The sequence below is a fragment of the Comamonas thiooxydans genome (assembly GCF_000964545.1).
In the GTDB taxonomy this organism is placed as follows: Bacteria; Pseudomonadota; Gammaproteobacteria; order Burkholderiales; family Burkholderiaceae_C; genus Comamonas; species Comamonas thiooxydans.
Genome location: NZ_BBVD01000010.1, coordinates 1 through 56,207 on the forward strand (window position 1 = coordinate 1; position 56,207 = coordinate 56,207).

Here is a 56,207-nt window from a genome sequence, read left to right on the forward strand (position 1 = left end):
CACGCGCTTGACAGGGACCAATACCTTCATTGCTGCGGCTCCTTAATGATTACTGCATTGACGTTTACGTAAACTGGATTCATTTTATGCGGCACCGCAACACTCTCTGCACAATTTTCCAGACAATCTGCCCGGAGATCTGTGCAGCAGCCTTCGCAGGTGGAACGGCATAAAAAAGAACGACCGTTCAATTTTATGCACAAGCCTTGCGAAATCATGGGTCTCAGATGGGTCAAATCAGGGTAAAACCTAGGAATTGAGTCCATCAGTGCCATGCCTGCATCCAGATAGGCCTCACGGTAACACTGCCAGAAAGCGGCCTCGTCGTTCAAATGGACGGGCTGAAAACACAAGACTCTGCGCTGTGAACGACGCCATCCACGCAGCTCCGCCTGCCCAACAACGAAGGCTGGGGAGCGCAAATCCAGGGTTTAGCGCCAGCGAGGCCGGCGCTTTTGCGCAAAAGCCTGAGCGCCTTCCTGCGCGTCGGCATCCAGCATATTGGTAGCCATGGTCTGACCCGCCAGCTGATAAGCCGACTCCAGGCCCATTTCACGCTGGCGATAGACCAGCTCCTTGCCCATTCTGATGGCCACCCGGGGCTTGCTCACGATGGCAGACACCAGCTCTTCCACCCCGGCATCGAGCCGCTCCGGCTCGACCACGCGATTGAGCAGACCGTAGTGCAGAGCCGTCTGCGCATCGATGAACTCACCCGTCAGCAGCATTTCCATGGACTGTTTGATCGGCATGTTGCGCACCAGGGGCACGCTGGGCGTGGAGCAGAACAAGCCGTATTGAATGCCGCTGGTGGCAAAGCGAGCCTCACTGCTGGCCACGGCCAGATCACACTGCGCCACCAACTGGCAACCTGCTGCCGTTGCGATACCCTGTACTCTTGCAATGACGGGAACAGGCAGCTTCTGAATCGAGAGCATCATGCGGCTGCACTGGGCAAACAGTTGCTGGTAGTAAGCCAGCTCCGTATGGGCCGCCATGTCCTTGAGGTTATGCCCGGCGCAAAAGGCCTTGCCTTGGGCGGCCAGCACCACCACACGCGCCTGCTCGTCCTTGGCCACGGCATCCAGCGCCGACTGCAGGGCCATGAGCATTTCACTGCTCAAGGCATTGAAACGCTGCGCGTCGCTCAACGTGATGCGCGCCACGCCGCGCTCATCCTGACTCAGTTGTACCAAGGAATCGCTCATTGCTGTCACCCTGCTTTCGGACTAGATATCGGCCAATACGCGCAGATGTGCTTCCACGCTGCGCGCCAGCGGGTCCATTACGTAACCGCCTTCGAGGCAGGAAACAATGCGACCCTTGGAAAAACGCCGTGCGATGTCCTTGATGCGAGTGGTGATCCAGGCAAAGTCGTTTTCCGTCATGCCGAGCTGGCCCATATCGTCTTCGCGATGCGCATCAAAGCCGGCACTGATGAAGATCATCTCGGGCTTGAATGCTTCGAGGCGCGGAATCCACATCATCTCGATGATCTCTCGAATGTCCATGCCCTTTGTGTAAGCGGCCACGGGCACGTTGAGCATATTGGAGGCCGGGTCCTTGTCGCCGCTGAACGGGTAGAAGGGATGCTGGAAGATGCCGCACATCAGCACGCGCGGATCACCGGCCAGGATGTCTTCCGTGCCGTTGCCGTGATGTACATCAAAGTCGATCACGGCCACGCGCTTGAGATGGTGGCGCTCCAGCGCATACTTGACGCCCACAGCCACATTGTTGAAAAAGCAAAAACCCATGGCCTGGTTGCGCGTGGCATGGTGACCAGGCGGGCGCACGCTGCAAAAGGCATTTTCCAGTTCACCGGCCAGCACGGCATCGGTAGCAGCCAGTGTGGCCCCTGCAGCACGCAGTGCGGCCTTGAAGGTGTGGCGGTTGATGGAGGTATCTGTGTCGAGCTGCCTGTGCTCGGGCCCGCCAGCTGCCAGCTCCTGCTCCAGCCGGTCGGTCAGGCCCTGCAGGGCGGCAATATGCATGGGGTCATGCGCCAGCTCGATCTCGGCCAATGATGCCAGCGGCACATTGCAGCGCTCCAGCGCATCGCCCACGCCGCTGACCAGCAGCCTGTCCTCTATCGCGTCCAGCCGCGCCGGGCATTCAGGGTGGCCCGGCCCCATCTCATGCAACCAGCAATCCCGGTGGGTGAAATAACCTGTCTTGCCCACAGTCATGTCTCCGCTATCGCTTATTTAGGATATGTTTCTGCCATGCATGCACAGAACACAATTAATGCGCTTTTGAGTCAGCTTAACACGGTGATGGAGGGCAAGCCGGATCAGGTCAGAGACGGTGTCGCCTGTTTGCTAGCAGGCGGTCACCTGCTGATCGAAGACGTTCCTGGTGTAGGCAAGACCACCCTGGCCCATGCGCTGGCACGCAGTTTCGGCCTGCAGTTCTCTCGTGTGCAGTTCACTGCCGACCTCATGCCCAGCGACCTCACGGGGGTCTCCATCTACGATCGCGGACAAGAGGCTTTTGTGTTCCATCCCGGGCCGGTGTTTGCTCAGGTATTGCTGGCCGACGAAATCAACCGTGCCAGCCCCAAGACCCAGAGTGCGCTGCTCGAAGCCATGGAGGAGCGCCAGGTCACGACCGAAGGCAAGACCCACAGCCTGCCCGCCCCCTTCTTTGTGATTGCCACCCAGAACCCCCTGGAGCAGCTGGGAACCTTCCCGTTGCCCGAAAGCCAACTGGACCGTTTTCTCATGCGCATCAGCCTGGGCTATCCCTCGCGCGATTCCGAGCGCAAGCTGCTCGCGGGCAATGGCCGGCGCGCCGCTGCCGATGCACTGCTGCCCGTCATCTCCCAGCAGCAGCTGCAGCAACTGCAGGCTGCTGCTCTGGCCGTGCATGCCAGCGACGCCCTGCTCGACTATGTGCAGGATCTGATTGCCGCCACACGCAACGGCCAGTGGTTTGCCCAGGGCCTGTCACCACGCGCAGGCATCGCGCTGCTACGTGCGGCCAAGACCATCGCGCTGATGGAAGGCCGCGACTATGTGGCGCCCGACGATGTGCAAGCCATACTGCCCCAGGTGATTGCCCACCGTCTGGTTCCCGTGGGCCATGCAGGCCGTGGTGCCGTGGAGCAGGTGCGCGCCATGATGCAAGCCGTACCGCTATCTTGATGCTGCCGATGTATTTCGTCATGAATTTCATAGCATGAAGCGCTCGGCATCAAAGGGCGAGCAGCCAGAGACTTCCAATATCTTCCAGCGGCTCTCGCCCCGCGCCAGGGTGCGCGAGTGGATGTTTGCACGTCTGCCGCGCAGCGACCAGCTCACGCTGACCCAGGGCAATGTCTACATCCTGCCCTCGCGCGCGGGCTGGGCCATGCTGGCCACGCTGATCGTGCTGTTGATTGCTGCCATCAACTACCAACTCAACCTGGGCTACCTGCTCACGTTCCTGCTGGCAGGCAGCGCGGCCGCCAGCATGGTTGTGGGCCATGGCAATCTGCGCGGTCTGCAGTTGAGCCTCAGCGGCGCAGGTACTCAAGGCAACGCGTCGGGCGGCTGCTTTGCCCATGCGCCCTGCCCCATGCATATCAGCCTGCACAATGCCCGCCGCTTGCGCCGCTGGGGCATAGGTCTCGCATTGCACAAGACCCGGCACAACACCGATCACTCTGATGCCTGGACCTGGGTCGACATTCCCGAGCAAGGCAGCACCGCCGTGCAGCTGAGCTTCATGCCCACACGTCGCGGCCGGCAGGAGCTGCCCGCCATCTCCATACTCACGCGCTACCCGCTGGGCGCATTTCGCGTCTGGGCTCTGTGGCGGCCCCAAACCCTGGTCTGGGTCTATCCCGCACCTGAAACCCATGCCCCGCCGCTGCCAGCCGCCAGCCCCGAAGCCGGCGGCCGCAGCAGCGCCCAGGTACGCAGCGGTGATGAATTCGATGACGTGCGCAGCTATCAGACTGGCGACCCGCTCAAGCTGGTGGTATGGAAGAAAGCGGCTCAGTCCTTTGCCGCAGGCAGCCACCAACTGGTCAGCCGCGACCGGCCCATGGCCCACCATCACCGTCTCTGGCTCGATGCGCGCCATACCGGCCTGGCCGACCATGAGGCGCGGTTGTCGCGCCTTGCCGCCTGGGTGCTGATGGCTCAGCAGCAAGGCCGTACCTGGGGCCTGCGCCTGCCCGGAGGCCAGGAAATCGCGCCGGCCAGCGGTGTACAGCACACCACGCGCTGCCTCGAAGCATTGGCCGCCTGTCCATGAAAGCAACCGCCTCTTCCGCCGGCAGCAGCTGGCTGCAGCGCCTGACTGCCCTGCCGCGCGATGCACGGGACACGCTGTTTCTGCTCGCCGTCATTGCCTGGATCATGCTGCCTCAGGTTCAGCACACACCTTGGTGGACCAGCGCCTTTGCCTCAGTCCTGTTGCTGTGGCGCGCACGCCTGGCACTGACCAGCGCCCCCCTGCCCAGCCGCTGGGTGCTGGCGGGCGTACTGACCATCGCCATTGGAGCGACCTGGGCCACGCACAAAACGATTGTGGGCCGCGATGCCGGCGTGACCCTGGTCGTCATGCTGCTGGCGCTCAAGACACTGGAGCTGCGCGCGCGGCGCGATGCCATGGTGGTGTTCTTTCTGGGTTTTTTTGTACTGCTCAGCAACTTTTTCTATTCGCAGTCCCTGCCCACAGCCATGGCCATGGTGCTCGGGCTGATGGGCCTGCTCACAGCCCTGGTCAACGCCCATATGACGGCCGGCAAGCCTCCATTGACACAGGCTCTGCGCACTGCAGGCTGGCTCGCGCTCTGGGGAGCGCCCGTGATGGTGTCGCTGTTTCTGTTTTTTCCGCGCATGACACCGCTATGGGGCGTGCCATCCGATGATATGGCCGGGCGTTCGGGCCTGTCCGAAAGCATGCGCGTGGGCGAGGTCGCCTCGTTGGCCATGGACGACAGCGTGGCCCTGCGCATCCGTTTCGATACCCCCGAGGGCAAAGAGCCGCCGGCCAACGCCCTGTACTTTCGCGGCCCGGTTCTCAGCCAGTTCGATGGCCGCCGTTGGCAGGCCGACCCTGTGCTCGACGCCATGGCCATGCCTCAGTTGCGCGTGAGCGGTGAACCCATTCACTACCAGATGCTGATCGAGCCGAGCAAGCGTCGCTGGCTGACCCTGCTGGATGCCGCCAAGACCGAACCGCAGATTCCGCCGGGCGCCTCGGTAGGCAGGCTTCGCATGAGCTCCAGCCTCCAGTGGCTGAGCTGGCGCCCAATTACCGATGTGCTGCGTGTCGATGCCCAAAGCCATCTCGACTTCAGTCATGGGCCGCTGCAGCTTACTCCAGAGCTCAAGCGCTATCTGCAGCTGCCAGCCGGCAGCAACCCACGCACACAGGCTTTGGGCGAACATTTGCAGGCCGAATTGCGCGCCCAGCCGGGCGCCGGCGCGGATACGGACAGGCTGATCGCCTCCGCCCTGCAGCGCCTCAAAACCGGCGGCTACACCTACACACTGGAGCCCGGCGTGGTCGACAGCGACCACACCGCCGATGACTTCTGGTTTGACAGCAAGCAAGGCTTTTGCGAGCACATCGCCTCAGCCTTTGCCGTGCTCATGCGCAGCATGGGAGTGCCCGCGCGCATCGTGACCGGCTACCAGGGCGGCGACCGCAACAGCGTGGACAATTACTGGACCGTGCGCAGCAGCGATGCCCATGCCTGGACCGAGGTCTGGATTGCCGGCCGGGGCTGGGTCCGCGTGGATCCCACGGGCGCTGTCGCACCCAGCCGGGTCGGCCAGTTCCAGCGCCTGAGCCCTCCCCCCGGTGCCTTTGCCAGCGCCGTTGGCAACTTCGTCGATACCGGCACGCTGGAGAAGCTGCGCGCCGTCTGGGAGGCCGTCAACAACCGCTGGAACCAGTGGGTAATCAACTACACGCAAAGCCGTCAGCTCAATCTGCTGCAGAGCCTGGGCTTCGAATCGCCAAGCTGGACGGATCTGCTGCGCCTGCTGGCGGGCAGCTTGAGCGCTCTGGCGCTGCTGTGGCTGATCTGGGCCCGCGCCACACGTCCGCAACGCGACGGCTGGAGCCAGCTCATGCACGCTGCCAGACTGCGGCTGCAGCGCGCAGGCATAGCGAGCGGTGCCAGCGACTCCGCGCGCAGCCTGTCGCGCCGCGTGCAGGAGAGCTGGGCCAAGGAATCTGCATCCGCACCCCTGGCTACGGCCGTATCCGACTGGCTGCTGGACATGGAAAGGCTACGCTATGCGCCATCCTCCAATACCGAAGTCACCGAATTGAAGTCCTTGCGCCGACGCTGGCTGTCCATCCGGAAGCAACGCTGGCCCTATCCCTCAAGAAATAAAACATGAGCATCACCCTCAATAACAGCAAGCACCTCAAAGCTAAAACACTGAGTACTCTGGCCCTGTGCCTGCTGACCGCCAGCGTCATCGCCGCACCGGCCAAAAAAGCCGTCCGCAAGGCAGCACCGGCTGCCGTAGCCACGGCTGCAGCCGCCACGGCCGTGGCCTATGCCGGTCGGGGCGACGCCATGCAACTGGCCGAAGAAATCGCAGTCCGCCGCGATCTGCCTGTCGACTGGGTGCGTGCGCAGCTGAGCGAAGCGCGCAACCTGCCCGTAGTCACACGCCTGATGACGCCGGCCGGCAAGACCTTTGTGAAGAACTGGACGGTATACCGCAGCCGCTTTATCGACCCCGTGCGCATACGCGCCGGCGTGAAGTTCTGGCAGGCCAACCACCAGGCGCTCGCGCGTGCCGAGCATCAGTTCGGCGTGCCCGCAGAGATCATTGTCGGCATCATCGGCGTGGAAACCATTTACGGCCGCAACATGGGCAACTTTCGCGTGATGGATGCCCTGGCCACGCTGGCACTGGACTTTCCGCAATCCCACCCTCGCGCCCAGGCCCGCACCGACTACTTCCGTGGCGAGCTCGAGCAGGTGCTGGTCACGGCCAGCCGCACGGGCAGTGACCCGTTTGAGCTACGCGGCAGCTATGCCGGCGCCATGGGCCTGGGTCAGTTCATGCCCACCAGCTGGGACAAGTACGCGGTCGACTTTGACGGTGATGGTCGCATAGACCTGTTCAACAGCGCCACCGACGCCATCGGCTCGGTCGCCAACTACTTCGTCGGCCATGGCTGGAAGCCAGGCCTGCCCACAGCCTTTACCGTGGACATGCGCGCCCAGGGTGAGAATCTGGCAATCCTGCTCGCACCCGATATCAACCCCACATTCACTGCCGCGCAGATGGCAGAACGTGAAGTACGTGTGCTGGGCGCCGACAACTATGAGCGTCCGCTGGCACTGATCGAGCTGAAAAACGGCAGCTCCGGCCCCACGGAGTACATCGCGGGTACCGAGAACTTCTACGCCATCACGCGCTACAACTGGTCGGCGTTCTATGCGCTGTCGGTGATAGAGCTGGGGCGCGAGGTACATGAAGCCTATCTGGCCAGCCAGACCGCCTCTGCCACACGCAACTAGATTCATTCGAGCTGCAGCGCATTTCCAACAAGCGCTGGCAGCTATTGATTCGATAGTTCTCCGGCCACTCAAAAGCGCTTCATCTGGCACTGACCAGGCATCTCTGCCCTGGCCGCAGCAATCTCGCGCACTACCTTGAAGCCGTAGCCCGAGCCTTCCACATCGAAGTCCACGCCTGCGCTGCCTCTTTTTTCCATCATGCCAACCACCAGCGATTGCTGAAACTGGTGGTCTGCCGCCCGCATGCTGCCCGAGCGGCCCGCCATCTGGACCCTGGCATGCTCCATGGCGTGGGCCACGGCGACGGTGTCCGTGCTGCCGGCTTTTTCGAGGCTCTGCGCAAGAGCCTCGATCATGAGCTGCATGCGCATATGCACATAGTCGTCCTGCGGCCTGGGAAAGCGCTGACGGAAGGACTGGTAGAAGGCGCGGCTCTCGGCCGTGGGCACATTGGGCAGCCAGTCGGCCACTGCCAGCACCTTGCCCACACCGGCATCACCCAAGGCCGCCGGAGCGCCCAGTGCATTGCCGTAGAAGGTGTAGAAACGCCCTTCATAGCCTGCCTCGCGCGCAGCCTTGACGAGCAGCATCAGATCATTGCCCCAGTTGCCGGTGATCACGGCCTGGGCACCGCTTTGCTTGATCTTGACCGCATAGGGCGCAAAGTCCTTGACGCGGCCCACGGGATGCAACTCGTCGCCCACGATGCGCACATCGGGCCGTTGCACGCCAAGCTGGCGCCTTGCCTCGCGCAGCACGGCCTGGCCAAAGCTGTAGTCCTGCCCGATCAGATAGGCACTGTGTACGGCCTTGTCGTCCTTGATGACCTCCATCAGCGCAGCCATGCGCATATCGGCATGGGCATCGAAGCGGAAATGCCAGAAGCTGCAGCGCTCGTTGGTCAGCGCCGGGTCCACGGCCGAATAGTTCAGATACAGCACACGGCGCGAAGGGTCTCGGCTGTTGTGCTTGTCGATGGCGTCGAGAAGCGCCGCCGCTGTGGCCGACGAGTTGCCCTGCATGATGATGCGCGCACCGCTGTCTATGGCCGCGCGCAGCGCCGACAGCGCCTCTTCGTTCTGGCCCTTGCTGTCATAGCGCTCTATCACCAGCTCATGCGGACCGTCGGCCAGGCTCACACCGCCGCGCGCGTTCACCCGCTCGGTCGCCCACAGCAGATTGCGGAACACGGCCTCGCCCGTGTTTGCAAACGGGCCCGAAAGACTCTCCACCAGTGCCAGCCTGATGGGTTGCGCAAGCTTGGCATTGGCTGCAGCCACAGCAGCGCCAGCAATGCCGAACGGCGCGCATAGTAGTGGCAACTGCAGGTATTTCAAGACATCACGACGCAATTTATTCATCAAAAAAACCTCTTGAAATGCGCTTGCCACCACCTACCTATGAATCAAGCGGCAACAACGCAAGCCGCGCAGTTTAAAGGAGTTAAACACCATGTTCTTCGCCCCTGTGATGAGCCGTAATACCTTTGTATCCCCTCGCGCCGCCGACTTGGCCCTGCAACGTTTTCTGCAGGAAACCCTGGGCGCTGCAAGCCCCGTACAACGCCAGGTTCAAGTCAGCCGCGACAACCAATTCACGACCCTGACCCTGGATGTGCCAGGCCTGGCACGCGAGCAACTCAAACTCTCGCTGGAAGGCTCTGTCGTCAAGCTCGAAAGTGTGGAAGGCGCTGCCCGCCAGGTCAGATACACCTGGGATCTGGGCCATGAAATCGATGCTGCCAACAGCAAGGCCAAGCTCGAGCATGGAGTGCTGACGCTGACCCTGGCCAAGCTCGAGCCCCAGAGCAAGGCCGTGACGCTGAGCATCGAATAAGCGCTGGTTTACGCCGACCGGCCAGCCTCATCCTTTCTTCCATCTCCTCTTAGCAAGAGGTCGGCCGGAAAGCACAAAGCCCGCACTGCCTTGGCGTTGCGGGCTTTTTTCATGCCAATGCCATGGCCGATTCCGGGAGTTGAGCTGATTCGGCGCTTTGGCCTACAGGCGCAGACTGCCGGTGCGTGTCGCGCCGCCATCTTGAATTCCTACACTGTGGGTTCAGCCGGGTGCGCCATTGCTGCACCGCTTTCCAACCCCCGCTTGAGGAATTCACCCATGGCGAAAGTGCTGGTTCTCTACTACTCCATGTACGGACATATCGAAACCATGGCTCAGGCCGTGGCCGAAGGCGCCCGCAGCGTCAGCGGTGCCGAGGTCACCGTCAAGCGCGTGCCCGAAACCATGCCCGAGGATGTCTTCAAGAACGCAGGCGGCAAGGCCAATCAGGCCGCAGAGGTCGCCAGCCCCGCCGAGCTGGCCGGCTACGACGCCATCCTGTTTGGCGTGCCCACGCGCTTTGGCAATATGCCGGGCCAGATGCGCAGTTTTCTCGACCAGACCGGCGGTCTCTGGGTCAAGGGGGCCTTGATCAACAAGATCGGCAGTGTCTTCACCTCGACCGGCACCGGCGGCGGCCAGGAAATGACGGCCACTACCACCTGGGCGACACTGGCCCATCACGGCATGATCATCGTGCCGCTCGGCTATCCGCTGCCCGAACAGACCAATCTGAGCGCGGTCAAGGGCGGCAACTCGCCTTATGGCGCCTCGACGATTGCGGGTGCCGATGGTTCGCGCCAGCCTCATCCCGACGAGCTGAGCATTGCCCGCTACCAGGGCCAGAACGTAGCGAAACTGGCCGTAAAGCTGGCCGGATAAACGCAGGCAACCATGAAAAAAGCAGCCACCTGGGCTGCTTTCTATTGCACGGATTCACCTGAGCGAATCCAGCGGCCAGCGCGGCTTCACGTCAAACGCATATTCATGCAGGGCCTGCTCACGTCCCGCCTGTATGCGCATGGCGGCAGCCATGGCAATCATGGCGCCGTTGTCGGTACACAGATGCAGCTCGGGGTAATGCACGCGAATCTTGTGCTTGGCGCAGGCTTCATTGAGCTGCTCGCGCAGCTGCTTGTTGGCACCCACACCTCCCGCCACCACCACCCGCTTCATGCCGGTCTGCTTGAGTGCAGCCATGGTTTTCTTGACCAGCACATCCACAATCGCGGCCTGCGTGCTGGCGGCCAGATCGGCCTTGCGCGCTTCCAGCTCTTCACCCAGCTTCTTGGCCTGGGTCAGCACGGCCGTCTTGAGGCCGGCAAACGAAAAGTCCAGGTCACCCGAATGCAGCAAGGGGCGAGGCAGCTTGAAGGCCTGAGGATCGCCGCCCTCCGCCAGCTTCGAGAGCACGGGACCGCCCGGATAGGGCAAGCCCATGAGCTTGGCCGATTTGTCGAAAGCCTCGCCCGCCGCATCGTCTATGGTTTCACCGAGGATTTCGTATTCGCCCACGCCGTCCACACGCATGAGCTGGGTGTGCCCCCCCGAGACCAGCAGGGCCACAAACGGGAACTCCGGCGGGTCGGCACTCAGGAAAGGCGAGAGCAGATGGCCTTCGAGGTGGTGCACGCCCAGCACAGGCTTGTCCAGCGCGGCTGCCATGGCGCAGGCTGCACCGGAGCCTACCAGCAAAGCCCCGGCAAGACCGGGTCCGCGCGTAAAGGCAATCACATCGACGTTTTCGAGCTGCTCCCCGGATTCGGCCAACACCTTCTCGGTCAGCGGCAGCACACGGCGAATATGGTCACGGCTGGCAAGCTCGGGCACCACGCCGCCATAGGCGCGGTGCATTTCAATCTGACTGTGCAGCGCATGACTCAGCAAGGTGGGCACACCTTGGCCGTCCGGCGTGCGCACCAGGGCCACACCGGTTTCATCACAAGAGGATTCGATTCCCAGGATCAGCAAACTCATGGCCGCAAGTGTAGAACTTGCGCCTTCCAGATGCAGAAAAGGCGGACATTAGCCCTGCCCGCCTTTGCTATTCAATTCATAGCATCCTACGGTTGATTCACATTGGGGGTCCCGGAAATATAGTGTTCCAACTGATGAATCGTGAACTGCTGGGCCGAGATGATTTCCTTGACGATGTCGCCAATCGAAATCAGCCCCTGCAGCTCGCGGGTCTCGTTGATCACGGGCAGATGGCGCATGCGATTGCTGGTCATCAGCGACATGCACTCCTCGCTGGTCTGGCGCGGCAGCACGCAATGCACCTTGCGCGTCATGACCTCGTCCACGCGCGTGCTGGCCGAGCTTCGCCCTTGCAAAGCGATCTTGCGCGCGTAGTCGCGCTCGGTCACGATGCCCGCGATATCGCCACCTTCGAGCACCAGCAGCGCGCCAATGCTTTTTTCCGCCATGAGCTGCAGTGCAGCCAGCATGGTGTCGGAGGGAGAAACGCTGTAGATAGTGCTGTTGCCCTTGGCGCGCAGAATTTCGGCGACGGTCGTCATCTGGTTCTCCTTTCTGGATCGGCCTGTCATGCAAAACGCATGACGACATGACCAGTGTGAGAATCCTGCTGCATTGCGGCAATCAGGCTATGCCCGTATACAAAAACAAAAAAGGCAGCCAAAGCTGCCTTGATACTGTCACTCAATCCGGGCTCAGCGCCGACCGCCCAGCAGACCCGCGCCCAGCTTGAACAGATCTCCGGCATCCAGCTTGCCGTCGCCATTCTGATCGAGCAGGCTGCCGAGGATGCCTCCTGCCGCACCGCCTTGCGACTGGATCTGGCCGCGCTCCTGATCCAGGGCATTGCCCAGGTCGCCGGCCCCCATGCCCTGCGACTGGACTCGATTGGCCAGGAAGGACATCACCAGCGGGGCCAGCAGGGCCAGCAACTGACCCGCATTGCCACCCAGGCCCGTGGCCTGACCCAGCCGGGACTCGGCCTGCTGCTGCTGACCGCCAAAGATATTTCCCAGGATGGCACCTGCATCCAGCTGCGAGTTTCCGGCACCGGAGCCGCCTCCCAGCACCGAGCCCAGAATGCTGCCCAGCCCACCCAGGCCGCCAGCCGCACCGGCGCCACCGCCCGCTGCGCCGAGCAGGCCGCCGAGCCCGCCCAGCAGACCGCCCATATCCATCGCGCCATTGGCACTGCTGTGATCGCGCTGCAGCGCACCGAACAGATCGGCAGCTCCCTGAGGCTGGGCCGTGTTCTGGCCCAGCGCACCAAACAGCATGGGCAGCGCCACACCCACGGCCTGCTCGGCCTGCACGGAGTCGATGCCCAGCTGCTTGGCCAGGCCCTGCATGGGAGCGCCCTGCAGCTGGCCCATGAGTTCGTCGGTCAAAGATGCGTTCGCGGTCATTTCAACACTCCTCAAAAACAGCGCACATGGTACGCGCGCCCTGTGTCCCGAAATGTGATCAATGTTCATTCACTACGCAAGCCCCTCCCGGGCTATAGACCATTGAGGCGGCCTGCGCCCTGGACAGGGCCTCCTGCAGGCCGCTGCGTCCTGTGACGGCTTGGCTCAGAAGGAGTGCGAGATGCCCACCAGCAGCGAGCGCGGCTTGCTGCCCTTGGGAACCGAAGGCCCGGCATTGCTGGCGCTGTTGATGGTGAACGCTGCGTCGGCCTCGTTGCGGATTGCGGAGACACCCGCATACAGCTTGGTGCGCTTGGACAGCGCATGGTCGTAGCGCACGCTCAGGGCTCGCGCATCGCTGTTCGCGCGCGCACGCCCCTGGAACTGCCCATAGGACAGCAGCAACTGCCCTGCCGTGCTGACCGGTATGGTCATGCTGGCTTCAAAGAAGCGTCCGCGCTTGCTGGCGGCATCCGGCAAATCATCCTCCCGGGTGGACAGCAGCAAGGCAGCCCGGGCCACCTTGAAGTCATAGGAGCCGCCCAGCAAGCGATAGCGGTCGGTGTTCTGGGCCGTGGTGCGACGCTCCCACAGCGAAGCACCCAGGCTCCAGGGACCGCGCGTGTAGTCCAGCGAGCCGCCGAACTGGCGCCCCACACTGGTGCCGGCGTTCTCCCCGAACGAGTACATGCCCCGCACCACCAGTCCTGCCATGGAAGCCGACTGAAAGCGCAGCGAGTTGTCGGCGCGCAGCACCGTGCCGTCACGGAAATAGTTGGCGGCATTGCCCCAGATCAGGCCCGTCAGGGCATAGGAAGCCAGCGAGGTATGAAACGTGGTGTAGTGGCGACCTACCGTCAGCTGACCCCAGTCGCCGCCCATGCCGACAAAGATCTGTCGACCGAAGGCCAGCCCTCCTTGACCGCGCTCGCCGGTATCGGCATTCAGTCCGGCCTCCATCACGTACAGCGCACGCAGGCCACCGCCCAGATCCTCAGTCCCGCGAACACCCCAGCGCGAGCCCGCCAGGACACCGCTTTCCGCGCGCAGGGTGCGACCCGCGCCGGTGGACACCGACTCGGCGGCCATGTCCACCACACCGTACAGCGTGAGCTGGGATGTGGCGGGCGCTGCGGTCTGGGCCTGAGCCAGCGAGCATGTGGAGATGAAGGCAGCGGCCACGGCCAAGCCTCCCGATTGCAAGGATGTCATGAAGTCTCTCTTTTTTAATAATGGATGGGGCTCGCGGCAGAGTCCTGCCGCTATCGAGCCGCTGACAGCAGCATCCGCCGCAGTTGCGGGGACACTGTGTGGGAGTCCGACGCCTCAGATTGCGCCGGCCGCGCTCATTCGAGGCGGATGTTCTTTTGCGTGATCAGGCTGCCGTAGATGCGTGCATCGTTTTCGATGCGCCTGGCCAGCGAGGCGGCGCTGGTATCGTCGATGCGCCAGCCCTGGGCAAGCAGCTTGCTGCGGATATCGGGAGCATGAAGAATCTTTTCCAAGGCCGCGGCCAGCTTGGCGCGATGCTCTGCAGGCATGGAGGCCGGTGCCATGACCGCATTCCAGACTTCGATGTCCACATTGCCGGCACCAATCTCGGGCATGGCCGGGACGCCGGGCGCGAGCGGGCTGCGCTTGCTGGAACTCACGGCCAGGGCGGCCAGCTTGCCGGACTGGACCAGGGGCATGACGGTGGAGGCCGGCAGCAAGGCCATCTGCACCTGATCGCCCATCAAGGCGTTGACCACGGCAGGACCGCCGTTATAGGGCACATGCTGCAGATTCAGGCCCATGGCTTCCTTGATCAGCTCCACGCCCAGGTGGCCGCCGGACCCCGTGCCCACCGAGCCGTAGTTGCCCTGGGTCCCGGTCTTGAGCGCCTTGAAATAGGCGCCCGCATTCGCAGCCATGGACTTGGGAGCCACCAGCACCAGAGGCGCCGAGCCGATCATGGCCAGCGGTGCGAGATCCTTGATCGGATCGTAGGGCAGCTTGCTGTAGAGAAACTTGGAGCTGGTCAACGGGCCGTTGCCGATCACGCCTATGGTGTGGCCGTCGCCGGCCTTGGCCACGGCGTCGGCGCCGATATTGCCGCTGGCACCCCCTTTGTTCTCCACCACCACAGGCTGCCCCAGGGCCTTGGTCAGGGGCTCGGCCAGCAATCGGGCCTGCACATCGGGCGAAGAGCCGCTGGCATAGCCGACGATCAAACGTATGGGGCGGGTGGGCCAGTCAGCCTTGCCCTGGGCCTGAGCCACCAAGGGCAGGCAGGCAGCGGCGCACAGCAGCAGGGCAGCCCGGCGCACGGGCATCGATTTTTTTGTCATCTTCATGTCTCCAGAATCTCGGTCTCAGTCTCGGATCAACAATCGGCGTATCCAGCCATTAGTTCCATCATCGGTGGCAGGCGTCCGCTGGCGGGCAGGGCAAGCTGCGAACGGTACACCCGGGTTTGCAGGACAAAGTCCCGCTGCTGCGGCTTTTCGAGGTGATGCGCCTGCATTCGGTCGGCCCACCATTGGCTGCCTTGGGCGCATGCCGGTCCATCCAGATGCTCGGCCAGCATGACCACCGTGACTTCCCCCTGGGCCTGCTCGACAATGCGCTCCCCGCCAACGGGGTAGTGCAAGCAACGCTCCACAGGCACCACGCCCGCCGTGACACGCAGCAGACGCCCTTGCCGCACCGCCTGCTCCGCCCAGCGGGCTGCCTGCGCGGCCCAGGCCTGCGCATCGGTGGTGACGGCCTTGAGCGTCGTCAACGCCGCACCGCTGGATGCTCCAACCTGGACCTGCAATAGGCAGGGCCTGCGCATGAAAGCACTCAGGCGCGGCCTCATGCGTGCCGACCAGGGCGTGGGATTGGCGATCACATCCGCATACTCGGCCGAGTCCAGGGCTGCCAGAGACTCCAGACCGTAGAGCGTGAAGTATCCGCAGGCTCCGACATAGCGATGGCCGTAGACAAAGCCCGGCAAGCCCACGCGCTCGGGAACATGCTCGAGGGCATGCCAAGCCTCGTATTCTGCGCGAGCCTCAGGCCGGTCGATGTCGTTCCACAAGGCCAGAAAGGCGCTGCTCATGATGCAGAACCCGCGCCGGGTTGAATCAGCACCTTGCTCGCCAGCCGTGCACGCGCCAGCTCAAAACCCTGCCCGGCCTGCGCAAGCGGCACGCGATGGGTGATCATGAGGCGCAGTTGATCTTGATGGGTCTGCATGAATTCAACAACCTCCAGCCAGCAGCGCTCGGGCGTGCGATAGGAGCCGCGCAGCTGCTGATGACGTCGCACCAGGGCCGTCAGATCCAGCGGCACGGGAGCGGAATGAATGCCGGCAATCACCAGCACGCCATGGGTCTTGAGCGCTCGCAGGGCCGGCGCCAGCACGGCAGCCGCCCCGGTGGCTTCGATCACCACATCAAAGAGAGCTTGTTGCGTGTACGCGGCAAGGGCTTCGTCGATGTCCTGCCCCTCGAAGTCCAGCAAATCCTCGAACCCCATGGAGCGTAGGACCTCCAGCCGCGCGGCATCGCCATGGCCGGCCACCACCACCTGGGCCGCCCCCGCGGCACGCGCAAACAGCGCAATGCCCTGGCCGATATTGCCAGGCCCCAGGATCAGCACGCGATCGCCGGGCTGGACATTGCCCGTGCGCACGGCTTCGAAGCTCACCGACAGCGGCTCGGCCAATGCGGCAACCTCGGGGTCCACGCCGTGTGGAATCGGCACGCAATTGCGCAGGGGCACGGCCACATACTCGGCAAAACCGCCATGGCGCATGACACCGATGCCGCGGCGGGTGGTGCAGGCATCGAAGTCGCCGGCACTGCAACTGGGGCATCTGCCGCAGGTGACCGAAGGCCGCACGGCCACCAACTGGCCCAGGGGCAGGTGCTCGGCCCCCTCGCCTCTGGCCACGATCTCGCCGCTGAACTCGTGACCCACGGTCACCGGCAGCGCGGCCTGCAAAAAGTGATAGCTCGCCGTCCAGGCATCGATATGCAGATCCGTACCACAGACACCGGTGGAATGAACCCGCAGCAGCACCTCACCTGCGGCAGGCGACGGCATGTCGACCTCGTTGAGCTTCAGTCCCTTGGCGGACTCGGTTTTTTGCAAGGCTTGCATGAGAGAGGCAATGCATGCGTGGACATGCATCTCAGAACGAACAGGATCGGCAGTGTTGCCGCCCTTCATTCATATGTCCAACACTGATTTAATATAAAACTCATACTTTCTAAATATGGATTTATTCAGGCATGGAACTGAGACATCTGCGCTATTTCGTGGCGGTTGCCGAGCAGGGCAACGTCAGCAGGGCCGCCCGCAAGCTATTCATCGCCCAGCCGCCGTTGTCGCAGCAGCTCAAGCAACTCGAGGATGAGGTCGGCACGCAGCTCTTCACCCGCCTGCCGCGCGGCATGCAACTCACCGCTGCGGGCGAGTCGCTGCTGGAAGATGCGCGCGTCATATTGGCGCGTGCCGAGCAAGCCCCCTTGCGCGCGCGCGAACGAGAGCGCAGCAGCCAGACCGTGCTGCGCCTGGGGCTGGTTCCCTCGGCCATGCAGTCACTGCTGCCCGGCTTGCTGCGGGATGTGGCACAGGCCGGCTGTGATGTGCAGATCGAAGCTCGCGAAATGATTTCCTCCCTGCAGCAGCGGGCCTTGCGCCAGGGCGAGCTGGAACTCGGCTTTGCCCGCCCCGGGCACAAGGAGGCCGACGAGCTTGAGCTGGCCAGCATTGATGACCCCTATTGCCTGGCAGTTCCGGCCTCCCACACTCTGGCCGGAGGCAGTGGAATGCTGGATCTTCAAGCAGCCGTGCATCAGCCCTTTGTGGGCTTCACCCGCTATCAGGACACTGACTACTTCGACCGCACTGTCGCGCTGTGCGCCGAGGCCGGCTTCACTCCGCTGATACGCCACGAGGCTGGCCAGCTGGTGAATGTGCTGGCACTCGTGGCCTGCGGTCTGGGCGTAGCCATCGTGCCGGCGTCCTTCGCGATGTTCCACCGCGAGCAGATCGTGTTCCGGCCGCTTCGGGCTTCGCGCCAGGTCAGCCGGCTCGCCGTCCTCGCATCTGCCGAAGCGCTTAAAAGCAACCCGATGCTGGACCTTGTCGCCCAGCTCGCGCAATCCCAGCTACAGGCCCTGGCTGCACAGCTGGCGCAACAGGGAGCGACGGAGTCTCGAGCACAGCCGGTTTGATTTATATAACCAAATCGTCTGACAACTCATGGTTTTTATAGCGACAATTACGTTAATCATGAGCATCAGCCACTACATCAAGGAAATCGGTCGCGGCACCAAGGGCGCGCGCTCTCTTTCGCGGGCCCAGGCCTGCGATCTGATGGGGCAGGTGCTGGACGGCAAGGTCAGTGATCTGGAGCTGGGCGGCTTTTGCATTGCCATGCGTTTCAAGGGCGAAAGCGCCGAAGAGCTGGCAGGCTTTCTCGACGCCACCCAGCAACGTCTGCCCGTGTGGCCACAGGCCCATAAGGCCCAGCCCGTGGTGGTCATCCCCAGCTACAACGGCTCGCGCAAGCTGGCCAACCTCACACCGCTGCTGGCTGGTTTGCTGGCGCAGCAAGGCCTGCCGGTGCTGGTGCACGGCAGCCATACCGAAGACAAGCGCCTGGGCACGGACCAGGTGTGGCGGCAACTCGGCTGGACGGCCATCGAGCGCCCCGTCGCTCTGGAGCCTGGAGACAAGGTCTGGATGCAGACCCGTCACCTGCTGGCGCCGCTGGATCGGCTGCTGCAGATTCGCCGCCAGATGGGCCTGCGCAACCCCTCGCACAGCATCGTCAAACTGCTGGACCCCATCCATGGCAGCAGCACCGCGCAATCCGGGCTGGTGCTGGCCAGCTATACCCACCCGGCCTATGCCCAGCCCATGCTCCAGACGCTGGCCCTGCGCGCAACCAGTGCGCTGCTGGTGCGCGGCACGGAGGGCGAGGCCGTGGCCGCCCCTCACCGCGAACCCGTGAGCACGGGTGTGATTGCCGGAGAAATCTGCTTTGAGCGCTCTTCCCTGCACAGCAGCCAGCTCGCATCCGGCACCGAGATCAGTGCCCCGGAACAAGATCTGAATGCCGAGCAGACAGCCCGGCTGACGCTGGACATTCTGAACGGCCAGTTGCCTGTGCCGGCGCCGATCGCGCAACAATTGGAACAGATACAAGCCCTGCACCAGGCCATGCAGGTCACCGATGCCGGCGCTGCCGCCAGCCGCGCCGCACTGCAAGCCTATAACCGCAGCCCCGACTGAGACCCCACAATGACTGCCATTTCCCACAGCCCCAATCAGCGCGGCTCCTGCACCCTGGTGGGTGCCGGCCCCGGCGACCCCGAGCTGCTGACCATCAAGGCCGCCAAGGCCATTGCCGCGGCCAGCGTGCTGTTTGTCGACGATCTGGTCAGCGATGGCGTGATGAGCCACGCCTCGCCCTCTGCCCGCGTGGTCTATGTGGGCAAGCGCGGCGGCTGCAAGAGCACCCCCCAGGCCTTTATCGAAAAGCTCATGATTGCCGCCGTGCAGGACGGCGAACGCGTGGTGCGCCTCAAGGGCGGGGACCCCTTCATCTTTGGCCGTGGCGGCGAAGAGGTCGAACATCTGCGTGAGGCCGGTATCGAGGTGGATGTCATCAATGGCATCACCTCCGGTCTCGCGGGCCTGACCAGCCTTGGCGCCCCGCTGACTCACCGCGACCGCGCGCATGGCGTGCTTTTCATGACCGGCCATGCCAAACCCGGCGACAGCGGCCCCGACTGGCGCCAGATCGCCGCCACGGCCCATGCGGCCAAGCTGACGCTGGTGATCTACATGGGAGTGAGCAGCGTGGAGCGCATCAGCAGCGAGTTGCTCAGCGGCCTGCCCGGCAGCACGCCCGTTGCCGTGATCCAGCATGCCAGCCTGCCGCAGCAGCGGCATGCGCTGACTTTGCTGAAGGATTTGCCGCAGAGCATTGCCGAGCATCAGCTGGGCAGCCCCAGCATCATCATCGTCGGCGATGTGGTCCAGGGTATTGCCGCCTGGCAGAACCAGCCCCAAGCCTTGCCGCAATCAGCGGCCGCCTGAGACTGGACCGCCCCCGGGCTGTCCCGCAACCCAGGCTAGCGGCGACCCGACTCAGGGCGTACGAGTCTCGGCGAAGCGCTCGGCCAGCTCCTTGCGCAGTTCCTTGCGGATGATGGCGGCGTCCCAGCGGCGCTTTTCCTCGTCGGTTTCGAGCTGCAGCGGAGGCACGGGGGCAGGCTTTTTGTCATCGTCCACGGCCACCATGGTGAAGAAGCAGCTGTTCACGTGGCGCACCACCTGGCTGCGAATCTCCTCGGCAATCACCTTGATGCCGATTTCCATGGAGGACTTGCCGGTGTGGTTCACGCTGGCCAGAAAAGTCACCAGCTCACCTACGTGGATAGGCTGCAGAAACATCACCTGATCCACGCTCAGCGTCACGACATAGCGGCCCGCATAGCGGCTGGCGCAGGCATAGGCAACCTGGTCCAGCAATTTCAAGATGGCGCCCCCGTGCACATTGCCGGAGAAGTTGGCCATGTCAGGCGACATGAGCACGGTCATGCTCAGCTGGTGGGATGGTGTATTCATGGGGCGCGATTCTAGAAGTGATCCGGAACGCACGCTGAACCCTTGCGCATACCCCAATGGGACAATGGGCTGCAGATATAAACAAGTACCGACTTACACCGTGCTGTAAGTCTCAGGAGTGCGTCTTGCAAGTTCTGTTTCCCAACCCCTTCGGCCAGCCCGCCGCCAGCGCACAGGAAGTTGCAGCGCTGCAGGCACACATTGGCTTCTCAGATGCTTATGCGCAGTTTCTGATCACACAGAACGGCTTTTCCATGTATGCGCTGGAACAGGCCTCAGACCACGCCAGCTATCTTCATGACAGCACCGAGATTGCCAGCGAAAGCCACGCCAACTTTGCCGACCTCTTCAGCTTTGGCGCGCAACAGCATCAGGAAGACCTGAAAACCGTACAGTCCGAATTTCTGCTGGCCCGCTGGTTCGTGGCCATTGGCCACGACCAGGGTGGCAACCCATTTGTGGAAGTTCTGCACGGTCGGCACAAAGGAAAGATCGGCAGTCTGGACCACGACCTTTTTCTGGGCGCCAGCGATCTGCAGGAATTCTTCGGCGATATGGAGCTGGAGCATATTGCGGCACTCAGCCTCGCCGATCAGGCCGACGCACTGTGCGACTCCAAGCTGGGCCTGATCTGGTTTCACGCCAGTGACCTGAATCACTTTACGGCCTGCTGCATTCACTGCGACGACGGTTTCTGGGGCTTTGTAGTGGACGAGCCCAAAATCTGAGGCATCTGGGACAATCGCGGCCTTGTTCTTGCTCCATCGCCCTGCCTGCCGTGTCCTCCTCTTCACAGGTCCCCTTCCAGATTTTTGACGCCATCATCATCGGCGCCGGTGCCGCCGGCCTGTTCTGCGCGGCCCAGGCCGGCCAGCAGGGCCTGAAGGTGCTGCTGATCGATCATGCGCCCAAGGTGGCCGAGAAGATCCGCATCTCGGGCGGCGGACGCTGCAACTTCACCAACCGCGATCTGGACGTGCGTGCGCCGCACAAGCATTTTGTGGGGCAGAACCCCCAGTTCTGCCGCTCGGCCCTCTCGCGCTTCACGCCTGCCGACTTCATCACGCTGATGGACAGGCATGGCATTGCCCACCACGAAAAGCACAAAGGCCAGTTGTTTGCCGACCATTCGGCCGAGGACATCATCGCCATGCTGCTGGCCGAGTGCAGCGCGGGCGGCGTGCAGCGCTGGCAGCCTTGCCAGGTCAAGAAAGTAGTGCTTTCGCCGTCAAACCAAGACACAGAAAGCGATTTCAGCTATCAGATTGAAACCGATCGTGGCCTGGTACAGGCCGCCAATCTGGTCATTGCCACCGGCGGCCTGAGCATTCCCAAGATAGGCGCCACCGACTTCGGCTACCGCCTGGCCCAGCAGTTCGATCTGCCGCTGATCGAGCGCACGCCCGGCTTGGTGCCCATGACCTTCGACGGCGAAGGCTGGCAACCCTACGCGGGCCTGGCCGGTCTGGCCCTGCCCGTGGAAATCAGCACCGGCAGCAAAAAGGAGCGCATGAGCTTCCACGAGGATTTGCTGTTCACCCATCGCGGCCTCTCCGGCCCTGCGGTACTGCAAATCTCCAGCTACTGGAAGCCCGGCACCCCGCTGCAGATCAATCTGCTGCCTAGTGTGGATCTGGCCGAGGTGCTGGCCCAGGCCAAGCTCCACTCGCGCAAGCTTGTGGCCAACGAGCTGGCCGCCCATCTGCCCGCGCGCCTGGCCGATACCTGGGTCAGCCGCATGCCCGAGTTGCAGCGCCCCATCAACGAGGCCAGCGACAAGGCCCTGGCCAGACTAGCCGAGCAGCTGTCGCGCTGGGAGATCACTCCCACGGGTACCGAGGGCTATAAAAAAGCCGAGGTCACGCTGGGCGGCGTGGACACCAAGGTGCTGTCCCAGCAAACCATGGAGTGCAAGACCCGGCCGGGCCTGTACTTTATCGGCGAGGTGGTGGACATCACCGGCTGGCTGGGTGGCTACAACTTCCAGTGGGCCTGGGCCAGTGCCGCCGCCTGCGCCCAAGCCATGGCGGAAAAGCAATCGGTCATGGCTTGAGCGACTGGAACCGAAGCGCCTGCCCCATGAAAAAAGGATGGTTGAGCCATCCTTTTTTGCTGCCAGCGCCTCCGGCGCACCATCCGGTCAGGCAGAAAACTCCTTGCCTTCATAGTGCTCGGGAACCTTGAGCTGCCCCGAGGCGATGGCAGCCGACGCCTTGGCCACGCGCTCGCGCACAGCGGCGGCCACGCCCTGGCCCATGGTCAGGCGTACGGCCGCCGGGTCGCTCAGGCCAATCTTGCGAATACCCGGGCCGGGCGCACCGCGCTCCTGCATATCCTTGACGGCCAAGAACGCGCCAATGCCCACATCGGCCCAGGCGGAAGCGACGAACACCTGCGGGTCCACCGTGGTCCAGTCGATCACATTGCCAATCTGGCGCGTGCCCGCTTCGCGGCAGGCCTGAGTCACGCCATCGCGGCCGGAGTTGAGCATGGTGAAGATCACATCGGCACCGGCAGCCATCTGGGCCTTGGCAATGCGGTGCGACAAAGCGTTGTCGTCCTGATCGCCCGAGAAGTTCGTCAGCAGCTTGACCCTGGGGTCGGTATCGCGCACACCGGCCACATAGGCAGCACGCCCCTTGAGCCCCGGGGGCACGCGAATGCCCGACATATGGCCGACCACACCGGTTTTGGTGGTCAGCGCCGCCAGCACGCCCGCCAGATAGGCCGACTCTTCCTGCAGCACGTCATAGCTGCAGAGATTGCCTCCCTGTACCGCGCCCTGGGTCACGACGAACTGGGTTCTGGGGAAGCGCGCAGCAACTTCGGCTGCGGCCTGATTGTTCTGCCCGCCATGGGCAATCACCAGCTGCGCACCCTGCTCCGCAAGCTGTGCAAGAGCCGGCACCAGCAACTCCTTCCTGGGCGCCATGCCGTCGAGAAAGCGGGTCTGCACGCCCAGCTCCTGGCGTGCTTTTTCCAGGCCGCGCCAGCCGGCCTCCATAAAGCCCTTGTCGCTGCGCGAGCCCGCAAACAGACCGCCCACCACCAGGGAACCGCCGGATGCGGCAGGCCCGGAAACTCCGGCCCTGCCGGCACAGGCCGTCAATGCCAGCAAGCCCGGCACGGCTACGGCCGAAGCCATCCATTGGCGACGCGAAATAAATGAGGAATGAGAAGCGCTGGACAAGATGGAAGCTCCTTGAACACAGAAAAACAGCGACGCGCACAGGCACGAAACCCACTTATTCCTTGACCTCGGTCACGAAATAAAGCCTCCAAACTGTATGCAATTTCCGTGCACACGGTGCTCCCAAGAAACCCCAGCGCCGGGCTCGGCTGTCCTGGCGCCTGGGCAGCACCGTGCTCTTGCATTGCGCATCCGGCCTCGCTCCGCAATACACGCGACTTGAACGCGCCGATAGTCCAAAAGGCACAATGGCGGTGCCTGAATCTGGTCTGCGACAACGCCCTGCCTGCTGCCGCAAAACCATGCACGCGCGACCGACGCCGAATTGCTTCACGCCCCATTCAAGACGCGGCCCAAGTCTTGGTCTATAATGCTCGACTTTGCTGGCATTACCCCGTCGGCCATACTAGTTAAAAAGTGGCGGGGAAACCGCTGTTCACGGCTCTCAGGCCCGATCTTCCCGAGAACCCTCTGTCAGCACAGATATATCTGGAAATTAAATGACTACCATCCGCGTCAAAGAAAACGAGCCCTATGAAGTTGCCCTGCGCCGCTTCAAGCGCACCATCGAAAAGCTGGGTCTGCTGACCGATCTGCGTGCTCGCGAGTTCTACGAAAAGCCCACAGCCGAGCGCAAGCGCAAGAAGGCTGCTGCCGTGAAGCGTCACTACAAGCGCGTTCGCAGCATGCAACTGCCTAAGAAGCTGTACTAATCGTTGATTAGGACCAGTCGGCCTTAAAACAGCCGCAAACCCGCGCTCGGGACGCCAGGCGCGGGTTTTTTGTTTTCTGGCCACTGCCAAGCCTGCCCGGCTGCGCAGTGACCTCCCAGCGCATGGACAGTCAGCGTCCGTTCGCCCACCCCAAGGAGAAAGCCATGAGCCTGAAAGCCCAGATTACCGAAGACATGAAGACCGCCATGCGTGCCAAGGACAGCGCGCGCCTGGGCACCATCCGCCTGCTGCAGGCCGCGATGAAGCAAAAGGAAGTGGACGAGCGCATCGAGCTCGACGACGCCGCCGTCATCGCCATCGTCGACAAGCTGATCAAGCAGCGCAAGGACTCCATCGCCGCCTTCGAAGCCGCCAACCGCAGCGATCTGGCCGATGTGGAAAAGGCCGAAATGGAAGTGCTCAAGGTCTATCTGCCCGAACGCATGGGCGAGGCCGAGATCACCACAGCCGTGCAGGCCATCGTGGCCGAACTGGGTGCCTCCGGCCCCGGCGACATGGGCAAGGTGATGGGCGCCGTCAAGGCCCAGCTGGCCGGCAAGGCCGATATGGGCCTGGTGTCCGCTGCCGTGAAGGCCGCGCTGACCCGATAGTTGGCAACCGGCCTGAGCCACCATGCGGCACCAGGCTCAAAAACAGAAGCTGCTTGCGCTTGCAGTACATATCTTTCAGATTAAAAATGATCTGAAATTTATGTATATCAAGCGATAGCAGCTTCTTTTTTTATAGCATTTCTGAATCCCATGGGCGCCTGTTTGCTGAAGAACTCCTGCAGAAACTCGACGCAGACCCGCACCTTGGCCGAGCGCTCCAGTCGCGTCGGATAGACGGCCCAGATATTCGCCTGCTGCTGCCACTCGGGCAGCAACTGCAGCAGGCTGCCGGCCTGCAGATCGGCCGCCACATCCCAGAGCGATCGCAACACGATGCCATGGCCGTCGCGCGCCCATTGCACGGCCATCTCGCCATGATTGGTGGACAGCGGCCCGGTCACTTTCACGCTGCGCTCCTGACTGCCCGAGCGCAGTTTCCAGACACCGAAGGGATGGTCACGCTCCTTGATGACCAGGCAGTCATGCGCAGCCAGCTCGTCGAGCGTGCGCGGGCTGCCACGCCGCTGCACATAGGCCGGGGCCGCACACAGCACGCGATGGTTGTCGGCCAGATGCCGGGCAATCAGGTGCGGGGCGATCTCGTCGCCCACGCGTACGTCTAGATCGAAGCCCTCGGCCGCAACATCGACGATGCGGTCAAACACCTCCAGGCGTAGCTGCAGCGCCGGATATTGCGCAATCAGCTGCGACAGTGCGGGCGCAACCACATTGCGGCCAAAACCGAAGCTGGTGGACACCCGCAGCAGGCCGCGCGGCTGGCGCCGCGTCACATCCACCTCCTGCAGCAGATGCTCGACCTCGTCCAGAATGCGCTGCGCCCAGTGGTAGACGCGCTCGCCCTGCTCGGTGACAGCTACCCGCCGTGTGGTGCGATGCAGCAGCTTCACGCCCAGCTCCTGCTCCAGCAGGCGGATGCGCTTGCTGACAAAGGCCGGCGAAGCATTGTGCGCGGCCGCAGCCTCGGCAAAGCTGGCTTTGCGCACCACGGTGGTGAAGACACGCAGGTCTTCGGGCGAGGGCATTTTCTGCACGATCTGTAAACAATCAGGCCACGATCAGTCAATTGTATTCAGTTATGCAAGGTGCAGAATACCGCCAGGCACAGGCTGAGCCGCTGCCTCGCCACCCAACACATTCACGAGAGAGCACCATGTCCACTCCCAACAAGATTGCAGTCATCGCCGGCGACGGCATCGGCAAGGAAGTCATGCCCGAAGGCCTGCGCGCGCTGGAAGCCGCAGCCAAGCGCTTCGACCTGCCGCTGGAGTTCCACCATTTCGACTGGGCCCATTGCGACTACTACGCCGAACACGGCCAGATGATGCCCGACGACTGGAAGGCCCAGCTGTCGGGCATGGACGCCATCTTCTTCGGCGCCGTGGGCTGGCCCGCCACCGTGCCCGACCATGTCTCGCTGTGGGGGTCCCTCCTCAAGTTCCGCCGCGAATTCGACCAGTACATCAATCTGCGTCCGGTGCGCCTGTTCGAAGGCGTTCCCTGTCCCCTGGCCGGCCGCAAGCCCGGCGACATCGACTACTACGTGGTGCGCGAGAACACCGAAGGCGAATACACCTCGCTGGGCGGCGTGATGTTCGAAGGCACAGACCGCGAGATCTGCATCCAGGAATCGGTCTATAGCAAGCATGGCGCCGATCGCCTGCTCAAGTACGCCTTCGATCTGGCCCAGAGCCGCGCCAAGAAGCACGTGACCCTGGCCACCAAGAGCAATGGCATTGCCATCAGCATGCCCTGGTGGGACAAGCGCGCCGACGACGTGGCCAAGGACTACCCCGAAGTCACGCTGGACAAGCAGCACATCGACATCCTTACCGCGCGCTTCGTGCTTCAGCCCGGCCGCTTCGACGTGGTGGCCGCCACCAATCTGTTTGGCGACATCCTGTCCGACCTGGGCCCTGCCACCACGGGCACCATCGGCCTGGCACCGTCGGCCAACCTCAACCCCGATCGCAACTTCCCCTCGCTGTTCGAGCCCGTGCATGGCTCGGCGCCCGACATCTACGGCAAGAACATCGCCAACCCCATCGCCATGGTCTGGTCGGGCGCGCTGATGCTGGACTTCCTGGGCCGCAGCGAAGGTGCCTGGCGCCAGGCCCACGACACCATCGTGGCCGCTATTGAGCACACGATCAAGGCCGGTCCGCTGACGCCCGATCTGGGCGGCAAAGCCGACACCACCGAGGTGGGCAAAGCCATCGCTGCGGCCATCGCCAAGGCCTGATGGCTCCAGGCTGGCCGCGGCCGGCCTGATTCAAAATGAGAAGCACCCGTGCAGGCACAACCTGCACCAGGGTGCTTTTTACGTCTGAACGCCCAGGCCCAACGGCGGCGCAGGCTTCAGCCCGGGGATTTGGCTTTGGCTTGCGAAGCCGGTTTTCTGGCCGCCCGGGCCTGGGCATTGCGCTGCGCAGCGGCCTGCACCAGTGCCTGGAACGCTGCGCCGTCGAGCGCTTCGCCGACATGCAGGTCTATGGCCCGGCGCGTGGCGCCTTCAAGACTGGCATTGAACAGGCCGGCCGGATCGGCCAGGGCCGCGCCATGCGCGAAGGTCAGCTTGACCACGGCCTTGTAGGTCTCGCCCGTACACAGGATGCCGTCCTGCGACCATACGGGCGTTCCACGCCATTTCAGCTCTTCCACCACGGCGGGCAAGGCCTCGCGGATCAGCGCCCGCACGCGGGCCAGCATGGCGCCGCGCCAGTCGTCCAGGCCGGCAATCCTGGCATCGATCAGAGCCGAAGCCTCGGGGCCGCTGACAGGCTCGGCCGGAGGTGCAGGCATGGGTAGCAAGGCAGTCATAGATGGGCCTCCATGGTTGGACCTGGAATCATGTCCGGCACAAGGCTCAAGACATGGGACAAGGATTGCACCACGGTAGCACGCCGGAGCAGAGCGGTCCCAGAGTGCCAGCCCGCCCTATATCAGGCTCATACCAGACTCAGCCCAGCTCCCCCGCAACCTCGCGCAGGCATTCGACCAGCAAGCCCGTGGTCGGCGTCAGCGGCTGGCCACGCAAGGTGATCAATCCCACCGGCGGCAGGTCTATGGGCACGACCAGATCCAGCATGGCCAGCGTACCCAGGGCAGCATGGCAGCGGGCCACACCGCGCGCCATGAAGGCCACGGCGCCGCGCTGGTGTACAAAGGTCAGCTGCGAGAGAAAGGACGCGGTCTCCACGATGTCGGCCGGCGGGTGCAGGCCGTGGGCATAGAACTGCTGCTCCAGCTTCACGCGCAGCGAGGCCCAGGGCGGTGGCAGCACACAGGGCTGGCCCGCCAGGGCCTGCCAGCTGGCCGCGCCCGGCGCCAGCAGCGCATGACCGGGTCGCACCACGGCCACCATGGGATCGTCGTACAGTGCCTCGGTCTCCAGATCAGGCGCGGCATAGCCAGGCTCCAGCCGTCCCACGAACAGATCCAGCTCGCCCAGGCGCAGCTTGGGCAGCAAGCGCGTCAGGTCCCCTTCCTCTACCATCACCGTGGTCTGGTCCGAACGCGCTTTCAAGCGCTCCACGGCGCGCGCCAGCAGCACCGGCGTGGCCACCACCATGGCCCCCACACTGGCGCGCCCGCGGGCACCGCTGGCCTCGGCGGCCATCTCGTCGCGCGTGCGTTCGAAACCGGCCAGCACCGAGCGTGCAAAACGCACCATGCTGACACCGGCTGCCGTGGGTTCGGTGCCGCGCGTGGAGCGCTCGAACAGAGCCATGCCCAGCATGCGTTCGACCTCGGCCAGAGTCTTGGAGACGGCAGGCTGGGTCACGGCCAGAAACTCGGCCGCACGGCCCAGGTGGCGGAACTGGTCCAGCGCCACCAGCAGCTGCAGATGGCGCAGCTTGAGGTTGGAGCGCAGCACACGATCGATCTTGCTCATGGGGCTTCATTACCTAATAGTTATGAAGAGAGTCTATCTTTTCATTGGATTGTCATGGAGCAGTTTTGAACAATCGGGGCTGGCAGTTCATATAACGACAGGAGACAAGCGATGATCCCCCCACACAGCAGCCGACGCAGCTTTGTGCTCGGCACCCTCGGCGCAGCCACCCTCGGCAGTTCCACCCGCCTGCTGGCCCAGACCTGGCCCGAACGCCCCATCACCTTCATCTGCCCCTGGCCTGCCGGCGGCACGGCCGACCAGTCCATGCGCGCGCTGTGCACCGTGGCCAGCCGCATCCTGGGCCAGGCGATTGCAGTGGAGAACCGCGCCGGAGCCTCGGGCATGATCGGCTCCAAGGCCCTGGCCTCGGCGAAGCCCGACGGCTACACCATCGGCCAGATCCCGATCTCGGTCACGCGCTTCTCCCAGCTGGGCACGCTGCAGGCCGATCCGCGCAAGGACTACACCTATATCGCGCGTACCTCGGGCCAGACCTTCGGTATCGCCGTGCCGGCCAACTCGCGCTTCAAGACCCTGCAGGACTTCGTCGCCGCCGCCAAGGCCAAGCCCGGCAGCATCACTTACGCCCACGCCGGCGTGGGCGGCGCCACGCATGTGGGCATGGAAGAATTTGCGGCCGCAGCCGGCATACAGCTCAGCCACGTGCCCTACAAGGGCGGCGCCGAGGCGCTGCAGGGCGTGCTGGGCGGCCATGTGGATGCGCTGGCCGACTCCAGCTCCTGGGCTCCGCATGTCGAAGCCGGCAAGCTGCGCCTGCTGGCCACCTGGGGCGAGCAGCGCACGCCGCGCTTCAAGGACGTGCCCACGCTCAAGGACCTGGGCTACAACGTGGTCGTCGATGCGCCCAACGGCATCGGCGCGCCCAAGGGCCTGCCGCCCGCCGTCGAAGCCAAGCTGCGCGATGCCTTCCGCCAGGCCGTGGCCAGCCCCGAGTTCAAGTCCGTGGCCGACAGGCTGGACGCGCCCTTGCTCTACCTGGACGGCCCCGACTACGCCAAATATGTGAACACGGTCTACCAGAAGGAAACCGTGCTCATCGACAAACTCAAACTGCGCGAGCTGATGCGCTGACGCGCCGCGTCCCCGCCGCATCCCCACTGCCTCAAGCCCGCCATCCCCGGACTCCAAGATGCTCTCCTCCTCTTCTTCCCTGCTGCACCTGCACCCCAACGACAACGTGCTGGTGGCCAAGACCGCCCTGGCCCTGGGCCAGGACATTCCCGAGCTGGGAGTGCGCACGCGCGCCCAGGTGCCGGCCGGCCACAAGATCGCGGCACGCCGCATCGCCGAGGGCGAGCAGGTCAAGAAGTACGACACGGTGATCGGCGTCGCCACACGCGACCTGGAGCCTGGCGACTATGTGCACAGCCACAACCTCAAGCTGGTGGACTACTACCGCGACCCGTCGTTCGGTGCTGACGTACGGCCCGTGGACTACGTGCCCGAGGAGCTGCGCGCCACTTTCCAGGGGTTTGTGCGAGCGGGCGGCGGCGTGGGCACGCGCAACTTCATCGGCATCCTGTCCTCGGTCAACTGCTCGGCCACCGTGATCAAGCGCATCGCCGCCCACTTCACGCCCGAACGGCTGGCAGCCTTTCCCAATGTGGACGGCGTGGCCGCCTTTGCCCAGAGCAGCGGCTGCGGCATGTCCTCACCCAGCGAGCACTTCGATGTGCTGCGCCGCACCCTGGCCGGCTATGCGCGCCACCCCAACCTGGCGGGCGTGCTCATCGTGGGCCTGGGCTGCGAACGCAACCAGGTCGATGCATTGGTGGATTCGCAAGGCCTCAAGGAAGGCCAGTTGCTGCGCACCCTGGTGATGCAGGAAGTGGGTGGCACGCGCGCCACCATCGAAGCAGGTATTGCCGCCATCGAAGAAATGCTGCCCATCGCCAACCAGGCGCAGCGCAGCACCGTCAGCGCCGCCCATCTCAAGATCGGCCTGGAATGCGGCGGCTCGGACGGCTTCTCGGGCATCACTGCCAACCCCGGCCTGGGCGCGGCCATGGACATTCTGGTGCGCCACGGCGGCACGGCCATTCTGTCCGAGACACCCGAGATCCATGGCGTGGAGTTCATGCTCACGCGCCGCGCCATCAGTCCCGAAGTCGGCCAGAAGCTGCTGGACCGCCTGGCCTGGTGGGAACGCTACGCAGCCGGCCAGAACGCCCAGTTCAACGGCGTGGTCGGTCATGGCAACCAGGCCGGCGGCCTGGCCAACATCTTTGAGAAATCCCTGGGCAGCGCCATGAAGGGCGGCACCACGCCGCTGCGCGCCGTCTATGAATATGCCGAGCCCATCACCGAACACGGCTTCGTCTTCATGGACTCGCCGGGCTACGACCCGGTGGCCTCCACGGGCCAGATCGCCAGCGGCGCCCAGCTGATCTGCTTTACCACGGGCCGCGGCTCCATGTTCGGCAGCAAGCCCGCACCCACCATCAAGCTGGCCAGCAACACCCCCATGTACAAGCGCCTGCAGGAAGACATGGACATCAACTGCGGCGTGGTCGTCGACGGAGAGCTGAGCGTGCCCGAGCTGGGCCAGCAGATCTTCGAGCGGATCCTGCACCATGCCAGCGGCGAGCCAACCAAGAGCGAAGCCCTGGGACTGGGCGACCATGAATTCGTGCCCTGGCATCTGGGCATCGTGAGCTGAGGAAAACGCATCTTCCAGAGCTTCCCGCCCATATCCAATCTTCACTTTCCGCGATTTTCACCATGAACGCCACGCCACTCAGACTGCAACGCACCGAACTGCAGCGCAGCGCCAACTTCATCGCCGGTGTCTGGATGCCTGCTGCCAGCGGCGCCAGCTTTGCCGTGACCGATCCGGCCACGGGCAACACCATCACCAGCGTGCCAGATTCAGGTGCGGCCGATGCGCACGCCGCCGTGGACGCCGCCCAGGCCGCCCTGCCCGCCTGGCGCAAGCTGCCGGCCAAGCAGCGCGCTGCCATCATCAAGCGCTGGAACGATCTGGTGCTGGCCCATCAGGACGATCTAGGCACGCTGATCTCGCTGGAGCAGGGCAAGCCCCTGGCCGAAGGCAAGGGCGAAGTGGCCTATGCAGCCAGCTATATCGAATGGTTCGGCGAGGCCGCCACGCGCATGAATGGCGAAGTCATCCCAGCGCCCGTGCCGGGCCGGCGCATGTTCGCCCTGCTCGAACCCGTTGGCGTGGTCGCCGCCATCACGCCCTGGAATTTCCCGGCCGCCATGATTGCGCGCAAGATCGCGCCGGCCCTGGCTGCGGGCTGCACCGTGGTCTGCAAGCCGGCCGAGGACACGCCGCTGACCTCGCTGGCCCTGGTGCTGCTGGCGCACGAAGCCGGCGTGCCGGCCGGTGTGCTCAACATCGTCACGGCTTCGCGTGAGCGCACGCCCGAGGTGGTCGATCAATGGCTGGATGACAGCCGCGTGCGCAAGATCACCTTCACAGGCTCCACGCCCGTGGGCAAGCACCTGGCGCGCCGCAGCGCCGACACGCTGAAAAAGCTCTCGCTGGAACTGGGCGGCAATGCGCCCTTCATCGTCTTCGAGGATGCCGATGTGGCAGCCGCCGTGGACGGCTTCATGGCCGCCAAGTTCCGCAACGGCGGCCAGACCTGCGTCTGCCCCAATCGCGTCTTTGTGCACCGCACCGTGTACGAGGCCTTTGCCCAGCAACTCAGCGCCCGCGTGGCAGCCCTGCACGTGGGCCCGGCCAGCGACCCGGCCTCACAGATCGGCCCCATGATCAATGACCGTGCGGTCGAGAAGATCGCCCGCCATGTGGAGGACGCGGTGGCCAAGGGCGCCAAGGTGCTCACCGGCGGCAAGCGCCTGACGGAACTGGGCCCCACCTACTACGCCCCCACCGTGCTCTCGGGCACCACGGCCTCCATGGCCTGCGCCTGCGAAGAAACCTTCGGCCCGGTGGCTCCGCTGACCGTGTTCGACGACGAGGCCGAGGTCATCGCCGCCGCCAACGACACGCCGTTCGGTCTGGCCGCCTATTTCTACAGTCAGGACATACGTCGCATCTGGCGTGTCGCCGATGCCCTGGAATCGGGCATCGTGGGCGTCAACGAAGGCGCTCTGGCCGCCGAGGCCGCGCCCTTTGGCGGTGTCAAGGAGTCAGGCTACGGCCGCGAAGGCTCGACCCACGGGCTCGACGATTACCTGCACACCAAATACGTCTGCCAAGGTGGATTGGATTGAATGCAGGACACCTCCCTGAGGCGCTGCGCGGCCAGCCAGGCCCTTGCTTGGCGTCTCTGGCTTGTGCCGCGCCAGTTACAGGCGCCACGCCTATTCACCTGCACTCAGCCCTTTCACTGAATCGAGACTCCCATGCCCGCACTGAACCCCTTCAAGACCGCCATCACCGCACGCCAGCCCCAGATCGGACTGTGGCTGTCCATGGCCGCCCCCTACCTGGCCGAAGCGGCCGCCACCACAGGCTATGACTGGTTGCTGATCGACGGCGAGCATGCGCCCAACGACCTGCGCAGCACCCTGGCTGCCCTGCAGGCCGTGGCCTCGCACCCGGCTCAGCCGGTGGTGCGAGTCGTGGAAGGCAGCACGGCCCTGATCAAGCAGATGCTGGACATTGGCGCCAAGACACTGCTCGTGCCCATGGTGGACACGGCAGACCAGGCCCAGGCCATCGTGGCCGCCACGCAATACCCGCCCCTGGGCGTGCGCGGCGTCGGCAGTGCCGTGGGACGTGCCTCTCAGTGGAGCAGCCGCGCCGACTATCTGAATGTGGCCGACGACGAGGTCTGCCTGCTGGTGCAGGCCGAGACCACCACGGCCCTGAAAAATCTCGAAGCCATCTGCGCCGTGGACGGCGTGCACGGCGTCTTCATAGGCCCGGCCGACCTGGCGGCCTCCATGGGCCACCGCGGCAACCCCGGCCACCCCGAGGTGCAGGCTGCCATCGAGGCAGCGATGCGGACCATTGTTGCCTGCGGCAAGGCTGCAGGTACGCTGACCTCGGACCCCGCGCTGGCACAGCGCTACCTTCAGCTCGGCTGCAGCTTTGTGGCCGTGGGCGTGGATGTGCTGATGTTCGTGAATGCCGCGCGCAAGCTGCGTACCCAGTTTGCCGGCTCCACGGTGGCGGCCCCGGCACTGCCAGGAGCCGCCTACTGAAGCCTTGAAGCACCGTGCAGAAGTTGCAACCATGCCCGCATATCCTGATGGAAATGTCGCAGAGCCGCCCAAACCTCGGTCGCATCACAATGCGCGTGGCCTCTCAGCCACATCTGCACATCAGGTCATCGCTGCTGGAGCGCTCTGTGCCAAACCTCTGCACCGCAAGTTCATGCGGCGACGGCGCCTGGCGCGGTCGGCGGGTTGGCGGCCAGCCAATGCTCAAACTCCTTCGGTGCCAGCGGCCGGGCGAACAGAAAGCCTTGCGCCACCGGGTAGCCCTGCTCGCACAGCATCACGCTCTGCGTTGGCGTCTCCACTCCTTCCGCCACCACGGTCAGGTGCAGACTCTTGCCAATGCCCAAAATAGCACTGCTCAACGCCCGAGCCGCCTCGTCATGTTCAAGATCGGCCACGAAGCTGCGATCCAGCTTGAGTTCGCTGACCGGCAGGCGGCGCAGATAGCTGAGGCTGGAGTAGCCGGTGCCGAAATCATCCATGGACAGGCGCACGCCATGCGCATGCACCTCGTCTATGGTCTTCATGGTGCTGGGGTTGGTGTCCAGCAAAATGCTTTCCGTCAGCTCCAGGGTCAGGTCCTGCGGCACCAGATCGTTTCGGTCCAGCGTGTCGGCGATCATCCGAGGCAAATCCAGATTGTGAAAGCTCGACGGCGACAGATTGACCGATACCGCGGGGACTTCCATCCCCCTGGCCCGCCACTGCGACAACTGGCGACAGGCCTCTTCCAGTGCCCAGCTTCCAAGATCGGCGATCAGCCCGCACTCTTCGGCCAGCGGGATAAAGCGGGCAGGCGAAATCTCGCCAAGCTCTGCATGGGTCCAGCGCGCCAGGGCCTCCACGCCATACAGACGGCCGGTGGCCATTTCGATCTGAGGCTGATAGTGCAGGCGCAGGCCGCCGCTTTTGAGCGCCTTGCGCAGTGCCGTCTCCAGTGCCAGGCGCTCCTGGGCCAAGCGGTTCATTTCGCTGCTGAAGAAACAGAAACGGCCGCGCCCCTTGCTCTTGGCCTGGTACATGGCCATGTCGGCACGATGCACCAGGGTCTCCATATCCCTGCCGTCCATGGGAAACATTGCAATGCCCACGCTGGCGGATATGGTCAGCGAGGTGTCGGCAATATTCAGAGGCTCTGACAGCAACTCCTGCAGGCGTTCAATGGTATTGGCCACATGCTCCGCATCGCATTGCGGCAGCACGGCAACAAACTCGTCACCCGACAAACGCCCGGCAATATCGGAACTGCGCAGCACGCGCTGTAATCGCGTCGCGACATTGCGCAGCAATTCATCCCCTACAGGATGACCCAGAGAGTCATTGACCTGCTTGAACCGGTCCAGATCGATGAACAGCACCGCCAACTGCTCGTCATTGCCGGCAGCTGACGCAATCGCCTGATCGGCCTTGGCCTGCAGCAGACTTCGATTGGGCAATCCGGTCAGGCCGTCGTAGAAAGCCAGCTGACGAATGCGCGCGCGCGACAGCTCACGCTCCAGCGCCAGGGCGCAGAGATGAATGCAGGCATCCACCAGTTGCTGGTGAAAAGCCGAGGCATCCCCGGTCAGTTGCTCCCGGTAATAGAACGCGAAAGTACCGATCGGCTTTCCACCGCTGTTGCAGATGGGAGTGGACCAGCAGGCTTTGAACCCCAGCGGCAGGATCAGGTGCTTGAAATCCGCCCACAGCGGGTCTTTTGCAATATCGTCGACCAGCACCGGCGCGTTGCGCCAGGCTGCTGTGCCGCACGAACCCACGTTAGGACCTATGGCCAGCCCCTCGATCAGCGCCGAATAGGACTGGGGCAGGCTTGGCCCGGCCAGCGGGTGAAGCAGCCCCTGGGCATCCACCTCGAGAATCGATGCCGTCACCTCCGGAGCAATCCTCTCGACCTCCAGGCACACCATCTCCAGCACCTCCACCAGCGGCCGCTCGCGTGCCATGGCTTCCAGCACGCGGTGCTGCAAGGCCTCATGCATCTTGGAACGCGTGATATCGGTCAGCATCGACACCGTGTATTGCCAGTGCCCGTCCGCGTCGAGGATGGGGTTGCTGATGACCTTGGCCCAGTAGCGCTGACCGTTCTTGCCGACCACTATTTCCTCGCGCCCCACGGGCTGGCCGGCGCGCAGCTCCGAACGGTACAGATCCACCGAAGCCTCGGACACCTGGGGAGCCAGCAGGGCAATCGGCATGCGTCCCGCGACCTCCTCGGAGTGCCAGCCGAACATGCGCGTAAAGCCGCCGTTGACATGCACGATGCGTGAGCTTCCGTCACTGATGACCACTGCCGTATCGGAGGCATCGGCCACCAGGGACAAGCGACGCAGGTGCTCCTGCTGCGCCTGCTCCCGGGCGCGCCGCTGCGTGACGTCGGTAGCGATCTTCAGAATATGCATCACCCGGCCCTGGGCATCCATCACCGGTGAATAGGTAGCCTCCAGCCAGCAACTGCTGCCATCGCTGCGTAGTCGCTCCACCACTCCGGAGTAGGCATTGCCTGCACACAGATGCGTCCAGATTTCCCGATACCTGGCACTGTCGGCCAGACGCGCAGAGCAAAAGCTGCGATGTGGGCGACCCAGAGACTGCTCACGCGTAAAGCCCATGAGCTGCAGATAGTTGTCATTGGCACGGTGCAACGCCCCATCCAGGCCAAATTCAGCCATGGCCATTACCCTGTCCAAGGCCTGCAGCTGGGCCAGCTGCAGCTCAGGAGGCATCGCGCCAATATCTCCCTCTCGCATCATTATTCCTTTGCATATTCGCATCCCAGGCCGGCTCGAATCCGGAATGGAAAAGTCATGCTTTTATCTGGATGCCGGCAATAATAATGACGAAAACGAGATTCAATATTCGTGATTCAGGCCGAGTGTTCAAAAAAACTTCGATCGACAACCGCTATTGACTTGCGAGCCTGTGCTGCGCTGGCAAAGTGCTCTACTGGGCAGTCACAGGCTGCTGCGGCAGAGCAACGGTGTGCCCTGCTATCGCCAGCCGGTGTCTCAGCGCCGCCATTTGCCGCCAAACTGATTAACCACCATGCCCAGCAGAACGCCCAGCGTACCCAGCCATTGCAGGCCATTGGGGGCTTCTCCCAGCAGCAGCATGGCCGACAGCAGACCGATCACCGGCACCAGCAGCGACAAAGGGGCCACGGTGCTGGCCGCATAGCGCTGCAACAACCGCGTCCACAGACCATAGCCCAGCAAGGTGGACAGAAAAGCCAGATAGGCGATCACCCCAAGCTCGCTCCAGCCTATGGACTGCAGCTGCGAAGCCACCGAATCCGCGCCATCCACCCACAGGGACAGCAACAGCAGCGGCAGCATGGGGAAGACGCTGGTCCAGACGATGAAGGACACCGGCTCATACGAGCCTTGCTTGGCCGCCATCCGCGTCAGCAGGTTCGAGCCGGCCCACATGGCAGCGGCGCCCACGGTCAGCACAAAACCGATCAGCGTCATATCCGATGCCCCCTCACCATGGGCTGCACCGATCAGCAGCAGTCCGGCAAGAGCGATGAGCAGACCCAGCCATTGCCAGCGCTGCGGTTTCTCGTGCAAGAACGCAGCCGCCAGCAGCATGGTGATGAAGGCCTGGGTCTGCAGCACCACGGATGCCATGCCGGCAGGCATGCCCAGCTTCATGCCGGTGAACAGCAGGCCGAACTGCCCGACCCCTTGCACCAGACCGTAGGCGGCCAGCAGACCCCAGGAAAGATTTTTGGGCGGACGCACGAACAGCAGAAATGGCAGCGATGCCGCGGCAAAGCGCAGCGCGCACAGCAGCAGGGGCGAGAGCTTGGCCAGCCCCCACTTCATGACCACGAAATTAAGACCCCAGACCACGATGACGATGATGGCGCTGAGCCAGTCCGGACGGCTCATGCCGGAGGTGGGTGAGGATGCAGAACTCATGACACTGACAACTGATATTGGATTTTCTAGATCAAGCCCCCTAGTATGACTTGCCATCAGTCATGACTGGCTGCGAAAGCGGTCAAATCGAATACCGGGACTGCAAACGGTCTTACTTGAGCAGATACCGGTCCATTTTGATCGGCAGCATGAGCAAGGCCTTGAATACATACAGGACGATCAAAGTGCCACTGAAGTCGCCCAGGATCATCACCAGAAGCTGGTCCATCTGAAAACCATCCCCTATGACCACGGACCAGGCCTGGTGCAGCAAGGCATTGCTCAGTCCGTAAATGACACTGAGCCACAGCAGGCGACGCGGCGTGAGATCACTGAGAGATCGCCCGAGCCCCATCCATTTGCGAGCTGCGCAATAGGTGCCATAAGGGGCAAGCGTGGCCATGATGCCGCCCGCAAATGCCCGCAGCCAGTCATCCGGGAAAAAGTAGAAGTTGCAGACCAGCCATGACACGGCAAAAAGCCCGGCCACGCCCGCCTCCGCAAAAAGCAGGGTACAAAGCAGACGAGCACCTGCAGGCAGGTAAATCCAGTTGACGCCCCTGACAAATTCCAGTTCGGAGAAAATCCACTGATTAAGAGCCAGCATCGCCAGGAACAGCAAAGCCGTGATAACCGCCACCGAAAATTGCGTCCAAATGTTCTTCATGCGCTGCCGCCGAGCTTGTTCACTGTCTGCACAGTATTATGAGTGCCGTTTATTCGCTCTTCGTTAGCGGCACGTCGCCTGTTTTTGCCTTCTCATGCCAAAGTCCCTGTCTGCCGATATCTATTTACGCTTTCTGCACCTGGCAGCGACCATCCGCAACCTGCCAGTGCTGCCCGCACTGGATCCACTGGAGGAACGCCTGCTGGAGCAAATTGCCAATGCCGGCACGCGCCAGGAGCGTCTTTGCGTCCGGGATCTGATGGCCCAGCGTGAACTCGGGTCTCCGGCCACGATTCACACCCGTCTGAAATCCATGCGCCAGAAAGGCTGGATCCTGCTGGCCGATACCGAGGATGCCAGACGCAAGCAGATCGAGCTCAGTGCCGACGCCCACAAGCATTTCGAGAAACTCTCGCACTGCATAGTTCAGGCCGCAGCCGAAAGCTGATGCAGAAATGAAAAAAAGCAGCCACCGGGCTGCTTTTTTCATGGAGCGACCGACAGCGATCAGCTGCCAGCCACCTTCATGCGATTGATCAGCATGGAGCCCACGGTCTTGGCACCATAGTTATAGGCATCGGCTCCGATGGCCTCTATGCCCTTGAACATGGTCTTGAGGTTGCCCGCGATCGTGATTTCGTCCACGGGGAAAGCGATCTCGCCGTTCTCCACCCAGAAGCCGCTGGCGCCGCGCGAATAGTCGCCGGTCACATAGTTCACGCCCTGGCCCATCAGCTCGACCACGAACAGGCCCGTACCAAGCTTCTTGAGCATGGCATCCAGATCATCGCTCGCCTTGGTGCGGCGCGAAGTCATGACCAGATTGTGCGAGCCGCCGGCATTGCCCGTGGTCTTCATGCCCAGCTTGCGCGCCGAGTAGCTGGACAGGAAATAGCCTTCCACGCGGCCGGCATCGACCACCTTTCGAGCCTGCACGCGCACGCCCTCTTCGTCAAAGGGCGAGCTGCCCTTGCCGCCCAGGACAAAGGGGTCTTCCTCGACATCGATGTGCTTGGGGAAGATGGGCTTGCCCATGGAGTCGAGCAAGAACGTGCTCTTGCGATAGAGCGCGCTGCCGCTGACGGCCTGCACAAAGCTGCCCAGCAGGCCGGCGGCCAGCGGAGACTCGAACAGCACCGGGCATTCGGTGGTCGGGATCTTGCGGCTGCCCAGACGGCTCAGCGTGCGCTCTGCGGCGTAGCGGCCCACGGCCTCTGGCGAGGCCAGATCTGCAGCATTGCGCATGGAGCTGTACCAGTAGTCGCGCTGCATCTCGCCATTCTTGCCGGGCAGCTTGGCGATGGGCGCCACCGACATGCTGTGGCGCGAGCTGGCGTAGCCGCCACGAAAACCGTTGGTATGGGCCGTGAAGAAATGGCTTTGCTGGGCCGAGACGCCCGCACCTTCGCTGTTGCTCACGCGGCGGTGGGTCTTGAAGGCGGCCTCCTCGCAGCGCAGTGCCATCTCCGCAGCGGCTTCGCTGGTGATATCCCAGGGATGGAACAGATCCAGATCGCGGTGCGTGCCGGGCAGCGCAATATCTGCGCTGTCGGGCAGGCGGGCAAACGGGTCTTCTGCGGTGAAGCGGGCGATGTCATAGGCAGCCTGCACGGTCTGCTTGATGGCGGCTTCGGAGAAGTCCGAGGTGCTGGCATTGCCCCGGCGCTGGCCCAGATAGACGGTCACGCCCAGCGACTTGTCGCGGTTGCGCTCCACGGTCTCCAGCTGGCCCTTGCGCACGCTGACCGACAGGCCGCAGCCTTCGGAAGCCTCGGCGCCGGCGTCCGTCGCACCCAGCTTTTTGGCATGCTGCAAAGCCTGGTCCACCAGCCCCTCGAAAAAGGCTTGGCTGAAGCTGAAACCGGCTTGCGGTGCGGATTGGGCCTGTGCACTGGAAGTGCTTGTATTGCTGGAGCGAGGTTTTTTCATAGCGGCGGATATGATAGCCGCCACTGCGGCGCCCTCTGCGCTGCCACCGATATTGCCCCCTTACCATGTCACGCAAACCCACCAAAGGCTATTTTGTTCGCGGAAAGTTCGTTGCCGAAGGCAGCGAGCTGGACCTTGAGCTGAAGGCCGAACTCAAAGGCACCTACGACTCCACCAAGACCGACCTCAAGCGCGAAAGTGATGCGCTGCAGGATCTGGGCAAGGAGCTGATGACGCTGCGCAGCGACCTCTTCAAGCGCCTGCAGCTGTCCGACCAACTGATCGACGCGTTGGCCGAAGCCAAGCGCATCACCAACTTCGAAGGCAAGCGCCGCCAGCTCCAGTATGTGGGCAAGCTCATGCGCAAGCTGACGCCGGAACAGGTCGCGGCCGTCAAGCAGGCACTGGACGAGCAGCGCAATGGCTCGGCCAGCGAAAAAATGTCGCTGCAGGTGGCCGAGCAATGGCGCGACCGCCTGATCGTCGAGGAAGCGGCCCTGTCCATCTGGCTGGAGCATTTCCCCGGCACCGATGTGCAGCAGCTGCGCTCGCTGATCCGCCAGTCGCGCAAGGACATCGACAAGGCCAAGGAGCAAGCCGCCGCAGCGGCCGCTGCCGCCGGCCCCGATGCCGAGCCCAAGGAAGTCAGCAAGGGCCGCGCCTACCGCGACCTGTTCCAGCTGGTGCGTGAGCAACTGGCCAGCGCCGGCAAGGCCGGTGCGAGCGCCGAGGATGACGGCGATGAGTGATGCGCCCGTATATCTTCACGATGCCGTGAAGATCGGCATTGTCTCCATCAGCGACCGCGCCAGCAGCGGCGTCTATGAAGACAAGGGCCTGCCCGCGCTCCAGGAATGGCTGAGCCGCGCGCTCAAGAACCCTATCCAGTTCGAGCCGCGCCTGATTCCCGACGAGCAGGCCGGCATCAGCGCGGCGCTGATCGAGCTGGTCGATGCAGGCTGCAGCCTGGTGCTGACCACCGGCGGCACCGGCCCCGCGCTGCGCGATGTGACGCCCGAGGCCACCCTGGCCGTGGCCCACAAGGAAATGCCGGGCTTTGGCGAGCAGATGCGCCAGATCAGCCTGGCTTTTGTACCCACGGCCATACTCTCGCGCCAGGTGGCGGTGATACGCGGCAGCAGCCTGATCATCAATCTGCCGGGACAGCCCAAGGCGATTGCCGAGACGCTGGAAGGCCTTAAGGACGCCGACGGCAAATCCAAGGTCAACGGCATTTTTGCTGCCGTTCCCTACTGCATCGACCTGATCGGCGGCCCCTATCTCGAAACCCATGACGAGATCTGCAAGGCCTTCCGCCCCAAGACCGCGATTCGCGCACCGCGCACGGCATAGCCTGCAGGTGCAATCCCTGCCAAAACATCCACCAAAGCAGCCTACGGGCTGCTTTTTTCATGGCGCTCACGTGGCATGGCTGCTGCGGGTATCTCGCTGCAACCGCTATCAGAATAAAAGCACTTTTCGCCTTTCATTCATGGACTTCAGCAATAAATCAATATGAAATCCATGGACAACAAGCGCTAGCAGCTATCAAATCTGGTGTATCCCTTGGGATTTCCCGCAAGTGCTTGCCCCGATGCCAGACGCAATCGCCGCCCCTAGCATGTTTGCTGCGATGCAGCGACAGCGGCCACCCGCCGCCCGGACGCTGCACGCTCTCTCCACATTTCTCATAATTTTCAGGAGACTCCATGCATCGCTTGTCCCAGTCTGCGCCCTCTGCCTGCCTGCTGGCTCTCGCCCTGACGGCGGCCTTCGCGGCCCCCGTCATGGCACAGGAAAAAGTCAAGATCGGCTTCATCACCGACATGTCCAGCCTCTATGCCGATGTGGAAGGCAAGAACGGTGCCGTTGCCATACAGATGGCGATTGACGACTTTGGCGGCAAGGTACTGGGCAAGCCCATCGAGCTGCTGACGGCCGACCACCAGAACAAGGCCGATATAGCGGCCAGCAAGGCCCGCGAATGGATAGACACGCAAGGCATCAGCCTGGTGTTCGGCGGCACCAACTCCGCCACCGCCCTGGCCATGGCCAAGGTCGCGCAGGAGAAAAAGCGGGTCTTTATCGACAATGGCGCGGGTAGCTCGGCACTGACCAACGAGCAATGCAGCCCCTATACCGTGCACTACGCCTTCGATACCGTGGCCCTGGCCAAGGGCACGGGCGGAGCCGTGGTGGACACCGGCGGCAAGAACTGGTTCTTTGTGACGGCCGACTATGCCTTCGGCCATGCACTGGAAGCCGACACCAGCAAGATCATCGAAGCGCGTGGCGGCAAGGTGCTGGGCTCGGTCAAGACGCCGCTCAACGCCAGCGACTTCTCCAGCTTCATGCTGCAGGCCCAGAACAGCAAGGCGCAGATCCTGGGCCTTGCCAATGCCGGCGGAGACACCATCAACTCCATCAAGGCGGCCAAGGAATTCGGCGTCACCAAGAACATGAAGCTGGCCGGCCTGCTGGTTTTCTTCAGCGACATCCACAGCCTGGGCCTGAAGAACACCGAAGGCATGCAGTTCACCGCCCCCTGGTACTGGGACATGAACGATGGCTCGCGCAAGTTTGCCGACGCCTTCATGGCCAAGACCCAGCGCCGCCCCAGCGAGATCCAGGCTGCCGACTACTCGGCCACCATGAACTACCTCAAGGCCGTGGAAAAAGCCGGCACGCTCGATGCCGACAAGGTCATGGCCACCTTGAAAAGCACCAAGATCGACGACTTCTTCGGCCAGGGCTATATCCGCGAAGACGGCCGCTATGTGCACGATATGTACCTGATGCAGGTCAAGTCGCCGGCCGAATCCAAGGGCACCTGGGACTATTACAAGATCATCAAGAAGCTGCCTGCCGAGCAGATCTGGACCACCAAGGCGGAAAGCAAATGCCAGTACTGGCGGTGACTTGAACCCGCGAGGCATACGCCCCGCATCGGAACAACGGACAGCGAGCCACGGCAGCTGTCCGTTTTTTTATGGCAGCAGTTCCAGCGGCTCCAGGTTTCAACCCGCAACAAACTTACATCTCGATATTTGCGCCTTATCGAGATGGACCTGACGGGCGGCGTCCCCAGCGACCCTTTCCAAGCCGAACGCCGCAGCCCCTGCGGCATCACTCGGCAAAAAGGCAGGCCCTGCGGCCTGCCTTTTTCATGGCGACGGGCAAAAGCGCTTGATGCACAAGTGCCGCAGCCCGGCTTCAGCTCAGGTCAACGTGCCGTGGTGTCGGTCGATGCATTGACGATGGGAATGTAGAAATCGCCGCCCGCCTGATTGAACTCCGCCGCCTTGGCCTGCATGCCCACGGCAATGCTGTTCTCGGCGCTCACGCCTTGCTGCTTGGCAAAGTCGCGCACTTCCTGGGTGATCTTCATGGAGCAGAACTTGGGTCCGCACATGGAGCAGAAATGGGCCACCTTGGCGCTGTCCTTGGGCAGGGTCTCGTCGTGGTAGGCCTGGGCCGTATCGGGATCCAGTCCCAGGTTGAACTGGTCCTGCCAGCGGAAGTCGAAGCGTGCCTGGCTCAATGCATCGTCGCGCGAGCGTGCGCCCGGATGGCCCTTGGCAACGTCGGCCGCATGGGCCGCAATCTTGTAGGCGATGATGCCCTGCTTGACGTCGTCGCGGTCGGGCAGGCCCAGATGCTCCTTGGGCGTGACATAGCACAGCATGGCCGTGCCGAACCAGCCGATCATGGCCGCGCCAATGGCCGAAGCGATATGGTCGTAGCCGGGGGCGATGTCTATGGTCAGCGGGCCCAGGGTGTAGAACGGGGCCTCGTGGCAGTGCTTGAGCTGCTCGGTCATGTTCTGCTGGATCATGTGCATGGGCACATGGCCAGGGCCTTCGATCATGGTCTGCACATCGTGCTTCCAGGCGACTTGCGTCAGCTCGCCCAGCGTGGCCAGCTCGGCAAACTGGGCATCGTCGTTGGCATCCGACGCGCAGCCGGGACGCAGGCCATCGCCCAGCGAGAAGCTCACGTCATACTGCTTCATGATGTCGCAGATGTCCTCGAAATGTTCGTAGAGGAAGCTCTCGCGGTGATGAGCCATGCACCACTTGGCCATGATGGAGCCGCCGCGCGAGACGATGCCGGTGCGGCGCTGGGCCGTGAGGTGGATGTAGGCCAGGCGCACGCCGGCGTGGATGGTGAAGTAGTCCACGCCCTGCTCGGCCTGCTCGACCAGCGTGTCACGGAAGATTTCCCAGGTCAGATCCTCGGCAATGCCGCCGACCTTTTCCAGCGCCTGGTAGATGGGCACGGTGCCGATGGGCACGGGCGAGTTGCGCACAATCCAGTCGCGCGTGGTGTGGATGTTCCTGCCGGTGGACAGGTCCATGACATTGTCCGCACCCCAGCGAATCGCCCAGACCAGCTTTTCCACCTCTTCCTCGATGCTGGAAGTCACGGCCGAATTGCCGATGTTGGCATTGATCTTGACCTTGAAATTGCGGCCGATGGCCATGGGCTCGATTTCAGGGTGGTTGATATTGGCCGGAATGATGGCGCGGCCTCGCGCCACTTCGTCGCGCACGAATTCGGGTGTGATGATCTTCGGGATCGCTGCGCCCAGGCTGTTGCCGGCCAGGCGCAGCTCGCGCGCCGCGTCCTGCTGGTACTGCGCCATCCATTCACGGCGACCGTTTTCACGCAGGGCCACATATTCCATCTCGGGCGTGATGATGCCGCGCTTGGCATAGTGCATCTGGGTCACGTTCTGGCCAGATTTGGCACGGCGCGGCTGGCGCTGCAGCGCGGCCGCCTCGGCGCGCAACTGGTCCACGCGTGCATCTTCCTCGCCGCGCTTGCCGCCGTCGTCCAGCGCCACACGCAGGCGACCCACGTAGTATTCGCTGTCGCCGCGCGCTTCGATCCAGGCACCTCGCACGCTGGGCAAGCCCTGGCGCACGTCGATCTGTACGGCGGGGTCGGTATAGGGACCCGAGGTGTCGTAGACGCTGACCTGCTCTCCATTGGTGAGCGCAATATCGCGCACCGGCACACGCAGCTGCGGATGCAGCGCGCCACTCAGATAGCTCTTGGTCGATGCGGGAAACGGCTGGCGCGACTGTGCCAGCAGCTCGGCAAAACGGGCGGCATCGGGGGCATGACCTGCAGCAGGCGTAAAAATGGAATCAGGGGCGTTCATCGCAGTCTCCTCAAAGCGGTTGAAGTGCATCAAACGCTCCGTGGAGTGCGGCCCTGCTCTGATCTTGCCCTGCACGGGCCCGGCCCGCTATGGGGTATCCGGCCTGTGCCGCCGAAATTCCGCAATTTCGGCCTGGTTCTTCACGCACCGGCTGTCCAGAAAAGACAAAACCCCAGTGCGCGAGGCGCCTGGGGTTTGCTGTGCCTATGGCTTTCAGGGTTGGCACTCGTGCCAGTTGCCCTGTCAATCCATCGGCCCTGCGTCAGGGTCCCGCTCTTCTTCCGCCGGTATGAACCGGATCAAGTTCGTCGGGTTCGCCTGCACTGTTTTCACAGTGACTGGCATCTCAGCGCTTTCGCACACCCCGGAGCTGCACGCAGTATAGGCTGGTTTTGCCACAATTTGCGCACTCTTGAAGCTGTTTAACTATCCTGACCCTCAAGCGTCTAATCCGCCGTTCAATCCAGCCCTTGCAACACCAGCCATTCATTGCTGGCGGCACGGCTTGCGCGCCACTGGTTGATGGGCGCGCTGACATCCTCGTAGCCCAGGGCGATGCCAAAGGCAATCTGGTAGCCATCCGGCAATGCCAGCTGTTCGATCAGCATGTCGTTGTACATGCGCCAGAAGCCCTGGGCACAGGTGGCCAGACCTTTTTCCACGGCCAGCAGCATGAAGGACTGCAGATAGATGCCCAGATCCACCCATTGCGCATAGCCCATGCGCTCCTCCACGGCCACGAAAATGCCCACAGGCGCACCGAACATCTGGCCGTTCTTGGCCAGCTGGGCCAGACGTGCTGCCTTGTCCTCGCGGCCGATATTGATTGCACGGTAAAGATCTTCGCCGTTTTCAAAGCGGCGACTGCGGTAGGGCTCCCACAAACCGGGTGGATAGGACAGGCCGGGGCGCTGCACGGCCTCGGTCTCCCTGGCCCTGGCGCACAGATCCTTGAGCGCCTGTCCGCCTACAGCGGTCACACGCCAGGGCTGCATATTGCCGCCGGACGGCGCCTGTGCTGCGGTCTCCAGCAAGTCCCGCACCGTGGCAGCAGCCACGGCCTGCGGCAGAAAAGCGCGCACCGAACGACGCTGCTGCAATGCTTGACGAATATCCATCTCTTCTACTCTCCTAAATCGCTGGTGTGCAGTGTAGGAGCTTGCGGCATTTTCCCGAGTCGCCGTGGATACCTTGTCGCAGCCGCCCCGGTGCTTGCCCTGATGGCGCGCCCTGCTCCAACTGCGACCATGCTGGCTGCCCGTCGCAGTGACTGGGTACTCACCACCTCAGGAGATGACTCTGATGAAGCCTCGCTCTGTTTGCTCCGCTACCTCTTTTTCCCCAAGAACATTGACGCTGGCACTGGGATGCCTGCTGACCGCTGCAGGCGCTCAGGCGCAGGACAAGATTCGCATCGGCTTCATCACCGATATGTCGGGCCTCTATGCCGATGTGGACGGCAAGGGCGGAGCCCTGGCCGTGCAGATGGCCGTGGACGACTTTGGCGGCAAGCTGCTGGGCAAGCCCGTCGAGGTGCTGACGGCCGACCACCAGAACAAGGCCGATATCGCGGCCAGCAAGGCACGCGAGTGGTTCGACACCCAGGGCATGAACATGCTGATCGGCGGCACCACCTCCAGTGCCGGTCTGGCCATGGGCAAGGTGGCCGATGAGAAGAAAAAGGTCTACATCATCAACGGCGCGGGCACTTCGGCCCTGACCAACGACCAGTGCAGCCCCTATTTCGTGCACTATGCCTATGACACCGTGGCGCTGGCCAAGGGCACGGGCAAGGCAGTGGTGGAGCTGGGTGGCAAGAGCTGGTTCTTTCTGACGGCCGACTATGCCTTTGGCCAGGCGCTGGAAGCCGACACCACCCGCGTGGTCAATGCCGCTGGCGGCAAGGTGCAGGGCAACGTCAGGCACCCTCTGAACACAGCCGACTTCTCTTCCTTCCTTCTGCAGGCTCAGAACTCCAAGGCCCAGATTCTGGGCCTGGCCAATGCAGGTGGCGACACCATCAATGCCATCAAGTCGGCACGCGAGTTCGGCCTGACCAAGACCATGAAGCTGGCCGGCCTGCTGCTGTTCAGCTCCGACATCCACAGCCTGGGTCTCAAAGCCACGGAAGGCCTGATGTTCACCGACAGCTGGCATTGGGACCTGAATCCCGAAAGCCGCAAGTTCTCGGATCGCTTCTTTGCCAAGTTCAAGAAGATGCCCACCTCGCTGCAGGCAGCCAACTACTCGGCCGCCATGCAGTATCTGAAGCTGGCCGAGAAGCTGGGCACGACGGATGCCGACAAGATCATGGCCGGCTTCAAGGCCACGCCGCTATCGGACTTCTATGCCAAGGGCGTGATCCGCCCCGACGGCCGCTACGCTCACGATATGTATCTGCTGCAGGTCAAGGCACCGGCCGAATCGAAGAAGGCCTGGGATTACTTCAAGGTGCTCAAGACCCTGCCCGGCGACCAGGTCTTCACCACCAAGGAAGAGAGCAAGTGCGCTCTGTGGAAGTAGTCGGTCGGCATTGAAGAAGCGGCCGGGTTGCCTGCATGGCACCCGGCTTGATGCCTTGCGCTTCGTCCTCGTCTTCTTGCCACGCAGCAAGAAGAAGCGTCAAGCGACTGCCCGCACCGGCATCAAGACAAGGCTCATTCGAACCCGCGCATCTCGCACCATTCCCCGGGCTCTGCCCTGGTGGAGCGCCACTGGTTGATGGGTGCCGCGCTGTCCTCATAGCCCAGTGCCATGCCAAAAGCGATCTGGTAGCCCTGCGGCAGCGCCAGATGCCGGCTCACAAAATCGCTGTAATTGCGCCAGAAGCCCTGGGCGCAGGTGGCGAGCCCCTTTCCGGTCGCCAGCAGCATCAGCGATTGCAGATAGATGCCCAGATCCACCCACTGCGCATGCAACATGCGGTTCTCGACCGCGACGAATACGCCTACAGGTGCGCCAAACATGTGAGTGTTCCGGGCTAGCTGCAGCAGCCGCCCACTCCTGTCCTCACGCCCCATGCCTATGGAACGATAGAGATCCTCGCCATTGTCAAAGCGGCGGCTGCGATAGGGCTCCCACAGCTGAGGTGGATAGACCAGGGCCGGATCAGAGTTGGGGGTCGCCGCAGGCATGGCCTGGCGCAAGGCCTGAAGGCTGTCCCCCGTCAGCGCTATCACGCGCCAGGGCTGGAGGTTGCCGCCTGAAGCCGCAAGTCCGGCCTGCGCCAGCAAATCCCTGACCAGCGCCGCATCCACCCTCCTTGGCAAAAAAGCACGCACCGAATGGCGCTGCTGCATGGCCTGTTCCACATTCATCATTGCTTGCCTCGGGTTTGAGTTGACAAGCAGTCTCGGCCGGACAGGCAGGGCTTTCGCCCCTCAAATCGACTACGGGCAAGCACCATGAAAAAAGCCAACGACAGGCGTTGGCTTTCACTGGCAGAGCAGAAGCATCAAGCGATCCATGGACAAGCGCCTGGGGTTTACTTGCCCAGAATCTGATCGATCTTGTCCTTCTGGAATGCCTCGGGTCGTTCGGACTCACAGGGCACACAGTCCTTTACATGGCCTTGAATCGAGAGCTTCTCGATGGCGGCCCACAGCAGTGCAATCTGCTTTTCATGGCCGGCAGCGCCTTCGGACAGAGAGCGCATGGCCTGGGCCACGGGGTCGACTTCGGCCGTCACGCCATAGGCGGTGAAGCCGCTCTTGCCGCAATCCTCGTCAATCACGACAGCCGTTTGCGCCTTGGCCTCGACCTTGGGTGCCGACTCATGCTCGGTCACATCGGCGCTATGCCCGGTCTTGCTGGGAATGATGCGCGCCGGAATGCCCACGGCAGTCGCACCTGCAGGCACTGGCTTGATGACCACGGCATTGCTGCCTATCTTGGCACCATCGCCTACCTCGAAGCCGCCCAGCACCTTGGCGCCGGCACTGACCACCACGTTCTTGCCCAGCGTTGGGTGGCGCTTGGCCCCCTTGTAAAGCGAGGTACCGCCCAAGGTGACACCGTGATAGATGGTGCAGCCATCGCCCACCACGGCGGTTTCGCCGATCACGACACCCATGCCGTGATCGATGAAGACCTCGCGACCGATGACGGCACCGGGGTGGATTTCAATGCCGGTGAACCAGCGCCCCATGTGCGAGATGAAGCGTCCCAGCCATTTGAAGCCATGCGTCCAGCACCAGTGCGCAGGACGCTGCAGCCAGATGGCGTGCAGCCCCGGATAACAGGTGATGACCTCCCAGGTGCTGCGGGCCGCGGGGTCGCGGTCAAGAATGCACTGGATGTCGGAGCGCAGGCGATCAAGCATCAAATAACAACGTGAGGAATGTTTAGCTTGTGAAGTCTAGCGGGTTGGTGGCTGGCTCTGCAGCATGGCTTTGGCAACACCGCGAAGAATATGGATTTCTTCCTGGGTCAGCTGCGCGCGGTTGAAAAGCTGGTTAAGCCTGGGCATGAGCTTCTTGGGTGCTGCCGGGTCCAGAAAGCCGATATGGGCCAGGGCCTGTTCCCAGTGGCCCAGCATACCCTGCACCTGGGCCATGTCGGCGCGATGCGCCTCAGGCGTGTGCTCCACCACGGGAAAACCACCCAGTGCCACGCGCCAGTCATAGGCAACGACCTGAATGGCCGAGCCCAGATTGAGCGAACCGAACTGCGGATTGGACGGAATCGACAGCGCCACATCACAGCGATAGACATCGTCGTTGCTCATGCCAAAGCGCTCGCAACCGAACAGAAATGCCACGCCCTTCTGGTTGCAGGCCGCACCGGATGTGGGCAGGTTATCGGTCAGACCTGCGTCTACTTCAGACACAGAGCGCACATCGAGCTCTCCTTTCAGGAGCAACTCGAAATGCTCGCGCGGAGTGCGTGTAGGCGGGCCGAAGTCGCGTGGCGTCATTGCCGTCGCGCACATATGGCTGATGCCGTCCAGGGCTTCCTCCAGGGTGTCGACCACGCGGGCCTTGTCCAGCACATCCAGTGCGCCACTGGCACGCTGAATGGTTTCTTCCTTGCGCAGCACGTTCTTGTAGCGTGGGCGCACCAGCACCAGGTCGTCGAAGCCCATGGTCTTGAGCGCTCGGGCAGCCGCGCCCACATTGCCGGCATGGCTGGTTTCAATCAGTACGAATCGGGTTTTCATCAACGCAGAACAATGCAAAAGGCCCCACTTGTGGCCTTGATAAGACAGCAGACTACGCGGCCAGCTCTCTCTCTGACATCCGCAAGCGCCGCAGAGAAGACCCTCGGGTCGCCGGGACGAACAAGCAAAAAACGCGCAGCCTGGGTAGAATTGCGCCCATTGTCGCCGCCCCGCATCGCCGGTCGCGGCTTTTACGTTCTTACCCGCGTAGTTCAGCCCAGTTTTGCTCCGGGCTGCATCGCCAACGCACTCACAATTTATGTCGAACTCCCTGCACCCCATGCTCAACGTGGCCATCAAGGCTGCTCGCGCCGCTGGCGCCCTCATCAACCGTGCCGCACTGGATGTGGAATCGGTGCGCGTTGCGCAAAAGCAGGTGAACGACTTTGTGACCGAGGTAGACCAGGCGGCCGAGCGCATCATCATCGAGACGCTGCTCAACGCCTACCCCCAGCATTCCATCCTGGCCGAAGAATCGGGCAGCGAGCATGGTGCCAAGAACTCCGACCATGTCTGGATCATCGATCCCCTGGACGGCACCACCAACTTCATCCACGGCTTCCCCGTGTACTGCGTGAGCATCGCCCTGGCCTACAAGGGCAAGATCGAGCACGCCGTGATCTATGACCCCAGCCGCAACGACCTGTTCACGGCCACCAAGGGTCGCGGAGCCTATCTGAACGAGCGCCGCATCCGCGTCTCCAAGCGCACCCAGCTGCGTGATTGCCTGATCTCCACGGGCTTCCCCTTCCGCCGTGGCGACAACTTCAAGCAATACATGCTGATGCTGGGCGAAGTCATGCAGCGCACCGCCGGCGTGCGTCGCCCCGGCTCCGCAGCCCTGGATCTGGCCTATGTGGCTGCCGGCTTTGCCGACGGTTTCTTTGAGTCCGGCCTGTCCATCTGGGACGTGGCTGCCGGTTCTCTGCTGGTCAGCGAAGCCGGTGGTCTGGTGGGCAACTTCACGGGTGAAGCCGACTTCCTGGAACAACGCGAAATCCTGGCCGCCAACCCACGCATCTATGGTTCGCTGATTCCCGTGCTGGGCAAGTTCAGCAAGTTCGCCACCGCTGGCGAAAAAGCGGCCGTGCGTCAGGCTGTCAAGACTGGCGAATTCGAAGCCCCCGCCGAGGAAGACACCGAAGCTGTGGCCGAAGAAGGCCAGAAGAACGCAGAATAAAAAAGGCGGTCGCCCCACGACTGCGGAAAGGGCCTGGTCCGGTGGACCGGGCCCTTTTTTTATGTCGCCAGAGGCCGCCACCAGGCAATAGACGCTCCTTGGGGGCAGCGTCCACAAGCAATGGACAAGCGTCGGAGGTGTATTTCTCTCCACAGAATCCACAAACTCCCGGTCCAGAATCTGTCCGACGATAAATGGGCAGAACAATATGATGGACTTCTTCAGCCAGCACTGGGCGCTGGCCATTGACTGGGTATCCATGCATGCGGTGACTCCCGTGGTCAACGCACTCCATATTGCCGAGGCAGCGGGCGATCCGCGCGAGATAGCCGCTGGCATCCTGATCGCGCTGCTGCAGCTGTTTCTGATCGGTTGTGTGATGCGGCCGCTGGAGAGTCTGCTTCCCGCCGAACGCTGGGCCGACCGCCGCCACACCACGGTGGACCGCAACTACACCCTGCTCATGCTGCTGGGCCTGTTTCCGCTGTTCAGCTTTTTGATCCTCATGCCGGTCGCCCATATGCTGGGCGGCGGGCCAGCCACCGAGGTGGCCAGCGGCCTCAAGGCCTGGCTGCCCTGGTTTGAAGGCCACCCCTATATATTGTTTGCCGTGTACTACGTCGTCTACGACTTGACGTATTACTGGATGCACCGCGCCCAGCACGTCATTCCCTGGTGGTGGGCCATGCACAGCATGCACCACAGCCAGCGCCAGATGAGCTGCTGGAGCAACGACCGCAGCAACTATCTGGACGGCATGCTGCAAAGCTTTGTGCTGGCCAGCGTAGGTCTGGCCATGGGTGTGGAGCCATCCGAGTTCGCCATGCTGGGTCTGCTCAGCGAACTGGTGCAGAACTTCTCCCATGCCAATGTAGCGCTGCGTCTGGGCTGGCTGGGCCAAATGGGCGAGCGCCTGCTGGTCGGCCCACGCTTTCACCGCAACCACCATATGCTGCGCGATGCCGAGCGCCCCGAGCGCCACAACTGCAACTTCGGCCAGGTTCTGCCCTGGTGGGATCAGTTGTTCGGCACCGCCCTCTATCACGACGAGGAACTACGCCCCACGGGCGTGAGTGACCCCGAGGTCGATGCCGACAACGAGCGCGGCCTGATCGCCATGCAGTGGTACACCTTGAAGCGCTTCTGGGGAGCCTTCAGTTGCCGCGCGGGCTGGAGGCTGGGCGATGTGTCCTTCGGCCCGGGCTACCGCCCCATTCATGACGACGATCAAGGCTCTGGCTCTCAATCCGAGCAAGGCGTGCAGACGGCCTCTGCCAAATAGCCAAAAAACAGCCATGCCCCCTGCTATTGGGCATCACGGATAATGCAGCATTCGGCGCCCGCCCAGCACCGGCGCGGCGCCCCCTGTTTTGCATACCGCTGAAGCGATGACCCAGACAAGCACAGAATCCCCGTCGCTGCCCTACTCCCCAGACATGACTGACCTCTCGGCGCATACGCCGATGATGCATTGGTTTTAATACCTCTGATAAATTTCAGATTACCGAAAAACCTACGCCTAAACCTACGCCAAACAAACCTCCCACTCAGGAGGTTTTTTTATGTCGGGTTCTTCTCACGCAGCCAATAGATGCGACGTAAAAGTGGATTCATAGAGTTTGATTTCAATCAATCGATATACTGTATGCATGTACAGTCATCGACTTTTGAGCGGCATGCCCGTCCAACTCACTGCCTCCCCAGTTGCTTTGCCTCTGGCAGATTGCAGCGTGCGCGCAGGCTTTCCCTCTCCAGCCGAGGACTTCTCCGGCAAACGGCTGGACATTGCCGAGCTGCTGGTTGAGCACCCGCAGGCCACATTCCTGCTGCGCGTGGCCGGTCCATCCATGCGTGAGTACGGCATCGATGACGGCGACCTCATCGTGGTGGATCGGGCGCTGCGCGCTCGCCATGGCAGCATCGTCGTGGCCGTTCTTGACAATGACTTCACTGTCAAAGTCTTGTACAACGCTGGCGGCAATTTCAGGCTCCGAGCCGGCAACCCCACCTACCCCGACATCGTCCCCAAAGAAAACCAAGAGCTGGAGATCTGGGGCGTGGTCAAGTCCTGCATCAAACGCTTTGCATGAGCATGTATGTTCGCGCTCATCGACGGCAACAACTTCTACGTCAGCTGCGAGCGAGCTTTCAGGCCTGCCCTTGAGGGCATCCCTGTCGTCGTCCTAAGCAATAACGACGGCTGCGCCATCTCACGCTCCGACGAGGCCAAAGCCTTGGGCGTGAAGATGGGACAGCCGTTTTTTCAATTGCGCGACCTGGTCGAGCACAAGGGGCTTGTCTGCCTCTCACCAAACTTTGAGCTGTACGGCGACATGAGCGACCGCATGATGTCGCTGGCTGCCGGCCTGGGCCCCACCCAAGAGATCTACAGCATTGACGAGTCATTCATCGGGGATCTGGACGGCGTGCGGGATCTCACGCGCCGCGCCTTGGCCATTCGCGCACGCATTCTGAAATGGACGGGCATCCCCACTTGTGTGGGCCTAGCTCCCACCAAGACCCTGGCCAAGCTCTGCAACCATGTCGCCAAAGACTCGGAGCGCAAGCCCGGCAGCTATCCCGCCGAGCTGCAGCGGGTCTGCAACTGGGCCGAGCTGTCCGAACAGCAACGCACCGACATTCTCGGCCGCACCGCCGCCGGCGAGGTCTGGGGCGTAGGCCGGCGCATCTCTGCCCAGCTGGCCGAGCAGGGCGTGCTGACTGCGCTTGACCTGGCAAGGCTGCCCGCCCATGCCGCGCGCGATGGCTGGAGCGTGGTGCTCGAGCGCACCGTGCGCGAGCTGCAAGGCGTGAGCTGCATGAGCTTGGAGACGGCCCCTGCCGCCAAAAAGCAGATTGCATGCACCCGCAGCTTCGGCCACCCCATCACAACCCTGCCCCCATTGATTGAAGCCGTGAGCGAATTTGCAACCAGGGCTGCAGAAAAGCTGCGCGCTGGCGGTTTGCGCGCCGGTGCCCTGCATGTTTTCGCGCACACGTCGCCATTTAGGCCCGGCCGCAGGTTCTACGAAACGGCCGTAGTTCAACTTCAGCCGCCCTCATCCGATACCAAGGCGCTTGTGAATGCAGCCGTTCGCGGCTTGCGGTCGATCTACCAGCCTGGCTATCAGCTCTCCAAGGCCGGCGTGATGCTGCAGGATCTGTGCCCGGCAACCGTTCAACAGGGCGACCTGCTTTTCGAGGAACCTGGCCGCGACCAAAGCAAGCTGATGGAGGCCATGGACAAGGTCAACAAGCGCTTCGGCAAGGGCACGGTGCATGTCGCAAGCACCGGCGTGCCCGAGCAGGATGAGAGCGGATGGCGCATGCGCCAAGAGCGCCGGACGCCACGCTATACAACTAAACTTCAAGAAATTCCTATCGCACGCGCATAGTGACAAAGCTGTTCTGTAGGCATCTCGTTAAACACAAAAGGATCTTTATGAAACAACTTACCGCGTTAGAAGAAATTCTTCTCAGATTTGCAGGCGTAAAATCGATCACAGAGTCGACAATAAGAACGTTTAAACGACATATTCATAATGAAGAGTCGCGCTTTGTAATTGGCAACTATCTTTTGGTTAATGCGAGATCATTCATCGAAGTTTTTGATGCGTTCAAGAAGCTACCGCGAACAGCTGAAATCGATTTAGCAATTATTGCAAACGAACCATTTGCACAAAAAATACAGAGCTGGAACGGCCTACGCGATCTCAGAAACCAAGTTTTAGCTCATGGCTTTGATGACAGGAAAAACGATACCATTGCAAATATAGAGCGCTTTTACAGCTCCGACACTGTCCCTACAACGGACTGGGAAATAATAATAATGGGAGAGTGTGCTGCATTTGCATGCGGCTGTATTATGACAAGTTTTGATGCTGAACTTAGATCAGCACAATCAAAGCTAAACGAATTTGAGCCGAAGACAAATGGGGCCAAGAGCAAAGAAGAATATATTTCTGAAATGCAGAGACTTGTTAAAGAGCACTTATCGATCGATAGAAGAAACGCAGAAAATTTGGAAACTGCCTTGAGAGTCCATGTTATTCAATGGGCTGAAAACTTGATGACCAAATAAAAAAACCTCCCCGATGCCTAAGCACCGGGGAGGTTTTCATACTTAGATGCCTACTTTTAGCGGTCGCCTGCAGTTAGCCAGGGCCGCCCGCAACTCGGTTTCATAACCCTCGCGCCGCTCAAGTTCAGCACCGGCAGCCTGGACGTACAGGTCCACGTCCGCACCAGCAGGCAGGTGC

The 56,207-nt window shown here is 62.6% G+C and carries 52 protein-coding genes and 1 riboswitch; of the genes, 28 read left to right on the plus strand and 24 right to left on the minus strand.

The features are described 5' to 3' along the window. Window positions 1–431: 431 nt before the first annotated feature. Complete coding sequence (locus Cth01_RS16630; protein ID WP_045839837.1) at window positions 432–1,208, minus strand: enoyl-CoA hydratase; 777 nt, start codon at window positions 1,206–1,208, stop codon at window positions 432–434. 21 nt (window positions 1,209–1,229) lie between these two features. After that, on the minus strand, window positions 1,230–2,189 hold the full coding sequence (locus tag Cth01_RS16635) for a histone deacetylase family protein (protein ID WP_003053043.1): 960 nt from the start codon (window positions 2,187–2,189) through the stop codon (window positions 1,230–1,232). A gap of 36 nt (window positions 2,190–2,225) precedes the next feature. Here Cth01_RS16635 and Cth01_RS16640 point away from each other — a divergent pair, with 36 nt between their 5' ends. The 4 genes from Cth01_RS16640 to mltB are packed head-to-tail and all read left to right on the plus strand — an operon-like array spanning window position 2,226 to window position 7,486. Further along, window positions 2,226–3,146 carry an AAA family ATPase gene (locus Cth01_RS16640; RefSeq protein WP_034380034.1) on the plus strand — a complete coding sequence of 307 codons (921 nt, stop codon included), beginning with the start codon at window positions 2,226–2,228 and terminating at the stop codon, window positions 3,144–3,146. Window positions 3,147–3,180: 34 nt separating this feature from the next. Continuing rightward, window positions 3,181–4,242: a DUF58 domain-containing protein gene (locus tag Cth01_RS16645; protein WP_045839838.1), complete on the plus strand. Its 1,062-nt coding sequence runs from the start codon at window positions 3,181–3,183 to the stop codon at window positions 4,240–4,242. Then, window positions 4,239–6,347 (plus strand): transglutaminase TgpA family protein, encoded by a 2,109-nt coding sequence (locus Cth01_RS16650; RefSeq protein ID WP_052703370.1) that lies wholly within the window; start codon window positions 4,239–4,241, stop codon window positions 6,345–6,347. The genes Cth01_RS16645 and Cth01_RS16650 overlap by 4 nt, the downstream gene beginning before the upstream one ends. Further along, the gene (gene mltB, locus Cth01_RS16655; protein ID WP_045839840.1) at window positions 6,344–7,486 is read left to right on the plus strand and encodes a lytic murein transglycosylase B; all 1,143 of its coding nucleotides are present in this window, start codon (window positions 6,344–6,346) and stop codon (window positions 7,484–7,486) included. Before Cth01_RS16650 ends, mltB begins: the two co-directional genes overlap by 4 nt. Window positions 7,487–7,554: 68 nt before the next feature. On the opposite strand, the gene Cth01_RS16660 is transcribed toward mltB, so the two are convergent. After that, a complete protein-coding gene (locus tag Cth01_RS16660) occupies window positions 7,555–8,847 on the minus strand; it encodes a branched-chain amino acid ABC transporter substrate-binding protein (RefSeq protein WP_034380045.1) in 1,293 nt (430 codons plus the stop codon). A gap of 91 nt (window positions 8,848–8,938) precedes the next feature. Between Cth01_RS16660 and Cth01_RS16665 the strand changes: the two genes are divergently transcribed. Both Cth01_RS16665 and wrbA read left to right on the plus strand, forming a co-directional pair. After that, a complete protein-coding gene (locus Cth01_RS16665) occupies window positions 8,939–9,322 on the plus strand; it encodes an Hsp20/alpha crystallin family protein (protein WP_045839841.1) in 384 nt (127 codons plus the stop codon). 279 nt (window positions 9,323–9,601) lie between these two features. Further along, complete coding sequence (gene wrbA / locus Cth01_RS16670; protein WP_034380050.1) at window positions 9,602–10,204, plus strand: NAD(P)H:quinone oxidoreductase; 603 nt, start codon at window positions 9,602–9,604, stop codon at window positions 10,202–10,204. 54 nt (window positions 10,205–10,258) lie between these two features. Here wrbA and tsaD read toward each other — a convergent pair whose 3' ends face one another. The 7 genes from tsaD to Cth01_RS16705 all read right to left on the minus strand — a co-directional run bounded on the left by tsaD (window position 10,259) and on the right by Cth01_RS16705 (window position 16,836). Further along, window positions 10,259–11,299 carry a tRNA (adenosine(37)-N6)-threonylcarbamoyltransferase complex transferase subunit TsaD gene (gene tsaD / locus Cth01_RS16675; RefSeq protein ID WP_034352676.1) on the minus strand — a complete coding sequence of 347 codons (1,041 nt, stop codon included), beginning with the start codon at window positions 11,297–11,299 and terminating at the stop codon, window positions 10,259–10,261. Window positions 11,300–11,385: 86 nt separating this feature from the next. Next, entirely contained in the window at window positions 11,386–11,841 is a 456-nt protein-coding gene (locus tag Cth01_RS16680) for a CBS domain-containing protein (RefSeq protein WP_043004812.1), read from the minus strand. A 153-nt stretch (window positions 11,842–11,994) separates the two neighbouring features. Further along, window positions 11,995–12,705: a DUF937 domain-containing protein gene (locus Cth01_RS16685; RefSeq protein ID WP_045839842.1), complete on the minus strand. Its 711-nt coding sequence runs from the start codon at window positions 12,703–12,705 to the stop codon at window positions 11,995–11,997. 165 nt (window positions 12,706–12,870) lie between these two features. Next, window positions 12,871–13,917, minus strand: coding sequence for a porin (locus tag Cth01_RS16690; protein WP_045839843.1), 1,047 nt, complete (start codon window positions 13,915–13,917; stop codon window positions 12,871–12,873). Window positions 13,918–14,051: 134 nt separating this feature from the next. Continuing rightward, window positions 14,052–15,020: a Bug family tripartite tricarboxylate transporter substrate binding protein gene (locus Cth01_RS16695; RefSeq protein ID WP_043004809.1), complete on the minus strand. Its 969-nt coding sequence runs from the start codon at window positions 15,018–15,020 to the stop codon at window positions 14,052–14,054. Window positions 15,021–15,070: 50 nt separating this feature from the next. Then, window positions 15,071–15,790, minus strand: a complete 720-nt coding sequence (locus tag Cth01_RS16700; RefSeq protein ID WP_045839844.1) for a hypothetical protein — start codon at window positions 15,788–15,790, stop codon at window positions 15,071–15,073. Further along, entirely contained in the window at window positions 15,787–16,836 is a 1,050-nt protein-coding gene (locus tag Cth01_RS16705; RefSeq protein WP_233425212.1) for a zinc-dependent alcohol dehydrogenase, read from the minus strand. The genes Cth01_RS16700 and Cth01_RS16705 overlap by 4 nt, the downstream gene beginning before the upstream one ends. A gap of 131 nt (window positions 16,837–16,967) precedes the next feature. Here Cth01_RS16705 and Cth01_RS16710 point away from each other — a divergent pair, with 131 nt between their 5' ends. From Cth01_RS16710 to cobA, 3 genes are read left to right on the plus strand one after another with little or no spacing between them, the layout of a single operon-like run. Next, window positions 16,968–17,915, plus strand: coding sequence for a LysR substrate-binding domain-containing protein (locus tag Cth01_RS16710; protein WP_045839845.1), 948 nt, complete (start codon window positions 16,968–16,970; stop codon window positions 17,913–17,915). Window positions 17,916–17,973: 58 nt separating this feature from the next. Continuing rightward, window positions 17,974–18,978, plus strand: coding sequence for a DNA-binding protein YbiB (ybiB, locus tag Cth01_RS16715; RefSeq protein ID WP_034352702.1), 1,005 nt, complete (start codon window positions 17,974–17,976; stop codon window positions 18,976–18,978). A gap of 9 nt (window positions 18,979–18,987) precedes the next feature. Beyond that, a complete protein-coding gene (gene cobA, locus Cth01_RS16720) occupies window positions 18,988–19,788 on the plus strand; it encodes a uroporphyrinogen-III C-methyltransferase (protein ID WP_045839846.1) in 801 nt (266 codons plus the stop codon). 51 nt (window positions 19,789–19,839) lie between these two features. Here cobA and Cth01_RS16725 read toward each other — a convergent pair whose 3' ends face one another. Then, window positions 19,840–20,319 (minus strand): acyl-CoA thioesterase, encoded by a 480-nt coding sequence (locus tag Cth01_RS16725; RefSeq protein WP_003069412.1) that lies wholly within the window; start codon window positions 20,317–20,319, stop codon window positions 19,840–19,842. 125 nt (window positions 20,320–20,444) lie between these two features. On the opposite strand from Cth01_RS16725, the gene Cth01_RS16730 reads away from it, so the two are divergent. Together Cth01_RS16730 and Cth01_RS16735 are read left to right on the plus strand one after the other, a co-directional pair. Then, entirely contained in the window at window positions 20,445–21,047 is a 603-nt protein-coding gene (locus tag Cth01_RS16730) for an SMI1/KNR4 family protein (RefSeq protein WP_045839847.1), read from the plus strand. Between the two features lie 50 nt (window positions 21,048–21,097). After that, window positions 21,098–22,372 carry a BaiN/RdsA family NAD(P)/FAD-dependent oxidoreductase gene (locus tag Cth01_RS16735; RefSeq protein ID WP_045839848.1) on the plus strand — a complete coding sequence of 425 codons (1,275 nt, stop codon included), beginning with the start codon at window positions 21,098–21,100 and terminating at the stop codon, window positions 22,370–22,372. An 87-nt stretch (window positions 22,373–22,459) separates the two neighbouring features. Here the strand turns inward: Cth01_RS16735 and Cth01_RS16740 are convergent, their stop codons facing one another. Continuing rightward, window positions 22,460–23,509, minus strand: a complete 1,050-nt coding sequence (locus tag Cth01_RS16740; RefSeq protein ID WP_233425213.1) for a BMP family protein — start codon at window positions 23,507–23,509, stop codon at window positions 22,460–22,462. Window positions 23,510–24,009: 500 nt separating this feature from the next. On the opposite strand from Cth01_RS16740, the gene rpsU reads away from it, so the two are divergent. Together rpsU and Cth01_RS16750 are read left to right on the plus strand one after the other, a co-directional pair. Then, window positions 24,010–24,222, plus strand: coding sequence for a 30S ribosomal protein S21 (rpsU, locus tag Cth01_RS16745; protein WP_003052999.1), 213 nt, complete (start codon window positions 24,010–24,012; stop codon window positions 24,220–24,222). A gap of 164 nt (window positions 24,223–24,386) precedes the next feature. Further along, the gene (locus Cth01_RS16750) at window positions 24,387–24,833 is read left to right on the plus strand and encodes a GatB/YqeY domain-containing protein (protein WP_034352908.1); all 447 of its coding nucleotides are present in this window, start codon (window positions 24,387–24,389) and stop codon (window positions 24,831–24,833) included. 107 nt (window positions 24,834–24,940) lie between these two features. Here the strand turns inward: Cth01_RS16750 and Cth01_RS16755 are convergent, their stop codons facing one another. After that, window positions 24,941–25,876: a LysR family transcriptional regulator gene (locus Cth01_RS16755; protein WP_034352719.1), complete on the minus strand. Its 936-nt coding sequence runs from the start codon at window positions 25,874–25,876 to the stop codon at window positions 24,941–24,943. 128 nt (window positions 25,877–26,004) lie between these two features. Here Cth01_RS16755 and Cth01_RS16760 point away from each other — a divergent pair, with 128 nt between their 5' ends. Continuing rightward, window positions 26,005–27,093, plus strand: coding sequence for a tartrate dehydrogenase (locus Cth01_RS16760; RefSeq protein WP_045839850.1), 1,089 nt, complete (start codon window positions 26,005–26,007; stop codon window positions 27,091–27,093). 116 nt (window positions 27,094–27,209) lie between these two features. Here Cth01_RS16760 and Cth01_RS16765 read toward each other — a convergent pair whose 3' ends face one another. Together Cth01_RS16765 and Cth01_RS16770 are read right to left on the minus strand one after the other, a co-directional pair. Then, window positions 27,210–27,671, minus strand: a complete 462-nt coding sequence (locus tag Cth01_RS16765; protein ID WP_045839851.1) for a DUF1801 domain-containing protein — start codon at window positions 27,669–27,671, stop codon at window positions 27,210–27,212. A 139-nt stretch (window positions 27,672–27,810) separates the two neighbouring features. After that, window positions 27,811–28,746, minus strand: a complete 936-nt coding sequence (locus tag Cth01_RS16770; RefSeq protein WP_034352726.1) for a LysR substrate-binding domain-containing protein — start codon at window positions 28,744–28,746, stop codon at window positions 27,811–27,813. 111 nt (window positions 28,747–28,857) lie between these two features. Between Cth01_RS16770 and Cth01_RS16775 the strand changes: the two genes are divergently transcribed. The 4 genes from Cth01_RS16775 (at window position 28,858) to hpaI (ending at window position 33,909) form a co-directional block, all read left to right on the plus strand. Then, entirely contained in the window at window positions 28,858–29,841 is a 984-nt protein-coding gene (locus Cth01_RS16775; RefSeq protein WP_034352729.1) for a Bug family tripartite tricarboxylate transporter substrate binding protein, read from the plus strand. A gap of 58 nt (window positions 29,842–29,899) precedes the next feature. Next, complete coding sequence (locus tag Cth01_RS16780; RefSeq protein WP_034352731.1) at window positions 29,900–31,429, plus strand: UxaA family hydrolase; 1,530 nt, start codon at window positions 29,900–29,902, stop codon at window positions 31,427–31,429. Window positions 31,430–31,491: 62 nt separating this feature from the next. Next, window positions 31,492–32,973, plus strand: a complete 1,482-nt coding sequence (locus Cth01_RS16785; RefSeq protein WP_045839852.1) for an NAD-dependent succinate-semialdehyde dehydrogenase — start codon at window positions 31,492–31,494, stop codon at window positions 32,971–32,973. Window positions 32,974–33,105: 132 nt separating this feature from the next. Further along, on the plus strand, window positions 33,106–33,909 hold the full coding sequence (hpaI, locus tag Cth01_RS16790; protein WP_045839853.1) for a 4-hydroxy-2-oxoheptanedioate aldolase: 804 nt from the start codon (window positions 33,106–33,108) through the stop codon (window positions 33,907–33,909). Window positions 33,910–34,079: 170 nt separating this feature from the next. Here hpaI and Cth01_RS16795 read toward each other — a convergent pair whose 3' ends face one another. From Cth01_RS16795 to Cth01_RS16805, 3 genes are all read right to left on the minus strand, one after another. Continuing rightward, a complete protein-coding gene (locus tag Cth01_RS16795) occupies window positions 34,080–36,674 on the minus strand; it encodes a sensor domain-containing protein (protein ID WP_045839968.1) in 2,595 nt (864 codons plus the stop codon). Window positions 36,675–36,932: 258 nt separating this feature from the next. After that, window positions 36,933–37,817 carry an EamA family transporter gene (locus Cth01_RS16800; RefSeq protein ID WP_414836001.1) on the minus strand — a complete coding sequence of 295 codons (885 nt, stop codon included), beginning with the start codon at window positions 37,815–37,817 and terminating at the stop codon, window positions 36,933–36,935. A 142-nt stretch (window positions 37,818–37,959) separates the two neighbouring features. Next, window positions 37,960–38,514 (minus strand): hypothetical protein, encoded by a 555-nt coding sequence (locus Cth01_RS16805; RefSeq protein WP_045839854.1) that lies wholly within the window; start codon window positions 38,512–38,514, stop codon window positions 37,960–37,962. A gap of 94 nt (window positions 38,515–38,608) precedes the next feature. Here Cth01_RS16805 and Cth01_RS16810 point away from each other — a divergent pair, with 94 nt between their 5' ends. Further along, on the plus strand, window positions 38,609–38,962 hold the full coding sequence (locus tag Cth01_RS16810; protein ID WP_003069365.1) for a hypothetical protein: 354 nt from the start codon (window positions 38,609–38,611) through the stop codon (window positions 38,960–38,962). 59 nt (window positions 38,963–39,021) lie between these two features. Here Cth01_RS16810 and pmbA read toward each other — a convergent pair whose 3' ends face one another. Continuing rightward, window positions 39,022–40,443: a metalloprotease PmbA gene (gene pmbA, locus Cth01_RS16815; RefSeq protein WP_034352749.1), complete on the minus strand. Its 1,422-nt coding sequence runs from the start codon at window positions 40,441–40,443 to the stop codon at window positions 39,022–39,024. Between the two features lie 65 nt (window positions 40,444–40,508). Between pmbA and yjgA the strand changes: the two genes are divergently transcribed. The 3 genes from yjgA to Cth01_RS16830 all read left to right on the plus strand — a co-directional run bounded on the left by yjgA (window position 40,509) and on the right by Cth01_RS16830 (window position 43,361). Continuing rightward, window positions 40,509–41,192, plus strand: a complete 684-nt coding sequence (gene yjgA, locus Cth01_RS16820; protein WP_034389466.1) for a ribosome biogenesis factor YjgA — start codon at window positions 40,509–40,511, stop codon at window positions 41,190–41,192. After that, entirely contained in the window at window positions 41,185–41,796 is a 612-nt protein-coding gene (gene mog, locus Cth01_RS16825) for a molybdopterin adenylyltransferase (protein WP_034352753.1), read from the plus strand. Before yjgA ends, mog begins: the two co-directional genes overlap by 8 nt. Before the next feature lie 356 nt (window positions 41,797–42,152). Further along, window positions 42,153–43,361 carry an ABC transporter substrate-binding protein gene (locus tag Cth01_RS16830; RefSeq protein WP_034389468.1) on the plus strand — a complete coding sequence of 403 codons (1,209 nt, stop codon included), beginning with the start codon at window positions 42,153–42,155 and terminating at the stop codon, window positions 43,359–43,361. 305 nt (window positions 43,362–43,666) lie between these two features. On the opposite strand, the gene thiC is transcribed toward Cth01_RS16830, so the two are convergent. Together thiC and Cth01_RS16840 are read right to left on the minus strand one after the other, a co-directional pair. Continuing rightward, window positions 43,667–45,610 (minus strand): phosphomethylpyrimidine synthase ThiC, encoded by a 1,944-nt coding sequence (gene thiC, locus Cth01_RS16835; protein ID WP_034409654.1) that lies wholly within the window; start codon window positions 45,608–45,610, stop codon window positions 43,667–43,669. Window positions 45,611–45,869: 259 nt separating this feature from the next. Then, a riboswitch (TPP riboswitch) is annotated at window positions 45,870–45,987 on the minus strand. 81 nt (window positions 45,988–46,068) lie between these two features. Continuing rightward, entirely contained in the window at window positions 46,069–46,728 is a 660-nt protein-coding gene (locus Cth01_RS16840) for a nitroreductase (protein ID WP_034352760.1), read from the minus strand. Window positions 46,729–46,912: 184 nt separating this feature from the next. Between Cth01_RS16840 and Cth01_RS16845 the strand changes: the two genes are divergently transcribed. Next, window positions 46,913–48,133 (plus strand): ABC transporter substrate-binding protein, encoded by a 1,221-nt coding sequence (locus Cth01_RS16845; RefSeq protein WP_045839969.1) that lies wholly within the window; start codon window positions 46,913–46,915, stop codon window positions 48,131–48,133. Between the two features lie 134 nt (window positions 48,134–48,267). Here the strand turns inward: Cth01_RS16845 and Cth01_RS16850 are convergent, their stop codons facing one another. The 3 genes from Cth01_RS16850 to Cth01_RS16860 form a co-directional block, all read right to left on the minus strand. Further along, a complete protein-coding gene (locus tag Cth01_RS16850) occupies window positions 48,268–48,927 on the minus strand; it encodes a nitroreductase (protein WP_012839328.1) in 660 nt (219 codons plus the stop codon). Window positions 48,928–49,094: 167 nt separating this feature from the next. Beyond that, on the minus strand, window positions 49,095–49,931 hold the full coding sequence (cysE, locus tag Cth01_RS16855; protein ID WP_012839329.1) for a serine O-acetyltransferase: 837 nt from the start codon (window positions 49,929–49,931) through the stop codon (window positions 49,095–49,097). Between the two features lie 36 nt (window positions 49,932–49,967). Next, the gene (locus Cth01_RS16860; RefSeq protein ID WP_034352771.1) at window positions 49,968–50,768 is read right to left on the minus strand and encodes an RNA methyltransferase; all 801 of its coding nucleotides are present in this window, start codon (window positions 50,766–50,768) and stop codon (window positions 49,968–49,970) included. A 259-nt stretch (window positions 50,769–51,027) separates the two neighbouring features. On the opposite strand from Cth01_RS16860, the gene Cth01_RS16865 reads away from it, so the two are divergent. The 5 genes from Cth01_RS16865 (at window position 51,028) to Cth01_RS16885 (ending at window position 56,029) form a co-directional block, all read left to right on the plus strand. Then, window positions 51,028–51,948: an inositol monophosphatase family protein gene (locus tag Cth01_RS16865; RefSeq protein WP_034380124.1), complete on the plus strand. Its 921-nt coding sequence runs from the start codon at window positions 51,028–51,030 to the stop codon at window positions 51,946–51,948. Between the two features lie 208 nt (window positions 51,949–52,156). After that, the gene (locus tag Cth01_RS16870) at window positions 52,157–53,230 is read left to right on the plus strand and encodes a sterol desaturase family protein (protein WP_034380126.1); all 1,074 of its coding nucleotides are present in this window, start codon (window positions 52,157–52,159) and stop codon (window positions 53,228–53,230) included. A gap of 394 nt (window positions 53,231–53,624) precedes the next feature. After that, entirely contained in the window at window positions 53,625–54,038 is a 414-nt protein-coding gene (locus Cth01_RS16875; protein ID WP_072248261.1) for a LexA family protein, read from the plus strand. Window positions 54,039–54,044: 6 nt separating this feature from the next. Next, on the plus strand, window positions 54,045–55,343 hold the full coding sequence (locus tag Cth01_RS16880) for a Y-family DNA polymerase (RefSeq protein ID WP_045839856.1): 1,299 nt from the start codon (window positions 54,045–54,047) through the stop codon (window positions 55,341–55,343). Between the two features lie 47 nt (window positions 55,344–55,390). Beyond that, window positions 55,391–56,029 carry a hypothetical protein gene (locus Cth01_RS16885; RefSeq protein ID WP_139032086.1) on the plus strand — a complete coding sequence of 213 codons (639 nt, stop codon included), beginning with the start codon at window positions 55,391–55,393 and terminating at the stop codon, window positions 56,027–56,029. Window positions 56,030–56,207: the final 178 nt, after the last annotated feature.

Coding starts and splice junctions, on each gene's coding strand:
- Cth01_RS16805 (WP_045839854.1), bottom strand. CDS start 38,514: ATGAAGAACATTTGGACGCAATTTTCGGTGGCGGTTATCACGGCTTTG.
- Cth01_RS16660 (WP_034380045.1), bottom strand. CDS start 8,847: ATGAATAAATTGCGTCGTGATGTCTTGAAATACCTGCAGTTGCCACTA.
- Cth01_RS16775 (WP_034352729.1), top strand. CDS start 28,858: ATGATCCCCCCACACAGCAGCCGACGCAGCTTTGTGCTCGGCACCCTC.
- Cth01_RS16780 (WP_034352731.1), top strand. CDS start 29,900: ATGCTCTCCTCCTCTTCTTCCCTGCTGCACCTGCACCCCAACGACAAC.
- pmbA (WP_034352749.1), bottom strand. CDS start 40,443: ATGAAAAAACCTCGCTCCAGCAATACAAGCACTTCCAGTGCACAGGCC.
- Cth01_RS16840 (WP_034352760.1), bottom strand. CDS start 46,728: ATGGATATTCGTCAAGCATTGCAGCAGCGTCGTTCGGTGCGCGCTTTT.
- cobA (WP_045839846.1), top strand. CDS start 18,988: ATGACTGCCATTTCCCACAGCCCCAATCAGCGCGGCTCCTGCACCCTG.
- Cth01_RS16760 (WP_045839850.1), top strand. CDS start 26,005: ATGTCCACTCCCAACAAGATTGCAGTCATCGCCGGCGACGGCATCGGC.
- Cth01_RS16690 (WP_045839843.1), bottom strand. CDS start 13,917: ATGACATCCTTGCAATCGGGAGGCTTGGCCGTGGCCGCTGCCTTCATC.
- Cth01_RS16860 (WP_034352771.1), bottom strand. CDS start 50,768: ATGAAAACCCGATTCGTACTGATTGAAACCAGCCATGCCGGCAATGTG.
- Cth01_RS16700 (WP_045839844.1), bottom strand. CDS start 15,790: ATGAGCAGCGCCTTTCTGGCCTTGTGGAACGACATCGACCGGCCTGAG.
- Cth01_RS16875 (WP_072248261.1), top strand. CDS start 53,625: ATGCCCGTCCAACTCACTGCCTCCCCAGTTGCTTTGCCTCTGGCAGAT.
- Cth01_RS16750 (WP_034352908.1), top strand. CDS start 24,387: ATGAGCCTGAAAGCCCAGATTACCGAAGACATGAAGACCGCCATGCGT.
- Cth01_RS16870 (WP_034380126.1), top strand. CDS start 52,157: ATGATGGACTTCTTCAGCCAGCACTGGGCGCTGGCCATTGACTGGGTA.
- Cth01_RS16785 (WP_045839852.1), top strand. CDS start 31,492: ATGAACGCCACGCCACTCAGACTGCAACGCACCGAACTGCAGCGCAGC.
- yjgA (WP_034389466.1), top strand. CDS start 40,509: ATGTCACGCAAACCCACCAAAGGCTATTTTGTTCGCGGAAAGTTCGTT.
- mltB (WP_045839840.1), top strand. CDS start 6,344: ATGAGCATCACCCTCAATAACAGCAAGCACCTCAAAGCTAAAACACTG.
- Cth01_RS16650 (WP_052703370.1), top strand. CDS start 4,239: ATGAAAGCAACCGCCTCTTCCGCCGGCAGCAGCTGGCTGCAGCGCCTG.
- ybiB (WP_034352702.1), top strand. CDS start 17,974: ATGAGCATCAGCCACTACATCAAGGAAATCGGTCGCGGCACCAAGGGC.
- Cth01_RS16795 (WP_045839968.1), bottom strand. CDS start 36,674: ATGCGAGAGGGAGATATTGGCGCGATGCCTCCTGAGCTGCAGCTGGCC.
- Cth01_RS16885 (WP_139032086.1), top strand. CDS start 55,391: ATGAAACAACTTACCGCGTTAGAAGAAATTCTTCTCAGATTTGCAGGC.
- Cth01_RS16845 (WP_045839969.1), top strand. CDS start 46,913: ATGAAGCCTCGCTCTGTTTGCTCCGCTACCTCTTTTTCCCCAAGAACA.
- Cth01_RS16810 (WP_003069365.1), top strand. CDS start 38,609: ATGCCAAAGTCCCTGTCTGCCGATATCTATTTACGCTTTCTGCACCTG.
- Cth01_RS16645 (WP_045839838.1), top strand. CDS start 3,181: ATGAAGCGCTCGGCATCAAAGGGCGAGCAGCCAGAGACTTCCAATATC.
- Cth01_RS16635 (WP_003053043.1), bottom strand. CDS start 2,189: ATGACTGTGGGCAAGACAGGTTATTTCACCCACCGGGATTGCTGGTTG.
- Cth01_RS16695 (WP_043004809.1), bottom strand. CDS start 15,020: ATGCCCGTGCGCCGGGCTGCCCTGCTGCTGTGCGCCGCTGCCTGCCTG.
- Cth01_RS16710 (WP_045839845.1), top strand. CDS start 16,968: ATGGAACTGAGACATCTGCGCTATTTCGTGGCGGTTGCCGAGCAGGGC.
- Cth01_RS16755 (WP_034352719.1), bottom strand. CDS start 25,876: ATGCCCTCGCCCGAAGACCTGCGTGTCTTCACCACCGTGGTGCGCAAA.
- hpaI (WP_045839853.1), top strand. CDS start 33,106: ATGCCCGCACTGAACCCCTTCAAGACCGCCATCACCGCACGCCAGCCC.
- Cth01_RS16680 (WP_043004812.1), bottom strand. CDS start 11,841: ATGACGACCGTCGCCGAAATTCTGCGCGCCAAGGGCAACAGCACTATC.
- Cth01_RS16640 (WP_034380034.1), top strand. CDS start 2,226: ATGCATGCACAGAACACAATTAATGCGCTTTTGAGTCAGCTTAACACG.
- Cth01_RS16685 (WP_045839842.1), bottom strand. CDS start 12,705: ATGACCGCGAACGCATCTTTGACCGACGAACTCATGGGCCAGCTGCAG.
- Cth01_RS16725 (WP_003069412.1), bottom strand. CDS start 20,319: ATGAATACACCATCCCACCAGCTGAGCATGACCGTGCTCATGTCGCCT.
- Cth01_RS16770 (WP_034352726.1), bottom strand. CDS start 28,746: ATGAGCAAGATCGATCGTGTGCTGCGCTCCAACCTCAAGCTGCGCCAT.
- Cth01_RS16705 (WP_233425212.1), bottom strand. CDS start 16,836: ATGCAAGCCTTGCAAAAAACCGAGTCCGCCAAGGGACTGAAGCTCAAC.
- Cth01_RS16830 (WP_034389468.1), top strand. CDS start 42,153: ATGCATCGCTTGTCCCAGTCTGCGCCCTCTGCCTGCCTGCTGGCTCTC.
- Cth01_RS16880 (WP_045839856.1), top strand. CDS start 54,045: ATGTTCGCGCTCATCGACGGCAACAACTTCTACGTCAGCTGCGAGCGA.
- mog (WP_034352753.1), top strand. CDS start 41,185: ATGAGTGATGCGCCCGTATATCTTCACGATGCCGTGAAGATCGGCATT.
- Cth01_RS16630 (WP_045839837.1), bottom strand. CDS start 1,208: ATGAGCGATTCCTTGGTACAACTGAGTCAGGATGAGCGCGGCGTGGCG.
- Cth01_RS16765 (WP_045839851.1), bottom strand. CDS start 27,671: ATGACTGCCTTGCTACCCATGCCTGCACCTCCGGCCGAGCCTGTCAGC.
- cysE (WP_012839329.1), bottom strand. CDS start 49,931: ATGCTTGATCGCCTGCGCTCCGACATCCAGTGCATTCTTGACCGCGAC.
- wrbA (WP_034380050.1), top strand. CDS start 9,602: ATGGCGAAAGTGCTGGTTCTCTACTACTCCATGTACGGACATATCGAA.
- Cth01_RS16850 (WP_012839328.1), bottom strand. CDS start 48,927: ATGAATGTGGAACAGGCCATGCAGCAGCGCCATTCGGTGCGTGCTTTT.
- Cth01_RS16665 (WP_045839841.1), top strand. CDS start 8,939: ATGTTCTTCGCCCCTGTGATGAGCCGTAATACCTTTGTATCCCCTCGC.
- thiC (WP_034409654.1), bottom strand. CDS start 45,610: ATGAACGCCCCTGATTCCATTTTTACGCCTGCTGCAGGTCATGCCCCC.
- rpsU (WP_003052999.1), top strand. CDS start 24,010: ATGACTACCATCCGCGTCAAAGAAAACGAGCCCTATGAAGTTGCCCTG.
- Cth01_RS16865 (WP_034380124.1), top strand. CDS start 51,028: ATGTCGAACTCCCTGCACCCCATGCTCAACGTGGCCATCAAGGCTGCT.
- tsaD (WP_034352676.1), bottom strand. CDS start 11,299: ATGAGTTTGCTGATCCTGGGAATCGAATCCTCTTGTGATGAAACCGGT.
- Cth01_RS16800 (WP_414836001.1), bottom strand. CDS start 37,817: ATGAGCCGTCCGGACTGGCTCAGCGCCATCATCGTCATCGTGGTCTGG.